The organism is Pseudomonas sp. TH10, from assembly GCF_016651255.1.
Classification (GTDB): Bacteria; Pseudomonadota; Gammaproteobacteria; order Pseudomonadales; family Pseudomonadaceae; genus Aquipseudomonas.
The window spans coordinates 1-49,554 of sequence record NZ_JAEKEG010000076.1 but is presented as its reverse complement, the minus strand read 5'-3'; the positions used below and the strand labels follow the sequence as shown (position 1 = coordinate 49,554).

The 49,554-nt window shown below is 62.0% G+C and carries 40 protein-coding genes, 1 tRNA gene and 7 pseudogenes; 21 read left to right on the top strand and 27 right to left on the bottom strand.

The window, feature by feature from the left end; genetic code table 11:
- Positions 1-20: 20 nt before the first annotated feature.
- The 5 genes from JFT80_RS12370 (at position 21) to JFT80_RS12350 (ending at position 4,426) form a co-directional block, all read left to right on the top strand.
- Positions 21-437, top strand: a complete 417-nt coding sequence (locus JFT80_RS12370) for a RidA family protein (protein WP_201148055.1) — start codon at positions 21-23, stop codon at positions 435-437.
- 138 nt (positions 438-575) lie between these two features.
- Positions 576-1,253, top strand: coding sequence for a DUF1028 domain-containing protein (locus tag JFT80_RS12365; protein WP_201148054.1), 678 nt, complete (start codon positions 576-578; stop codon positions 1,251-1,253).
- Positions 1,250-2,401: an acetylornithine deacetylase gene (gene argE, locus JFT80_RS12360; protein WP_201148053.1), complete on the top strand. Its 1,152-nt coding sequence runs from the start codon at positions 1,250-1,252 to the stop codon at positions 2,399-2,401. The genes JFT80_RS12365 and argE overlap by 4 nt, the downstream gene beginning before the upstream one ends.
- A 228-nt stretch (positions 2,402-2,629) precedes the next feature.
- The gene (locus tag JFT80_RS12355) at positions 2,630-4,048 is read left to right on the top strand and encodes a cytosine permease (RefSeq protein ID WP_201148052.1); all 1,419 of its coding nucleotides are present in this window, start codon (positions 2,630-2,632) and stop codon (positions 4,046-4,048) included.
- Positions 4,049-4,207: 159 nt separating this feature from the next.
- Positions 4,208-4,426: a PLD nuclease N-terminal domain-containing protein gene (locus tag JFT80_RS12350; RefSeq protein ID WP_201148051.1), complete on the top strand. Its 219-nt coding sequence runs from the start codon at positions 4,208-4,210 to the stop codon at positions 4,424-4,426.
- 239 nt (positions 4,427-4,665) lie between these two features.
- Here JFT80_RS12350 and JFT80_RS12345 read toward each other — a convergent pair whose 3' ends face one another.
- The 4 genes and pseudogenes from JFT80_RS12345 to JFT80_RS12330 form a co-directional block, all read right to left on the bottom strand.
- Positions 4,666-5,214 carry a cupin domain-containing protein gene (locus JFT80_RS12345; protein WP_045057658.1) on the bottom strand — a complete coding sequence of 183 codons (549 nt, stop codon included), beginning with the start codon at positions 5,212-5,214 and terminating at the stop codon, positions 4,666-4,668.
- Positions 5,215-5,457: 243 nt separating this feature from the next.
- The gene (locus JFT80_RS12340) at positions 5,458-6,741 is read right to left on the bottom strand and encodes an FAD-binding oxidoreductase (protein WP_201148050.1); all 1,284 of its coding nucleotides are present in this window, start codon (positions 6,739-6,741) and stop codon (positions 5,458-5,460) included.
- 54 nt (positions 6,742-6,795) lie between these two features.
- Positions 6,796-8,285: pseudogene (locus tag JFT80_RS12335) on the bottom strand (aldehyde dehydrogenase).
- A 171-nt stretch (positions 8,286-8,456) separates the two neighbouring features.
- The gene (locus tag JFT80_RS12330) at positions 8,457-9,833 is read right to left on the bottom strand and encodes a glutamine synthetase family protein (RefSeq protein ID WP_201148049.1); all 1,377 of its coding nucleotides are present in this window, start codon (positions 9,831-9,833) and stop codon (positions 8,457-8,459) included.
- Positions 9,834-10,115: 282 nt separating this feature from the next.
- On the opposite strand from JFT80_RS12330, the gene JFT80_RS12325 reads away from it, so the two are divergent.
- The 5 genes from JFT80_RS12325 (at position 10,116) to JFT80_RS12305 (ending at position 15,442) form a co-directional block, all read left to right on the top strand.
- A complete protein-coding gene (locus JFT80_RS12325) occupies positions 10,116-10,877 on the top strand; it encodes a gamma-glutamyl-gamma-aminobutyrate hydrolase family protein (protein WP_201148048.1) in 762 nt (253 codons plus the stop codon).
- Between the two features lie 323 nt (positions 10,878-11,200).
- On the top strand, positions 11,201-12,343 hold the full coding sequence (locus JFT80_RS12320; RefSeq protein WP_201148047.1) for an ABC transporter ATP-binding protein: 1,143 nt from the start codon (positions 11,201-11,203) through the stop codon (positions 12,341-12,343).
- Between the two features lie 29 nt (positions 12,344-12,372).
- The gene (locus JFT80_RS12315) at positions 12,373-13,254 is read left to right on the top strand and encodes an ABC transporter permease subunit (RefSeq protein WP_201148057.1); all 882 of its coding nucleotides are present in this window, start codon (positions 12,373-12,375) and stop codon (positions 13,252-13,254) included.
- Positions 13,251-14,132, top strand: a complete 882-nt coding sequence (locus JFT80_RS12310) for an ABC transporter permease subunit (protein WP_201148046.1) — start codon at positions 13,251-13,253, stop codon at positions 14,130-14,132. The genes JFT80_RS12315 and JFT80_RS12310 overlap by 4 nt, the downstream gene beginning before the upstream one ends.
- A gap of 212 nt (positions 14,133-14,344) precedes the next feature.
- Positions 14,345-15,442 (top strand): polyamine ABC transporter substrate-binding protein, encoded by a 1,098-nt coding sequence (locus tag JFT80_RS12305; protein ID WP_201148045.1) that lies wholly within the window; start codon positions 14,345-14,347, stop codon positions 15,440-15,442.
- 220 nt (positions 15,443-15,662) lie between these two features.
- Here JFT80_RS12305 and thpR read toward each other — a convergent pair whose 3' ends face one another.
- Complete coding sequence (thpR, locus tag JFT80_RS12300) at positions 15,663-16,202, bottom strand: RNA 2',3'-cyclic phosphodiesterase (protein WP_122839550.1); 540 nt, start codon at positions 16,200-16,202, stop codon at positions 15,663-15,665.
- Positions 16,203-16,262: 60 nt separating this feature from the next.
- Between thpR and JFT80_RS12295 the strand changes: the two genes are divergently transcribed.
- Positions 16,263-16,457: a hypothetical protein gene (locus JFT80_RS12295; RefSeq protein ID WP_045057648.1), complete on the top strand. Its 195-nt coding sequence runs from the start codon at positions 16,263-16,265 to the stop codon at positions 16,455-16,457.
- A 14-nt stretch (positions 16,458-16,471) separates the two neighbouring features.
- On the opposite strand, the gene JFT80_RS12290 is transcribed toward JFT80_RS12295, so the two are convergent.
- Together JFT80_RS12290 and JFT80_RS12285 are read right to left on the bottom strand one after the other, a co-directional pair.
- Positions 16,472-16,825 (bottom strand): DUF1428 domain-containing protein, encoded by a 354-nt coding sequence (locus JFT80_RS12290; RefSeq protein ID WP_045057647.1) that lies wholly within the window; start codon positions 16,823-16,825, stop codon positions 16,472-16,474.
- 2 nt (positions 16,826-16,827) lie between these two features.
- Complete coding sequence (locus JFT80_RS12285) at positions 16,828-17,910, bottom strand: hypothetical protein (protein ID WP_201148044.1); 1,083 nt, start codon at positions 17,908-17,910, stop codon at positions 16,828-16,830.
- A 453-nt stretch (positions 17,911-18,363) separates the two neighbouring features.
- On the opposite strand from JFT80_RS12285, the gene JFT80_RS12280 reads away from it, so the two are divergent.
- Positions 18,364-18,642, top strand: coding sequence for a hypothetical protein (locus JFT80_RS12280; protein WP_201148043.1), 279 nt, complete (start codon positions 18,364-18,366; stop codon positions 18,640-18,642).
- Between the two features lie 4 nt (positions 18,643-18,646).
- Here JFT80_RS12280 and JFT80_RS12275 read toward each other — a convergent pair.
- Positions 18,647-19,575: pseudogene (locus JFT80_RS12275) on the bottom strand (LysR family transcriptional regulator).
- A 136-nt stretch (positions 19,576-19,711) separates the two neighbouring features.
- On the opposite strand from JFT80_RS12275, the gene JFT80_RS12270 reads away from it, so the two are divergent.
- Positions 19,712-21,112 (top strand): MFS transporter, encoded by a 1,401-nt coding sequence (locus JFT80_RS12270; protein ID WP_201148042.1) that lies wholly within the window; start codon positions 19,712-19,714, stop codon positions 21,110-21,112.
- A 19-nt stretch (positions 21,113-21,131) separates the two neighbouring features.
- Here the strand turns inward: JFT80_RS12270 and JFT80_RS12265 are convergent, their stop codons facing one another.
- Positions 21,132-21,911: a hypothetical protein gene (locus JFT80_RS12265; RefSeq protein WP_307833083.1), complete on the bottom strand. Its 780-nt coding sequence runs from the start codon at positions 21,909-21,911 to the stop codon at positions 21,132-21,134.
- On the opposite strand from JFT80_RS12265, the gene JFT80_RS24235 reads away from it, so the two are divergent.
- The gene (locus JFT80_RS24235; RefSeq protein WP_242482913.1) at positions 21,876-22,070 is read left to right on the top strand and encodes a hypothetical protein; all 195 of its coding nucleotides are present in this window, start codon (positions 21,876-21,878) and stop codon (positions 22,068-22,070) included. The genes JFT80_RS12265 and JFT80_RS24235 overlap by 36 nt on opposite strands.
- Before the next feature lie 327 nt (positions 22,071-22,397).
- The gene (locus JFT80_RS12260) at positions 22,398-22,538 is read left to right on the top strand and encodes a hypothetical protein (protein WP_201148041.1); all 141 of its coding nucleotides are present in this window, start codon (positions 22,398-22,400) and stop codon (positions 22,536-22,538) included.
- On the opposite strand, the gene JFT80_RS12255 is transcribed toward JFT80_RS12260, so the two are convergent.
- Positions 22,526-23,563, bottom strand: a complete 1,038-nt coding sequence (locus JFT80_RS12255) for a GGDEF domain-containing protein (protein ID WP_122839544.1) — start codon at positions 23,561-23,563, stop codon at positions 22,526-22,528. The genes JFT80_RS12260 and JFT80_RS12255 overlap by 13 nt on opposite strands.
- A 276-nt stretch (positions 23,564-23,839) precedes the next feature.
- On the opposite strand from JFT80_RS12255, the gene JFT80_RS12250 reads away from it, so the two are divergent.
- Together JFT80_RS12250 and JFT80_RS12245 are read left to right on the top strand one after the other, a co-directional pair.
- Positions 23,840-25,465, top strand: a complete 1,626-nt coding sequence (locus tag JFT80_RS12250) for an NADP-dependent glyceraldehyde-3-phosphate dehydrogenase (protein WP_201148040.1) — start codon at positions 23,840-23,842, stop codon at positions 25,463-25,465.
- Positions 25,466-25,509: 44 nt separating this feature from the next.
- On the top strand, positions 25,510-26,553 hold the full coding sequence (locus JFT80_RS12245) for an FUSC family protein (protein WP_201148056.1): 1,044 nt from the start codon (positions 25,510-25,512) through the stop codon (positions 26,551-26,553).
- Position 26,554: 1 nt separating this feature from the next.
- Here JFT80_RS12245 and JFT80_RS12240 read toward each other — a convergent pair whose 3' ends face one another.
- A complete protein-coding gene (locus tag JFT80_RS12240) occupies positions 26,555-27,448 on the bottom strand; it encodes a DMT family transporter (RefSeq protein ID WP_201148039.1) in 894 nt (297 codons plus the stop codon).
- 135 nt (positions 27,449-27,583) lie between these two features.
- On the opposite strand from JFT80_RS12240, the gene JFT80_RS12235 reads away from it, so the two are divergent.
- The gene (locus tag JFT80_RS12235) at positions 27,584-28,021 is read left to right on the top strand and encodes an Lrp/AsnC family transcriptional regulator (RefSeq protein WP_201148038.1); all 438 of its coding nucleotides are present in this window, start codon (positions 27,584-27,586) and stop codon (positions 28,019-28,021) included.
- 57 nt (positions 28,022-28,078) lie between these two features.
- Complete coding sequence (locus tag JFT80_RS12230; protein WP_122839539.1) at positions 28,079-28,408, top strand: YceK/YidQ family lipoprotein; 330 nt, start codon at positions 28,079-28,081, stop codon at positions 28,406-28,408.
- 57 nt (positions 28,409-28,465) lie between these two features.
- On the opposite strand, the gene JFT80_RS12225 is transcribed toward JFT80_RS12230, so the two are convergent.
- The gene (locus JFT80_RS12225) at positions 28,466-29,137 is read right to left on the bottom strand and encodes a Bax inhibitor-1/YccA family protein (RefSeq protein WP_008006561.1); all 672 of its coding nucleotides are present in this window, start codon (positions 29,135-29,137) and stop codon (positions 28,466-28,468) included.
- 122 nt (positions 29,138-29,259) lie between these two features.
- On the opposite strand from JFT80_RS12225, the gene JFT80_RS12220 reads away from it, so the two are divergent.
- Positions 29,260-29,347 (top strand) — tRNA-Ser (locus JFT80_RS12220).
- Positions 29,348-29,619: 272 nt separating this feature from the next.
- Positions 29,620-29,891 (top strand): annotated as a pseudogene (locus JFT80_RS12215) (hypothetical protein); the annotation flags it as partial.
- A gap of 88 nt (positions 29,892-29,979) precedes the next feature.
- Here JFT80_RS12215 and JFT80_RS24855 read toward each other — a convergent pair.
- From JFT80_RS24855 to JFT80_RS12150, 15 genes and pseudogenes are all read right to left on the bottom strand, one after another.
- Positions 29,980-32,535 (bottom strand): annotated as a pseudogene (locus JFT80_RS24855) (EAL domain-containing protein).
- A 148-nt stretch (positions 32,536-32,683) separates the two neighbouring features.
- On the bottom strand, positions 32,684-34,168 hold the full coding sequence (locus tag JFT80_RS12205) for a TonB-dependent receptor (protein WP_307833082.1): 1,485 nt from the start codon (positions 34,166-34,168) through the stop codon (positions 32,684-32,686).
- Between the two features lie 14 nt (positions 34,169-34,182).
- Positions 34,183-34,713 carry a TonB-dependent receptor plug domain-containing protein gene (locus JFT80_RS24215; protein ID WP_242482912.1) on the bottom strand — a complete coding sequence of 177 codons (531 nt, stop codon included), beginning with the start codon at positions 34,711-34,713 and terminating at the stop codon, positions 34,183-34,185.
- A gap of 248 nt (positions 34,714-34,961) precedes the next feature.
- On the bottom strand, positions 34,962-36,788 hold the full coding sequence (locus tag JFT80_RS12200; protein WP_201148037.1) for an ABC transporter ATP-binding protein: 1,827 nt from the start codon (positions 36,786-36,788) through the stop codon (positions 34,962-34,964).
- Positions 36,789-36,888: 100 nt separating this feature from the next.
- Positions 36,889-38,097, bottom strand: a complete 1,209-nt coding sequence (locus JFT80_RS12195; RefSeq protein ID WP_201148036.1) for an acyl-CoA dehydrogenase family protein — start codon at positions 38,095-38,097, stop codon at positions 36,889-36,891.
- 24 nt (positions 38,098-38,121) lie between these two features.
- The gene (locus tag JFT80_RS12190) at positions 38,122-39,834 is read right to left on the bottom strand and encodes an ABC transporter ATP-binding protein (RefSeq protein WP_122839533.1); all 1,713 of its coding nucleotides are present in this window, start codon (positions 39,832-39,834) and stop codon (positions 38,122-38,124) included.
- Positions 39,831-40,693, bottom strand: a pseudogene (locus tag JFT80_RS25135) (ABC transporter permease). Before JFT80_RS25135 ends, JFT80_RS12190 begins: the two are co-directional and overlap by 4 nt.
- Positions 40,690-41,693: pseudogene (locus JFT80_RS12180) on the bottom strand (ABC transporter permease). Before JFT80_RS12180 ends, JFT80_RS25135 begins: the two co-directional pseudogenes overlap by 4 nt.
- Positions 41,678-43,276 carry an ABC transporter substrate-binding protein gene (locus JFT80_RS12175; protein WP_242482909.1) on the bottom strand — a complete coding sequence of 533 codons (1,599 nt, stop codon included), beginning with the start codon at positions 43,274-43,276 and terminating at the stop codon, positions 41,678-41,680. The pseudogene JFT80_RS12180 and the gene JFT80_RS12175 overlap by 16 nt, the downstream one beginning before the upstream one ends.
- A 379-nt stretch (positions 43,277-43,655) precedes the next feature.
- A complete protein-coding gene (locus JFT80_RS12170; RefSeq protein ID WP_307833081.1) occupies positions 43,656-45,158 on the bottom strand; it encodes an ABC transporter ATP-binding protein in 1,503 nt (500 codons plus the stop codon).
- Positions 45,155-45,313 (bottom strand): ATP-binding cassette domain-containing protein, encoded by a 159-nt coding sequence (locus tag JFT80_RS24200; protein WP_242482907.1) that lies wholly within the window; start codon positions 45,311-45,313, stop codon positions 45,155-45,157. The genes JFT80_RS12170 and JFT80_RS24200 overlap by 4 nt, the downstream gene beginning before the upstream one ends.
- Entirely contained in the window at positions 45,310-46,197 is an 888-nt protein-coding gene (locus tag JFT80_RS12165; RefSeq protein ID WP_201148034.1) for an ABC transporter permease, read from the bottom strand. The genes JFT80_RS24200 and JFT80_RS12165 overlap by 4 nt, the downstream gene beginning before the upstream one ends.
- Before the next feature lie 46 nt (positions 46,198-46,243).
- The gene (locus tag JFT80_RS12160; protein ID WP_201148033.1) at positions 46,244-47,296 is read right to left on the bottom strand and encodes an NADP(H)-dependent aldo-keto reductase; all 1,053 of its coding nucleotides are present in this window, start codon (positions 47,294-47,296) and stop codon (positions 46,244-46,246) included.
- Entirely contained in the window at positions 47,268-48,683 is a 1,416-nt protein-coding gene (locus JFT80_RS12155; RefSeq protein ID WP_242482906.1) for an NtaA/DmoA family FMN-dependent monooxygenase, read from the bottom strand. Before JFT80_RS12155 ends, JFT80_RS12160 begins: the two co-directional genes overlap by 29 nt.
- A pseudogene (locus JFT80_RS12150) lies at positions 48,680-49,513 on the bottom strand (acyl-CoA dehydrogenase); the annotation flags it as partial. The gene JFT80_RS12155 and the pseudogene JFT80_RS12150, both read right to left, overlap by 4 nt.
- Positions 49,514-49,554 lie beyond the last annotated feature (41 nt).

Below are 49,554 nucleotides of genomic sequence, written 5' to 3'. Positions count from 1 at the left end.
TCCCTGTTCAGGAGCTGCACATGAGCACGCCAACCCACACCCGTATTCGCATGTTCAACACCAAAGACACCTACCCGAACCAGACCCTGGACAACGACCTCTGCCAGGCCGTCCGTGCCGGCAACACCGTGTATGTGCGGGGCCAGGTCGGCACAGACTTCGACGGCAATCTGGTGGGCCTCGGCGATCCTCGCGCGCAGGCCGAACAGGCCATGCGCAACGTCAAGCAACTGCTGGAAGAAGCCGGCAGCGACATGAGTCACATCGTCAAGACCACCACGTACCTGATCGACCCGCGTTATCGCGAGGCGGTGTATGGGGAAGTCGGCAAGTGGCTCAAAGGGGTGTTTCCGATTTCGACCGGGTTGGTGGTGTCAGCGTTGGGGCAACCGCAGTGGTTGATGGAGATTGATGTGATTGCAGTAATTCCGCAGTAAAGACCGCGGCGCGGCCATCGCGAGCAAGCGTTGCTCCCTCAGCTAGTCACTCTGGGATTGCCACTGTGGGAGCACAGCTTGCTCGCGATGAGGCCAGCTCAGACACCACCCTAAAAAAGGCCAACCAAGGAGCCCCCCATGACCTTCTCCATCGCCGCCCGCTGCCCCGAAACCGGCCAGTTCGGCATCGCCATCAGCTCCTCCAGCATCGCTGTCGGCGCCCGTTGCCCCTGGCTGCTGCCGGGTGTCGGTGCCGTCTCGACACAGAACATCACCCTGCCCTCCCTCGGCCCGGAAACCCTGGCCCTGATGGAACAGGGGCTGGCGCCCGCAGAAGCCCTGGACAAGGTGCTGACGCGCAACGGCTACAGCCAGTACCGGCAAATCACCGCCATCGACCACCTGGGGCGCACCGCCCATTTCAGCGGCAGCGAAACCCTCGGCAAGCACACTGCAGTGTCCGGTGAGCAATGCGTCGCTGCCGGTAACATGCTCGCGGACCGTTCGGTGATCGAGGCCATGGTCAGCGCATTTGAACACGGTGAAGGACAACTGGCAGACCGCCTGATCACCGCCATGAACGCCGCGATCGAAGCAGGCGGTGAAGCCGGTCCGGTGCATTCCGCAGCGCTGGTGGTGGTCGGTGAACTGACCTGGCCGATCATCAACCTGCGGGTCGATTGGGCTGACGAAGCGCCGATCGCGCAACTGGAAAAGCTCTGGGAAGCCTACCGTCCCCAGGTCCAGGACTACATCGACCGCGCACTGGCCCCCGACAGGTCCCCAGGCTATGGCGTCGCCGGAGATGATCGATGAGTCACAGCATCGACCTGCTCAAAACCCTGGTGGCGTTCGACACCACGAGCCGCGAATCCAACCTGCAGCTGATCGAGTTCGTGCGCGACTACCTGGCGAATTTTTCAGTGCCCTGCGAGCTGATCTACAACGAGCAGCGCAGCAAGGCCAATCTGTTCGCCAGCATCGGCCCGGCGGATGTGCCGGGCATCGTCCTCTCCGGCCACACCGATGTGGTGCCGGTCGACGGCCAGCCGTGGACCCTGCCGCCGTTTGCGCTGACCGAGCGCGACGGCAAGCTCTACGGTCGTGGCACCGCAGACATGAAAGGCTACATCGCCTGCGTGCTCGCCCTGGTGCCGGCGCTGGTGCAGGCGGATCTGCGCATGCCGGTGCACATTGCCCTGTCCTACGATGAAGAAGTCGGCTGCCTGGGTGTTCGCTCGTTGCTCAAGGCGCTGCAGCAGCGCCCGGTCAAACCCAGGCTGTGCAACATTGGCGAGCCGACCGAGTTGAAACCGGTGCTGGGTCACAAGGGCAAACTGGCGATGCGCTGCGATATCCACGGCGAGGCCTGCCATTCCGCGTATGCGCCGCTCGGGGTCAACGCGATTGAATACGCCGCCGAGTTGATCGGCGAACTGGGACGGATCGGCAGTCGGCTCAAAGCCCCCGAGCATCAGGACGCCCGGTTCGACCCGCCTTTCAGCACCGTGCAGACCGGCGTCATTAGCGGCGGCAAGGCGCTCAACATCGTCCCCGCCGATTGCCGTTTCGACTTTGAGATTCGCGCGCTGCCGGCCCAGGATCCCAGTGAGGTCGCGCAGCAGCTGCAGCGGTACGCCGAGCAGCAACTGCTGCCGCGCATGCGCGCCGTCAGTGAGCACAGTGGTATCAGCTTCAGCGAACTGTCGGCGTACCCGGGATTGGCGACCGACGCGCACAGCGAAGCGGCAGAACTGCTCGCCGCATTCTGCGGCTCCCGCGAGTTCGCCACCGTAGCCTTCGGCACCGAGGGCGGCCTGTTCGACGCCGCTGGCATACCCACCGTCGTCTGCGGCCCGGGCAGCATGGACCAGGGCCACAAACCCGACGAATTCGTCAGCCTCGACCAACTCGCTGGCTGCGATCAAATGCTGCAGCGAATGCTGCTATCCATTTGCAAATAAAGCCCGGCTTGAGCAACTTTCTTCCCTGCAAACATTCCCTGTGGGAGCGTGCTTGCTCCCACAGGTTTACTGCGCCCGCAGACCTACTTTTTTAAGGTCTGTAGCAACAAACTTACTAATTTATCTATCCCGAGCCTTTGCACATGATCACTTCAACAAGAAATGCGCCGTCCGTGCCGGCGCTCACCGAAGTACGTCCACGTACTCATCCTTGCCTTGGAGTTCGTCATGGCTACCCCTGCAGCAGCATCCTCCGCTCCGCTGATTGAAAAACACACGATAGGATACGTGCCCCCCGAAGATCGCCACGGAAAGGTCAGGGATCTGTTCACGCTCTGGTTCGGCGGCAACATCGCGCCGTTGCCCATCGTTACCGGTGCGCTGGGCGTGCAGTTGTTTCACTTGAATCTGGTCTGGGGCATCGTCGCGATTCTTGTCGGCCACCTGGTGGGCGGCGTGTTGATGGCGCTGCACTCCGCGCAAGGCCCGCAGATGGGCATTCCGCAAATGATCCAGAGCCGCGCGCAGTTCGGCTCCCTCGGCGCCCTGCTGGTGGTGCTGATTGCCGGCGTCATGTACATCGGCTTCTTCGCCTCCAACATCGTCCTCGCCGGCAAGTCGTTGCACGGCGTGGTCGACAGCGTTCCGGTGCCGGTCGGTATCGTCATCGGCGCCATCGGTTCGGGGATCATCGGCATCATCGGCTACCGGTTCATCCACGTGCTCAATCGCATCGGCACCTGGGTGCTCGGGGCCGGCATCGTGCTGGGTTTCGGCTACATCTTCACCCACGTGCAGACCGCCGATTTCCTCACCCGCGGCAGTTTCAACATCTCCGGCTGGCTGGCAACCGTATCCCTGGCCGCGCTCTGGCAGATCGCCTTCGCGCCCTATGTCTCCGACTACTCGCGCTACCTGCCGGCCAACGTGCCGGTAGCCGCCACGTTCTGGACCACCTACCTGGGCACCGTGCTCGGCTCCAGCCTGTCGTTTATCTTCGGCGCCGTGGCTGTGCTGGCCACGCCCGCAGGCATGGACACCATGGACGCGGTCAAACTCGCCACCGGCTCCATCGGCCCGCTGATGCTGGTGCTGTTCCTGCTCAGCGTGATCAGCCACAACGCCCTCAACCTCTACGGCGCGGTGCTGTCGCTGATCACCCTGGTGCAGACCTTCGCTTACCGCTGGATCCCCACCGCCAAGAGCCGCGCGGTGATCTCGGTCATTGTGTTGCTGGCCTGCTGCTTTGCTGCGGTAGGCGCGTCGAAGGACTTCATCGGCCACTTCGTCGACATGGTGCTGGTGCTGCTTGTGGTGCTGGTGCCGTGGACCGCGATCAACCTGATCGACTTCTACGCGATTCACCAAGGCAAGTACGACATCAACTCGATCTTCCAGGTGGATGGCGGAATCTACGGCCGCTACAACCCGCAGGCACTGCTGGCCTACGCAATCGGCATCGTGGTGCAGATTCCGTTCATGAACACGCCGCTGTATGTAGGGCCGATTTCCGAGCACATCAATGGCGCGGACTTATCATGGCTGGTCGGCCTGCTGATCACTTCGCCGCTCTACTACTGGCTGGCCAATCGCGACAGCGCCTACAAGCGCCGTCTTTCCACCGGCAAACTGGCCAACTCGAACTAACCCGCACCGCTGGCTCCCTGTGGGCGCGAGCCCTGCTCGCGATGGGTCCGTGACAGCCATTAACTGCCACGACGGGACGCTGGTGGAGCTCTGTACAGCAATAAAATGAACCCTGAGCGCCCCTGCCCGCCTAACTGAAGGACTATCAGGAGGTGGCTTATGCAAATCGAAACGATCTGGATCGTACTCGCGGCAGTTCTGGTGCTGGTCGAGTTGTGGGCGATTAATCGGGTGCGTAAAGCCGAGGGCAAGTCGAGTAACAAGCTGGTGTGGATTGTGGTGATCGTCTTTGTACCACTGTTCGGATTGCTGGCATGGGCCATGGCCGGACCCAAGCACACGGCCCGCAACCCGCATTCACCACAGGCCAGGCAGTAAAGCCGGCGACACTCGCCTATAAATCAAAAAAAGCCCCGACGATTCGGGGCTTCGTTATTTCAACTGACATACACCTCCCGTAGGAGCTGCCGAAGGCTGCGATCTTTTGATCTTGGCGTTCGAAAATCGCGTAGGAAATCTACTCCTGCCGCAAGAATCAAACAGCGTGGCTTGGAACCGCCTGTGACAGAGCGAGCTGCGGACGCAGCCTTCGCCACCTGCTGCAGCCCGCAGTGATATCAGAAGTTGGCCGGGGTGTTGGCGCTGATGATTTCCGCTTCATCCTGGCCAATATTGCGGAAGCGGTGCGGCAGCGTCGTCGGGAAGTAATAGCCATCGCCCGCATTGAGCACGCTGATCTGGCCATCGACGGTCAACTCGACCGTGCCGCGCGTCACCAGCCCACACTCCTCGCCTTCCGAATGCACGATGGGCTCCTCCCCCGAGCTCGCCCCAGGTGCGTACTGCTCGCGCAACAGGCGCATCTGCCGACTCGGCACCGATGCACCGATCAGCAGCAGCCGCAGCCCGTGACGGCCGAGATCCGGCTGTTCGCTGGCGCGGAAGACGTATTGGTGCTCGCGGGGCGGCTGGTCGAAGGTGAAGAAGTCCGCCAGGGACATGGGGATGCCTTCGAGCAGTTTTTTCAGGGAACTGACGGAGGGACTGACGCGATTCTGTTCGATCAGGGAGATGGTCGCGTTGGTGACGCCGCTACGCCGCGCCAGCTCGCGCTGGGAGAGTTTGTAGCTTTCGCGTACTAGTTTGAGTCGTGAGCCCGTGTCCATGACAGCCTTATGCGAGGAAAACTTAAGGGTTATGGGGGTGGATGGCGGGCGACTTGTGGCCGCGAAGGTACCGCTTCCCTGTCCCGGAGATTTGAAAGTCGGGTATTAAATCACGTTTGGGGGTGTTGCTGTAGGAGCGAGCTCGCTCGCGAAGAACGTCCAGACAACACGTTCGTGCAGACAACGCGCGTTATCGTTGACGCCCATCGCGAGCGAGCTCACTCCTACAGGGAGGCGCCTGCTTTAGATGCCGAAGCGATCACGCAGCGCGTAGTACGCGGCGCCCATGGCGGTCAGCGGGGCCTGGAAGGTGCGGCCGCCGAGCATGGGCATGTGCGGCAAGGAGGCGAAGGCGTCAAAGCGTTCGGCGTCGCCGCGGATCATTTCCGAGATCAGTTTGCCGGCCAGGTGCGAGCAAGTGACACCGTGGCCGCTGTAGCCTTGCATGTAGTAGGCATTTTTCTCGATGCGACCAAATTGCGGCATGCGCGACATCGTCAGCAGGAAGTTGCCGGTCCAGCGGTAGTCGATCTTCACGTCCTTGAGCTGCGGGAAGGTCTTGAGGATCTTCGGCTTGATCAGTTGTTCGATGTCGTCCGGCTCGCGTGCACCGTAGACCACGCCACCACCGTACAGCAGGCGGTTATCAGCGGTCAGGCGGTAGTAGTCGAGCAGGTAGTTGCAGTCTTCAACGCAGTAGTTGTTCTTGATCAGGCTGCGCGCCACCTGTTCGGACAACGGCTCGGTGACGACGATTTGCGAACCGCACGGCATGCTTTTACTGGTCACTCGATTGTCGAGGCCCTGCGGCAGGTAGGCGTTGCCGGCGATCAGCAGGTACTTGGCACGGACCAGGCCTTTGGCCGTGCGTACGACGTTTGGCTCGCCGTATTTGATTTCCACCGCAGCGGATTGCTCGTAGATCTTGCCGCCCAGACGCACGATGGCTGCTGCTTCACCCAGTGCCAGATTCAGCGGATGAACGTGGCCGCCCTGCAGGTCGAGCAGGCCGCCCACGTATGCATCGGAGCCGACTTCGCGACGGATGTCGGCTGCGTCGAGCATCTTCAGATTGCGGTTGCCATAACGTTCCCAGCTGCGCTTCTGCTCGGCCAGACCGTTGAGTTGTTTCTTGTTCATCGCTGCAAAGATACCGCCCGGGCGATAGTCGCACTTGATGTCGTAATGCTGTATGCGCTGGCGAATGATGTCGGCGCCTTCGAAGATCATGCTGCCGAGCACTTCGGCGGTCTTGTCGCCGTAGCGCTCTTCGATCACGTCGACGTCGCGGCTGTAGGAGTTGACCAGTTGCCCGCCGTTGCGACCACTGGCACCAAAACCGACTTTGGCGGCTTCGAGCACGGTCACGCTGTAGCCCGCCTCGCAGAGGAACAGTGCCGAGGACAAACCGGTGTAGCCGGCGCCGATCACGCAGACGTCGCAGTCCACCGCTTGTTCCAGCACCGGGAAGTCGCCGGTGAAATTGCGGGTGGCGGCGTAGTAGCTGTTTACATGTGTCTGTTTCATAGGTTTCTCCGATGGCCGCTGGCATGTGCCGGCGGCCGTCGCTTTTTTAAGGGTTCAGAGCTTGATCCAGGTCGCTTTCAACTCGGTGTACTTGTCGAACGCGTGCAGCGATTTGTCGCGACCGTTGCCCGACTGTTTGAAACCACCGAACGGTGCGGTCATGTCGCCGCCGTCGTACTGGTTGACCCACACGCTGCCGGCGCGCAGGCCACGGGCGAAGGTGTGCGCCTTGCTGAGGTTGCTGGTCCAGACACCAGCGGCGAGGCCGAAGATGCTGTCGTTGGCGATTTGCAGCGCTTCTTCAGCCGTGTCGAAGGTGATCAGCGACAGTACCGGGCCGAAGATTTCTTCCTGGGCGATGGTCATGGCGTTGGTCACACCGTCGAAAATCGCCGGCTCCACATACAGTCCACCGGTGGCTTCCAGGGTGCGACTGCCGCCCGCGATCAGTTGCGCCCCTGGTCTTTACCGACCTGGATATAACTCAGCACGTTGTCCAGTTGACGCTGATCAACCACGGCGCCGACAGTGGTTTGCGGATCAAGGGCGTGCCCCGGTTTCCAGGCCTGCAGTGCCTCCACCAGTAGCGGAATAAACTGCTCGCGAATCGAGCGTTCCACCAGCAACCTGGAGCCGGCGGTGCAGACTTCGCCCTGGTTGAAGGCGATAGCACCCGCAGCCGCCTGGGCCGCCGCGCGCAGGTCCGGCGCGTCGGCGAACACCACGTTCGGGCTCTTACCGCCCGCTTCGAGCCAGACGCGCTTCATGTTGCTTTGCCCGGAATAGATCAACAGCTGCTTGGCAATCGCGGTGGAGCCGGTGAACGCCAGCACATCGACGTCCATGTGCAACGCCAGGGCCTTGCCGACGGTATGACCGAAGCCCGGCAGTACGTTGAACACGCCTTTGGGGATGCCGGCATCGAGCGCAAGCTGCGCGATGCGGATGGCGGTCAGTGGCGACTTTTCCGAAGGTTTGAGAATGAACGAGTTGCCCGCTGCCAGCGCCGGGGCGAATTTCCAGCTGGCCATGATCAGCGGGAAGTTCCACGGCACGATGGCCGCTACGACGCCGGAGGGTTCGCGAGTGATCAGGCCGAGTTGGTCGTGCGGGGTCGCGGCGACTTCATCGTAAATCTTGTCGATGGCTTCGGCGCTCCAGCGGATCGCGTTGGCGGTCGCCGGGATGTCGATGCTCATCGAATCGCTGATCGGTTTACCCATGTCGAGGGTTTCCAGCAGCGCCAGTTCTTCCTGGTTCTGCAGGATCAGATCGGCGAAGCGAATCAGGATGCGTTTGCGCTCGGCCGGGGCTTTTTTCGCCCAGATGCCGGACTCGAAAGACTGGCGCGCGACTTCAACGGCAAGGTTGGCGTCGGCTTCATCGGTGCTGGCCACGGAGGCGAGGAAACGGCCGTCGACGGGGCTCAGGCATTCGAAAGTGTCGCCACTGATAGCCGGGCGGTATTCACCGTTGATGAACGCGCGGCTTTCGATGGAAAGGGACTGGAAGCGTTGCTCCCAGTCGCTACGGGTGTTTGTCATGGTTGTGACTCGACGCAGGGAATTAGTGATCGCTGGAATGAATCCCCTGTAGGAGCTGCCGAAGGCTGCGATCTTTTGATCTTGTTCTTTTAAAAGCAAAGTCAAAAGATCGCAGCCTTCGGCAGCTCCTACAGGGTTATTCGCCCGCCATCAAAGATGGGTGTTGGCCAATCAAACCGTATGCAGGTACCAGTTGTACTCAAGGTCCGAGATGGAGTTCTCGAACTCGGCCAACTCGCTTTCCTTGCACGCCACGAACACGTCGATGTACAGCGGGTCGATGTAGCGCGCCATGACTTCGCTGTCATCCAACTCGCGCAATGCATCGCGCAAGTTGTTCGGCAGGCTCTGTTCGTTCTGCTCGTAGCTGTTGCCTTCCACCGGTGCGCCCGGTTCGATTTGATTGGTCAGACCGTGGTGAATGCCGGCCAAAACCGACGCCATCAGCAGGTACGGGTTGGCATCAGCGCCGGCAACGCGGTGTTCGATACGCACCGAGTCCGGCGAACCGGTTGGCACCCGTACTGCCACGGTACGGTTGTCGATGCCCCAGCTCGGCGAGTTCGGTACGTAGAACTGCGCGCCGAAGCGACGGTACGAGTTGACGTTCGGGCACAGGAACGCCATTTGCGCAGGCAGGGTCTCCAGCACACCGCCGATCGCGTGACGCAGTGCGGCGTTCTGCTCGGGATCCTCGCTGGCGAAGATGTTGTTGCCTTCTTTGTCCAGAATCGAAATGTGCACGTGCAGACCGTTGCCCGCCTGGCCTGGATACGGCTTGGCCATGAAGGTGGTGTCCATTTCGTGGTCGTAGGCGATGTTCTTCACCAGACGCTTGAGCAGGACGGCGTAGTCGCACGCCTTGATCGGGTCGGAAACGTGATGCAGGTTGACTTCGAACTGCGCCGGGGCGCTTTCCTTGACGATGGCGTCAGCCGGGATGCCCTGCTCTTTCGCACCTTCGAGGATGTCTTGCAGGCAATCGACGTATTCGTCGAGATCGTCGATCAAATAAACCTGAGTCGACACCGGACGCTTGCCGGAGACCGGCGAACGCGGCGACTGCGGACGACCATTAACGTTGTCCTGGTCGATCAGATAGAACTCGAGTTCGAACGCGGCGCAAATGGTCAGGCCGAGATCGTCGAATTTGCGCACAACGTTAGCCAACACTTCACGCGGGTCAGCGAAGAACGGCTGGCCTTCGATCTCGTGCATGGTCATTAACAGTTGTGCAGTTGGGCGCTTTTGCCACGGCTCGATGCTCAGGGTGCCGGGGATTGGGTAGCAGATTCGGTCAGCGTCGCCGATGTCCAGACCCAGGCCGGTGCTTTCCACCGTGGAGCCGTTGATGTCGAGAGCGAAAAGCGAGGCCGGCAGGTTGATGCCTTTCTCGTAAACCTTATGAAGACTGGTGCGTTCGATGCGCTTGCCGCGCACCACACCGTTCATATCCGCAATCAGAAGGTCGACGTACAAAACCTCAGGATATTTCTTAAGGAATGCGTTTGCTTCGTTGAGTTGAACGGTACGCAGAGGGACCGACATGATGCACCTATTTAGCTGTTAATTATTATGTTCACTGCCCTTTCACGTAGCCAGTCAACCCGAACGGCAAAGTGAAGTCAATAGCGAACAGATGGCCGCTCAGGGTTTATTTTTAGGGCTTTTTTTAACACTTGCGTGCCAATACAGGCGCCAGAGCCCCAAGAATCATGAAGATATGATGAACGGCGTTTAGAATTTTTTACATGGCAGTTGTTAATTAAAATCAACGAGGCTAAGCTCCGGAAAAGCTCGTTCAAGTGTCAAACTTCGAGGTGAATAAAAATGGCATTCAAGCCATTGATCGGCGTTACTGCGTGCGTCAAACAGATTGGCCTGCACCCCTATCACATCAGCGGCGACAAGTACTTACGTGCTGTCAGCGTTGGCGCTAATGGGCTGCCAGTGGTCATTCCTTCCCTTGGCAACCTGACTGAAATCGAAGACCTGCTCGGTCAACTCGACGGTCTGTTGCTGACCGGCTCGCCATCGAACGTGGAACCCTTCCACTATCAAGGCCCGGCCAGCGCCCCCGGCACGGATCACGATCCGGCGCGGGATGCCACCACCCTTCCTTTATTACGTGCAGCCATCGCGGCGGGCGTTCCAGTGCTCGGCATTTGCCGTGGCTTCCAGGAAATGAACGTGGCGTTCGGCGGCAGCCTGCACCAAAAGGTGCATGAGCTGCCGGGCATGCTCGATCACCGTGAAGCCGACAGCCCGGACGTGGCCGTGCAATACGCACCGGCCCATGCCGTGACCACCCAGCCGGGCGGTGTGTTCGAAGCACTGCAGTTGCCCGCCGAGTTCATGGTCAATTCGATTCACAGCCAAGGCATTGATCGACTGGCACCCGGGCTGCGCGCCGAAGCGGTTGCGCCGGACGGTTTGATCGAAGCGATTTCGGTGCAGGACAGCCCGGCGTTCGCGCTCGGGGTGCAGTGGCATCCGGAGTGGCAGGTGCTGGCGAATCCGCCTTATTTGAATATTTTCCAGGCGTTTGGCAACGCGTGCCGGCAACGGGCTGTGCTGCGTAACACTCGCTGACCTGAAATCAACTCTTTACTGCCCCCGTGAGTCTGCGGGTGCGTCTTTACGCACCCGTGACTGGTGAAACAACACACTGCGATAACAACAAGTACGACCCAGGCAGCCAGGATGGCGGCGCCGAACAAGCCAGGGCCGATGGGGTATCCCCGTAGGAGCTGCCGAAGGCTGCGATCTTTTGATTTTGTTTTTTAAGATCAAGATCAAAAGATCGCAGCCTTCGGCAGCTCCTACAGGGTCGCCATCAGCTGACAGCCCAGGCTTGCAATCCACTTAAGCCCGGCCACATTGGCCGCGCGACTGAAACCTGTTGGGAGTTTCACATGGCAAACGCCTCCAGCACTTACAGGAAGGCACTTGAAGGTCATCAGCAACCGAAAAAGGTGTTGGTGAAAGTCGATCGTGTCACCAAGAAGTTCGACGAAACCACGGCAGTGGACGATGTGTCCCTGGAGATCCATCAGGGTGAAATCTTCGCCCTGCTCGGCGGCTCCGGTTCGGGCAAATCGACCCTGCTACGCATGCTCGCCGGTTTCGAACGGCCGACTGAAGGGCGGATTCTGCTCGACGGCGTGGACATCACCGACATGCCGCCGTACGAGCGGCCGATCAACATGATGTTCCAGTCCTACGCGCTGTTCCCACACATGACCGTCGCGCAGAACATCGCCTTCGGCTTGAAACAGGATCGTTTGCCGGCCAGCGAAATCGACGCTCGTGTCGATGAGATGCTGCGTCTGGTGCACATGACCCAATACGCCAAACGCAAGCCGCATCAACTTTCTGGCGGCCAGCGTCAGCGCGTCGCCCTCGCCCGCTCGCTGGCCAAACGTCCGAAGCTGTTGCTGCTCGACGAGCCAATGGGCGCCCTGGATAAAAAGCTGCGTTCGCAGATGCAACTGGAGTTGGTGCAAATCATCGAGCGCGTCGGCGTGACCTGCGTGATGGTGACCCACGACCAGGAAGAGGCCATGACCATGGCCGAACGCATTGCGATCATGCACCTGGGCTGGATTGCGCAAATCGGCAGCCCGATCGACATCTATGAAGCGCCCGTCAGCCGCATGGTCTGCGAGTTCATCGGCAACGTGAACGCCTTCGATGGCACCGTGGTGGAGGACCTCGAAGGTCACGCGATTATTCACAGCCCGGACTTGCAACAGAAGATTTACGTCGGCCACGGCGTCAGCACTTCGGTCCAGGACAAGTCGATCACCTACGCCATCCGCCCGGAAAAAATGCTGGTCAGCACCACCCAACCGGAGTTCCGTTACAACTGGTCCAAGGGCAAGGTCCACGACATTGCCTACCTCGGCGGCCACTCGGTGTTCTACGTTGAATTGCCCGGCGGCAAGATCGTGCAGTCGTTCATGGCCAACGCCGAACGCCGTGGCGCGCGGCCGACCTGGGACGACAAGGTCTACGTCTGGTGGGAAGACGACAGCGGCGTGGTACTGCGCTCATGAAAACTTTCAATCAGCAATTCCTGCGCTTGGTGCCCAGCGGGCGAAAACTGGTCATCGGCATTCCGTTCCTGTGGTTGTGCCTGTTCTTCCTGTTGCCGTTCTTTCTGGTGATGAAGATCAGCTTCTCGGAAGCGGCCCTGGCCATTCCGCCGTACTCGGAGATCTACACCTTCGCCGAGCAGAAATTCCAGCTGCTGCTCAACCTTGGCAACTACTCGTTGCTGACCCAGGACGAGCTGTACATCTCGGCCTACTTCGGTTCGCTCAAGGTGGCGTTCCTGAGCACCCTGATGTGCCTGGTGATCGGTTTTCCGATGGCCTACGCGATCACCAAGACCGGCAAGGAAACGCAAAACGTCCTGCTGCTGTTGATCATGATGCCAACCTGGACCGCGATCCTGATCCGCGTTTACGCGTGGATGGGCATCCTCAGCAACAACGGTCTGCTCAACGCGTTTCTGATGTGGACGGGGCTGACCGATCACCCGATCGAGATCCTCAACACCAACAGCGCCGTGTATATCGGCGTGGTGTATGCCTACCTGCCGTTCATGGTGTTGCCGCTCTATGCCAACCTCGTGAAGCACGACGGCAGCCTGCTGGAAGCCGCGTCGGATCTGGGTTCGAGCAACTTCAACAACTTCTGGAAAATCACCGTGCCGCTGGCCAAGAACGGCATTATTGCCGGTTGCATGCTGGTGTTCATCCCGGTGGTGGGTGAGTTCGTGATTCCGGAACTGCTGGGTGGCCCGGAAACGCTGATGATCGGTCGCGTGCTGTGGCAAGAGTTCTTCAATAACCGCGACTGGCCGGTGGCGTCCGCGCTGGCGGTAGTGATGCTGTTGATCCTGATCGTGCCGATTCTGCTGTTCAACCGCAGCCAGGCCAAAGAGATGGAGGCACGGGGATGAAACGCTTCGGTTTTTCCAAGTTCATGCTGATCTTCGGTTTGATGTTCATTTATCTGCCGATGCTGATTCTGGTGATCTACTCGTTCAACGCCTCGAAATTGGTAACGGTGTGGGGCGGCTGGTCGGTGAAGTGGTACGTCGGTTTGCTCGACAACACGCAACTGATGGGCTCGGTGGTGCGCTCGCTGGAAATCGCCTGCTACACGGCAATTGCGGCGGTGGCACTGGGTACGCTGGCGGCATTCGTGCTGACTCGCGTTACACGCTTCAAGGGTCGCACGCTGTTTGGTGGCCTGGTGACGGCGCCGTTGGTGATGCCGGAAGTGATTACCGGCCTGTCGCTGTTGCTGCTGTTCGTGGCGATGGCGCAACTGATCGGCTGGCCGCAGGAACGTGGCATTGTCACCATCTGGATCGCCCACACCACGTTTTGTGCCGCCTATGTGGCGGTGGTAGTCTCCGCCCGCCTGCGTGAGCTGGACCTGTCGATTGAAGAAGCGGCGATGGATCTCGGTGCGAAGCCGTTCAAGGTGTTTTTCCTGATCACCATTCCGATGATCGCGCCGTCGCTGGCGGCGGGCGGGATGATGTCGTTCGCCTTGTCGCTGGATGACCTGGTGTTGGCGAGCTTCGTGTCTGGTCCGGGGTCTACGACTTTGCCGATGGAAGTGTTCTCGGCGGTGCGTCTGGGCGTGAAGCCTGAGATCAACGCGGTCGCGAGCCTGATTCTGCTGGCGGTGTCGCTGGTGACCTTCCTGGTCTGGTACTTCGGCCGCCGGGCAGAAGCCAACCGCAAACGCGCGATCCAGGAAGCGATGGACCAGACGGCCAGCGAGTCGTGGCAGCCTGGTAAGCGAATGGCGGGTGCCACCGCTTGATGTAGGAGCTGCGGCACGCTGCGATCTTTTGATCTTGCTTTTTTAAAATCAAAAGATCGCAGCCTCGTTTCACTCGACAGCTCCTACAGGGTCCGGCGGGGTCCGAGAGGGTCCGGCGGGGTCCTGCGGAGTGACGGGGACGTCGGCGGACGGTTTTAGGTTGATTGCAATGTTGCTTTGCGTACTTGAATAAGAAGAATGGAGTTGTACCGATGAAAATGTTTGGCAGGACTCTGCTGACACTGTCCTTAATGGGCGCAATGGTCATGGGCGCCCAAGCCAACGACAAAGTGCTGCGTGTTTATAACTGGTCCGATTACATCGCCCCGGACACCGTCAAGAAGTTCGAAGACGAGACCGGCATCCGCGTGACCTACGATGTCTTCGACAGCAACGAAACCCTTGAGGCGCGGTTGCTGGCGGGCAAATCCGGCTACGACCTGGTCGTGCCATCCAACAGTTTCCTGGCCAAACAGATCAAGGCCGGCGTCTATCAGACGCTGGACAAATCGAAGCTGCCGAACTGGAAGAATCTCAACCCGGTGCTGCTGAAAAACGCCGCCGCCAGTGATCCGGACAACGCTCACGCGTTCCCGTACATGTGGGGCTCGATCGGCATCGGCTTTAACCCGCAGAAGGTCAAGGAAGTGCTCGGCGCCAATGCCCCGACCAATTCCTGGGACTTGCTGTTCAAACCGGAAAACGCCGAGAAGCTGAAAGCATGTGGCATCAGTTTCCTCGATTCGCCGACCGAAATGATCCCGGCCGCCCTGCACTATCTGGGCTATCCGGTGAGCGACAAGGACCCGGCGCACATCAAGGAAGCCGAAGCGCTGTTCATGAAAATCCGCCCGAACGTGGCGTACTTCCATTCCTCGAAGTACATCTCGGATCTCGCCAACGGCAATATCTGTGTGGCGGTCGGCTACTCCGGCGACGTGCTGCAGGCCAAGGCCCGCGCCGTGGAATCGGGTAACGACGTGAAGATCGACTACAGCATTCCCAAGGAAGGCGCCGGCAGCTTTTACGACATGGTCGCCATCCCGCGCGATGCCGCCAACGTCGACAACGCGTACCTGTTCATGGATTTCCTGATGCGCCCGGACATCATCGCCGAGATCACCAACAGCAACGGCTACAGCAACGCCAACTCGGCGGCCACGCCATTGGTGGATGAAGCGATCCGCAACGACCCGGGCTCGTACCCGTCGCAAGCGGTGATGGCGACGCTGTATGCAGTGCCGGATCAGCCGATTGCCACTCAGCGGATCATGACCCGCGGCTGGACCCGGGTAAAACTCGGCAAGTAACACGACTGCTCGCGTAGGAGCTGCCACAGGCTGCGATCTTTTGATCTTGATAAGAGCACAACAGATCAAAAGATCGCAGCCTTCGGCAGCTCCTACGGGTATCTGCGGCAAAAATTTTCCGTTCCGGCAGCGCCTCACCACCGCTGCATTTCTTTCATGAAGAACGGCATCACCTGGCTCCCTCGGCTCAGGTGAACTTCAGGCGCCCTCGGGCGCCTTTTTATGCGCCGCCGAACGGCCAGTCGGCCAGCGCCCGATAACGCCCCTTGTGGGACTCAAACAAAACGAATCGATCAGCCCGCAGAAAAAACGCCGGCGGCGTCTCCGACTCGGGCTCTTGCCCCCGGTAATCGCGCATCAGCGTCAGGTGCGGGCGGAACTCCTTCGGCGCATTCTCCAGTCCGAACGGCAGCATCGCCTGTTCCAGCCCATACACCAGGCGCAGCAACGGCGCAGGTGCCTGCTCCGACGCCAGCACCAGCGCGCCGGCCCGGCGCCAGGCATCCAGGCGATCAAGTTCAACCCGCAGGGGCTCATCCGGCACCGCAACCTTGCCAGCCGCCGTGCAGATCTCGGCGATCTGCGCCACGCTGACCGAACCGAGAAACAGCAGCGTCAGGTGAAAATTTTCCGCTGGCACCGGGCGCCCGGTCCTCAATTGCAGCGCGCTGCGCCATTGGGCGATGGCCTTGCGCTGGGCAGGTGCACAGTCCAGGGCGAAAAACAGCCGCTTGGTCGGCTCGTGGGCTTCGTCGCTCATGCCTGGCAGCTCCTGATAGGCAAGTTATAGTTCAGACAACCCCATCAACGGGAGCGGGTCATGCGAGAGATCATCAGCAAGGAACCCTGGTGGGCAATGCCACCGCGGCCGGGTCAGGACGAGTCCGAGCTGGACTGGGGATGGCTGGTCCACTATAGCGAAGGTGAACCGCGTTTTGAGTTTATCAAAGAGCGCCCTACGGACATCGAGATCCGCAACCGCAAGAGCTGCAGGATCACCCCGTCGGCGGAGTGACCCTGCGCCGGGCCTCAGGCCTGCACGATCATGTTAAATCCGCCGAACACCATGCGCTGGCCGTCGAACGGCATCGGGTTGACGTCCGGCTGCATGCGCGGGTCGGACATAAGCTTGTTCATGCCGGCATCGCGGGTGGCCTTGTCCGGCCAGACGATCCAGGAAAACACCACGGTTTCGTCCTCCTTGAGTTTCACCGCCATGGGGAACGACGTGACCTTGCCGTCGGGCACGTCATCACCCCAGCATTCAACAACGCTCAAGGCACCGTTTTCCTTGAAAATGACCGCGGCCGACTCGGCGTGCTTCCTGAATTTTTCACGATTGGCGGTGGGTACTGCAGCGATCAAGCCATCAACGTAAGACATGGTTATTCTCCTGCCGGGGGTAGAGGGTCGAGCTGCTGGCTAGTCGATTCCGTCGGGCTCCAGTCGACAGCTGCGCCTTGGGATCCGACCGACGGCTGTTCGACCCTCCCGCCAAGGTTCCCCTCCACCTGCCCCGCCATGTACAAGGTGCCGGCCATCACTCCGGTCGTCGGGTTCTGCACCAGCTTCTGCCAGGCCTTGTCGAAGGTGTTGCCCAGGCTATTGCGGATCAGCGCCTCGCTGTCGGGGCGGTCGTTGGCCCGGATGATTGCGCGTATGCCCGCCACCCCCACCGTGATCAAGCCTCCCGCCAGCTTGCCGGCGGCTGCGGCCACGGCACTGGCGGCGCCGCGCGGGGCCATTTCGGCCTCCATGCGTTGACTGGCACGCTTGGCCACGGGCGCCATGGCCGTGTCAGTCGAACCCACGCCCTTGTCGCCACCGGCGACGTGAATTTTTTCGATCAGCGCCGAATACGCCGGCAGCGTATTGAGGTCGGTGTGAATGACCTGGTAAAGCGAAGCGTCCCGCGCCGCCGGTGGGCCCAGGGCAATGGCCGGGATCTTGTTGGCGCGGGCGTTGAGCTGGTCCATGGGCACGCGATGACGCTGGGCAATCACCTGCAGCTGCTGGCCCATGAGCTGCACGTAGAACTCGGTGGCCTGATGCAGAATCGCATCCGGGTCGACCTCGACGGCCACCGGCGCCAGCACCCTTTCCTGGTATTCATCAAGCAGGTACTGCGCGAGGCGCTTGGCCGAGGCGTCCTGCTCTCCCTTGGCGCTGATGGTGTACCAGCTGACCTTCATCGACATCCATTCCTGGGTCCAGTAGCTGCTGAACCACGGGATGAAATTTTCTTCAGTTTGCTCATAGACACGAATGCGCCAATGTTCCATCGAGCCACGGGCGAACAGCTTGACCTGCTCGGTGGCCGAGCGGGAAGCCGCCACAATCTCTCGATCCACCTGTTGCCAGGTGGCCTGCGCCACGATGATCGGGGGTTGTCTGACAGGCGCGCGCTCAGGCGTGGCGCATCCCGCCACGACCAACAGCACGGCGACGATCAGCGAACGCAGGTTCAAGGTCGCGGCTTCCTGACAAACGCGAGGCCAAACAGGATGCTCGGCGCTCGCAGGGACTGTGGTTTGAGTATAGGCGGCGGTGGCGTGCGCCTTCAGATCGTTTTTACTTTCAGCACCGCCATCGCGGGCAACCCTAATCGTCGCACCGCCGCTCCCACAGGGGTTGATGGCGAACGCAGCAGTTGTGTACGGCGGACATCCCTGTGGGAGCCGGGCTTGCCCGCGAGGGCGTCGGTCAGTACACCGCCAAGACCGACCATCATTCCCATCGATAACCACCATCGCGGCGAATGCCTTCCGCAAAAATTTCGTCAGCGTAGGATCAATCCCATCAAGCCATCACCCCATACCGGAGGGGCCCATCATGTTGATTCATCTCCTGACCTGCCTGGCCCTGACGGCCGTCACGCTGAGCATTTTTTCCTGGCTCGTATTGTCCGAGGAGCAACCGTCATGATCCACCCCGTCACCCTCTCCGTGAGCTTTCCGGTGTTTGGCAATAACTACTATTCCCAGCAAGTGGTATCGCGCAAAGTGTTCGCGCTGGTGTTCGACAAACAGTTTGAAGACCTGCTGATGCCGGCCGCCGCCAATCACTTCAGTAACGAAGTGGTCGGCCTGAACGACCAGTTCCGCTTTCTCAACGACGTGCTGGCCGACCACCTGCTCAACCGCGCCACTACCGCGCAGCCGGCACGGCCTTCGCACCACGCTCGGGGGGTAGTGCGCTGATCGTTCAGGGCTGGCCCGGTGTCGCCAGATTGGCCAGTGACTCCTGGCTCGAACACACTTCCCGCATACAAGCGCGCAACCAGCGATGCACCGGGTCGGCATCCAGACGTGGGTGCCAAAGCATCGCGATCGTCAAGGGCGGAAGATCGACGGGCAGTTCAAAAGCATGCATGTCCGCCCGCAGATTGGCGGTGTGACGCTCCGGCACGCTGGCGATCAAGTCACTCTCCCGGGCCAGCACCAGTGCGGTGCCGAACCCGGCAACGCTCGTCGAAATCCGCCGCACCAGACCCATCGCTTCAAGGGCCTGGTCGATCGCCCCCTTTCCTCTGCGCGCCGCGAAACAGCGACGTGGCTGCCCGACGCGTAGCGAACCGGCGTGACTGTGCCCCGGGATAATGGGTGACCGGCCCTCACCACACCGATAATACGGTCGTGAAAGAGCCCTTGGGTGCGCAACTCCGGGCTCGCGGATTTGCCTACCACGCCGGTCTCCAGGTCCACGATGCCATCGCGCAGCGCCATGCTCTGCTTGTTGTTCTTGTGCACAAAGCACAGGCGTATTCCCGGAGCTTGTTCGGCCACACGGGCGATCAGCCGGGCGCCGAAATTCTCGACGAAACCCTCGCGGGTGCGCAGCGTGAATGTGCGCGTCACATGTGCCAGGTCGGGCTGCTCCGCCGGGCGCAACACCGCTTCGGCCTCCTGCACCAACTGACTGACGCGTTCACGTAACTGCAATGCCCGCGGTGTGGCCACGAGACCGCGCCCCGCCCTCACCAACAACGGGTCACCGGTGGTCGCGCGCAGTCGCGCCAGGGCCCGGCTCATAGCCGAGGGGCTGAGGCGCAAACGCTTGGCCGCCTTGGCAACACTGCCTTCGGCAAGCAGCACATCGAGGGTCACCAGCAAATTCAGGTCGGGAGTGCCCATTACATGCCTCGCGATGGTGGAAGATGGCGTCTGGTGCAGGTATCAAGTGCATCCTGTGCGCCTTCCGCCATGTTAGTCCAGGGCGTAGATTTCTGACAGCCGCCCAATCCGGGGCTGTCCGAGCCCGAGGTTCACCATGAAGCCGACGATGACCGTTGCCCAGCCCTCCGCGCCCATTGCCTTGGCGTTGCTCAGCCTGTCCCTGTCCATGTTACTGGCCGCACTCGGCACCAGCATCGTCAATGTAGGCCTACCGACATTAGCCGAAGCGTTCGATGCATCCTTTCAACAGGTGCAATGGGTGCTGATTGCTTATCTGTTAGCCATTACCACGCTGATCGTCAGCGTCGGCCGGCTCGGCGACAAGCTGGGTCGGCGGCGACTGCTGCTCAGCGGCATTGCGCTGTTCACATTTGCCTCGGCCCTGTGCGGCCTGGCACCCAGCCTGGGAGTGCTGATTGGCGCCCGGGCGCTGCAAGGCCTGGCTGCAGCGATCATGATGGCGTTGACCATGGCGCTGGTCGGTGAGTCCGTCCCCAAGGCCAGCACCGGAAGTGCCATGGGGCTGCTGGGGACCATGTCCGCAGTGGGCACCGCGATGGGACCTTCGTTGGGCGGCCTGTTGATCGATGGTTTCGGCTGGCGGGCGATGTTCCTGGTCACTGTGCCGCTGGGGCTGCTCACCTGGCTGCTGGCGTACCGCCATCTGCCTGCTGCGGCACCAACCCCCAAGGTGCCATCCGCGGGCTTCGACAGTCTGGGTACTGCGCTGCTGGCATTGACGCTGGGGGCCTATGCACTGGCCATGACACTCGGGCACGGCAGCTTCGGATGGCTCAATGGCGCGCTGTTGCTCGGCGCCTTGTTAGGGCTTGGCCTGTTCATCCATGTCGAGGCCCGCGCCGCATCACCTTTAATCTCCCTGAACATTTTCCGCGACCGGCACTTGAGCGCCAGCCTGGTCATGAGCGCGCTGGTCACCACCGTGATGATGGCGACACTGGTGGTTGGGCCTTTTTACCTGGCCCAGGGCTTGGGACTGGAGACGCTGCGGGTGGGGTTGGTACTGTCCGTCGGGCCAGTGGTGGCGGCGCTGACAAGTGTGCCGGCCGGCCGCGTTGTCGACCGCTTCGGCGCCCGTCGCATAACGTTCGCCGGCCTTGGTGCAATGGTGCTCGGTTGCCTGGGATTGTCGGCCCTCCCGCTGGGGTCTGGCATCGTGGGCTATGTGGCGCCGATGATGGTGGTAACACTGGGTTATGCGCTGTTCCAGACGGCCAACAACACCGGGGTGATGGCCCAGGTTACCCAGGATAACCGGGGAGTGATTGCCGGCTTGCTGAATTTGTCGCGCAACCTGGGACTTGTCACCGGAGCGTCGGTTCTGGGAGCGGTATTCGCCATGGCCTCAACTGCTGCGACGCACAACCTGGCGCACCCCCAGGCAGTTGCCAGCGGGATGCGCATCACCTTTGCGGTTGCCCTGGTGCTGGTGGGTATGGCATTGGTGATTGCGCTGGTGAATCGATCGCGGTGAAACCTCCCTGGGTTGGTGCTCAGATCGTGCTCAGATTCATCCTGCTGCCCTTTCCCGGAACCCCTTCATGCAATGCTGACTGGATCACCGAATACACTCTATTGGCCTCTGCGGTGGTGATCGACCTCGAACAATTGCGCAACACCACACGCAGCAGCACGCTCTCCTGGCCCGGCAGTATGCCCAGCCGTTCAATTGCATGAGGTGGCAACTGGGCATATTTCCAGCGATTCTTGAGCTGGACCTCCTCAATCCAGCCAGAGCACTTGCCGGCAGCCAGGCAAATGCGTTCGGTCAACACCTCCTCACTCAGCCCTGGCGTGACCCCCAGCGAAACATCCCGGGCAATCGCCGGCGAACGTGACACGGGCACCCACGGCTTGAGGTCGTGCATCTGCGCCTGGACTTGCTCGTTCTGGTCGCGCAACAGGCGAATATCCGCGATGCCCTTGCGCAACATGGTCAGGCGATCCAGGCCCATGCCCAAGGCTAATCCGCCGTGGCGCAGCGGATCGATACCCAGTCGCTGCAACAACGATTCGGCGATGAGACCGCACTCCAGGACCTCGACCGGAATGCGCTCATTCAACACGCTTACTTCGATTCCACCCTCGGTGTAATGATGCCGACTGTCGGTGAAGATCCAGGATTTTTCCGGTACCGCCGATTGCATGACATCGTCGACCAGGCGCAGCAGATGTTCTCGAGTCGACATCGACGGATCGCCCAATACCCAGATGTCCATCTGGTGCGGCTGCGCGCAATGCCAGCGATCGCGACTGTCGCGCCGGAACGTGATCCCCGGCGCGGCCAGCAGGATCGTTTCCCCGGCTGGCGCAATGCCGCCACTCGCTGCAGCGCGGCGGGAATCTGGCTGGTGGTTTGCGTGCGCAGCAGCGAGAACTCATCCACCCAGCAGGTGTGCGCACTGCCGAGCCTGACTTCTGCGGGATCGTAACCGAGCAGACCGTAGTTATCTTCGGCAGAGACAATCCTCGGACCGGTCAACTCCTGCGCCACGGGCCAGCCCTTCGCCGCCAGCCCCCGAGGACCTCGTCGACCAGCAGTCGCACGGCGTGGTCGGGGCTACCTTTTCGGTCAGATCGACCTGGGTCAGGGCTTGGTGGACGGCGGCATACGCCAGGAATTTCTTGGGTGCTTGCACTAGGTGATCCTCTATCGACAGTCGTCCCCGGCCTCCTCTGAACAATGAAGCCTGCGGGTTAACGTAACGACACGAGGTGACCTGTCACAACCGAAAAAAGCGCAAAAAAGCATTTTCAGAATGGCGCTACAGACGCGTCCTACCGACGAGGTCCTGCTGACCGCCCCCCTGGAGCGGGCTTGCTCCGGGCGGCGTTCCGACAAAGAGGCCGTGACATCCGACATCAACATCACCTGCCCCGCCACCCATCACATCACCTGATTGCGCCCATTATGCTTGGCCCGGTACAGCGCATCGTCAGCGCGGACCAACAGGCTGTCGAGGGTGTCGTCGGGCCGGGCCAAGGCGGTACCGAATGACGCCGTGATGGTGTCCAGCAGCTTGCCATCGCCGCGGGTCTTGATGCGCAGGGACTGGATCTTCAGCCGCAGTTGCTCGGCGAAGGCCCGGGCGGTGGCGTGGTCGGGGCATTGCTCCAGCACCACGCAGAACTCTTCGCCGCCATATCGCGCGGCATGGGCATGGGCCGGCAAGGCGTTGCGCAGGGTTTGCGCGACATGCTGCAGCACCCGGTCGCCCAGGGGGTGACCATACTGGTCGTTGAACTGCTTGAAGTGGTCAATATCCAGGATGACCAACGCGAGCCCTTGCGATGGCCTGGCCAACGCCTGTTCCAGAACGTGCGTGAGCGCTGCACGGTTGAGCAGTTCGGTCAGGCCGTCGAGGGTCGCAGCCAGTTGTGCGCGCTGGAGCTTGTCGCGCAGGCTCTTGATCTCGTCCTGGGCGCTGTGCAGCTGGGACAGGAAGCGCTCCTGCTGACTCTGCATCAGCCGGGTACTTTGCTGCAGTTCGCTGAGGATATCCGGCAAGCGCTCGTCGGCGGGCGCCTCGAGCATGTCCAGGCAGTGACCCAGACTGGTCTGGAAACTGCGATTACCCTCCACACTGCGCGACACGTTTCGCGCCATGTCATCGACCAGATTGATGGCCTGCTGTTGACCCGCCCGCGCCACTTCCAGCTCGTCACGAATGATGTAGTCGCGAAACAGCTTCGAGGCGGACTCCGGCGGAAACTGCGGGAAGTCCTCCAGCACCTTGTCCAGCTGGCGGTTGAGCTCCGGCACCTGGCCTTTGCTGTAGGTGTACCAAAGCGCGTAGTGCACCGGGTTAGGCGGGATGTTGTGACGAACCATCAGGGGGACGGCCTGCTTGAGCAGCGCCGCAGCTTCGCGGGAGTCTTCCGGGTACAGCGCTAGAACAGTCGCTCGCGTCTCTGTTTGGCTCATAACGTCACTGTAGTTATTCATCATTGGCAAATAGAAAACCAGCGGAGCATAACCGTCCGTCCGAAGCACGCATAGCCACTGGCCATAATTCACCGCGAAAAAAGACGGGTTTACGCTGGCGCCGTACACCCAAACAAGGGCTAGGCTTTTCCAGTGAATCGGATTGCTCAACGGCTGCGCTTTCCCAGCTGTCGCGCACATCAACCATGACAAGCGCGGGCCAGGTCTGCTAAAACGTTTCATCTGCGCATCAGCCAATCCAGACGGGGTAGCGACATGACCACAGCAAACATCCTTGGCAACCTCTTCCCTTCTGTCAGCGACATCCCGGAAAAATACCGCCTCGACGGTCAGGTCGAGCAACGCGAATACCTCGTCGATGGCGAACTGAAAACCTGGGACGGCCCGCTCGCCACGGTGCGCAGCCCGGTTTATCTGAAGGGTGACAATGGCGACGAACAAGTGATCCTCGGCAGCACGCCGCTGCTCGATGCCGACACCGCCCTCACCGCTCTCGACGCCGCCGTGCGTGCCTACGATCGCGGCCAGGGCCTGTGGCCGACCATGCGCGTAGCCGAACGTATCCAGCACGTCGAAGCCTTCCTCGGCCGCATGCGCCAGCAACGCGACGCCGTGGTCAAACTGCTGATGTGGGAAATTGGCAAGAATCTGAAGGACTCGGAAAAAGAGTTCGATCGCACCTGCGACTACATCGTCGACACCATCAATGCCCTGAAAGAACTCGACCGTCGCTCCAGCCGTTTCGAGCTGGAACAGGACACCCTCGGGCAGATCCGCCGTGTACCGCTCGGCGTCGCCCTGTGCATGGGCCCTTACAACTACCCCCTGAACGAGACCTTCACCACGCTGATTCCGGCCCTGATCATGGGCAACACCGTGGTGTTCAAACCGGCCAAACTCGGCGTGCTGTTGATCCGTCCGTTGCTGGAGGCGTTCCGCGACAGCTTCCCGGCCGGGGTGATCAACGTGATCTACGGCAGCGGTCGCGAAACCGTCAGCGCGCTGATGGCCAGCGGCAAGATCGACATCTTCGCCTTCATCGGCACCAACAAAGCCGCCAGCGACCTGAAGAAGCTGCACCCGAAACCGCACCGTTTGCGCGCCGCACTGGGCCTGGATGCGAAAAACCCCGGCATCGTTTTGCCGGAGGTCGATCTCGACAACGCCGTCAGCGAAGCGGTCACCGGCTCGCTGTCATTCAACGGTCAGCGCTGCACGGCGCTGAAAATCCTCTTTGTGCATGAAGACGTCGTCGACAGCTTCATCGAGAAATTCAACGCCAAACTGGCCACGCTGAAACCGGGTATGCCGTGGGACAGCGGTGTGTCACTGACGCCATTGCCGGAGTCGGGCAAGGTCGATTACCTGCATGGCCTGGTCGCGGACGCGCGCAGCAAAGGCGCCAGCGTGGTCAATCCCAACGGCGGTGAAACCCGCGCGTCCTTCTTCTACCCGGCGGTGTTGTACCCGGTGACGCCGCAGATGCGTGTCTACCAGGAAGAACAGTTCGGGCCGGTGGTGCCGATCGTGCCGTACCGTCATCTGGATACGGTGATCGACTACGTACTGGAATCGGATTTCGGCCAGCAGCTGAGCATCTTCGGCACCAACCCGGTGGCGGTGGGCCGGCTGGTCGACACCTTTGCCAACCAGGTCGGCCGGATCAACCTCAACGCCCAGTGCCAGAGAGGACCGGACACCTACCCGTTCAACGGCCGCAAGAATTCTGCAGAAGGCACGTTGTCGGTGCATGATGCCCTGCGGGTGTTTTCGATCCGCACACTGGTGGCGACCAAGTTCCAGGAAAACAACAAGGAACTCATCAGCGAGATCATCAGCGGGCGCAATTCAAGCTTCCTGACGACCGACTACATCTTCTGAGGACAGCCGATCTGACCCTATTCAGAACGCACCGACTGCCACCCCTGCTGCGCCGGTTACTGCGTCCGTTGCTGGACCCGTACCGGCGTTACCGACACGCACGGTTGATTCACGCCGTGCGGGTGGCATTGGGTTTGCTGGCGACAATCCTGCTGACCACCGGCATCAACCTGCCCCACGGCGAGTGGGCTTCGGTGACCATGCTGGTGGTAATCGGCGGCTTGCAGCACCACGGCAACATCGGCAAGAAAGCCGCTGAGCGCGCCACCGGTACGTTGGTCGGTGCCGCAATCGGTCTGCTATTGGTGCTGCAGCAGGCGTGGCTCGGCATGCCGTGGCTGACCTACTTTGCGATGGCGGTGGTCTGCGGATTTTTCTCCTATCACGCCATTGGCAAGGGGGGTTACACCGCCCTGCTCTCGGCGATCACCGTATTCATTGTCGCCGGGCATGGCGACAACCCGATCACCGACGGCTTGTGGCGCGGAGTCGACATCCTCATCGGCATCGCCCTGGCCCTCGCGTTCTCTTTCGCTTTGCCGCTGTACGCGGTGTACTCGTGGCGCTACAACCTCGCCGATGCCTTGCGCGATTGCGCCACGGTGTACGGGCGAATCATCAGCGGCCAGCCGGTCAGCGCCGATGAGCATCTGAAACTGATGAGCCGTTTGGGCGCAGTCATGGTGCAACTGCGCTCACTGATGCCGTCGGTGTCCAAGGAAGTGAAGGTTTCCATGACCGAGCTCGACGCCCTGCAGCGCAACCTGCGCATGTGCGTGTCGACCCTGGAAATACTTGCCAACACCCGCCCCGAGGCCAGGGATCCAGCGGCCATGGGCCAGTTGCAAGCCCTGTTGAAAGCCGAGCACCGGCTGATTCGGGTGCAGCTGGTGGGCATGGCCCGGGCGCTGAAAACCGGCGCGTACCAGCGTCTCAACCGGCCTGTAGAGCCGGCGCCAGGCCCCAGCCTGGGCGAGCCGGTGTACAGCGCGCTGGACGGTAACCGGTTACTGATTCTGCAGTTGCTGGCCAACGTCGACCAGATGCGCCAACGCCTGGCGAAGACAGCGCCGCGGTGGAGTATTTGACCTACTGCGCCACCCGATGACGCAACCCCAGGCTCCACCCCTGCTGCATACCCGCCGCCGCCAGCAGAATCGCGGCGACGCCAATCCACTGCAGCATTTGCAGTTGATGACCAAACGCAAACCAATCGACAAAGATCGCCGCGATCGGATAGATAAACGACAACGCCCCGGTCAAAGCCGTGGGTAATTTCTGAATCGCCCCATACAGCAACACATACATTACCCCGGTGTGAACAATGCCCAGCGTCACCAGGCTGGCCCAGGCACTCGGCGCTTGTGGCAGTGCGGAAAAATGCGCGAACGGTGCCAGCAGCAGAACCCCGGTGCAGACCTGGATCAACGCGATCAAATGCGGGGCAGTACCGGTCAGGCGCTTGATGATCAAGGCCGCGATGGCATACAGAAACGCCGCGCCCAACGCCAGCGCGATGCCCATCAGGTAGTCATTGCCACTCTCGCCCTGAGTGCCGTGGGCACTGACAATCGCCAGCATCCCCATGAACGAAATGCCCAGCCAGAACAGTTTCTGCAGGGTAATTTTTTCATTGAGGAACACCGCCGCCAGCCCCACCAGCATGAACGGCTGGACGTTGTACACCGCCGTACCGATGGCAATCGATGCCCGGGAATAGGACGCGAACAGCAGCACCCAGTTGCCGACAATTGCCACGCCGCTAAGCACCGCCAGCAGAAACGTGGTGCGCGTCAACAGGCCGGGACGCAGGAAACCAAAGGCCGCGCAGATCAGCAGCAAGGTGCCGGCACCAAACACACAACGCCAGAACACCACGTCCAGCACCGGCTGCCCGGACACCAGCACAAACCAGCCGATGGTGCCGGAAATCAGCATGGCGGCGGTCATCTCGAATGATCCGCGACGGATTGATTTGTCCATCTTTTGACTCCTGTAATCGAAGCCAGATTATGCCCATCAGCTGCCCGGCGCCTCCATAGCAAAAAGCAGGCTAGAATCCCCATTTACCTTTTTTACAAAGGTGAATCTAATTATCTACCTAACGGAGGATTTGCCGTGACCGACGACATCGACCAGGTGCTGATCAAGGCCCTCATGGCAGACTCGCGACGCTCGCTCAAGGCCCTGGCAGGTATCAGCGGCCTGTCTTCGCCCAGCGTGGCCGAGCGCTTGCGCCGCCTCGAAGAACGCGGCGTGCTCAAAGGCTACACCGTCGAAATTGACCCGAAATGCTTTGGTTATCAGTTGCAGGCCATCGTGCGAGTGCGGCCACTGCCGGGACAACTGCAAGAAGTGGAACGGCAGATTCAGTCCATTCCCGAGTTCACCGAGTGCGACAAGGTCACCGGCGAGGACTGCTTCATCGCCCGTTTGCATGTACGTTCGATGGAGCAACTGGACACCCTGCTCGACCGCCTTAATACAATGGCTGAAACCAATACAGCGATCGTCAAGAAGACCCCGGTCAAGCGTCGCTTGCCGCCGATGGCTTGAGTGATATTTTGTTGCGAAACACGTAGATTGGATGTTTTACAGCTAAGGATTGGCAGCATGAAAATTCAGGTCATGGCATTGGCAGCGCTGATGCTCGCGGGTTGCGGTACGGTCCAGACGGTGGCGCGCGGCGACGCAGTAGCCTCCAGGATTCTCAAGGAACAGCAGAGTTATTGCGGCGCAGTCCCGCGTATCTACAGCGGCGTGATCTTCGACTTCTGCTACCTCAATGCCCCGCTCGAAAGAGGCCGCGAAGCCAATACGCCGACCACTGCGCCGGCCATCGTCCTGGTCGATGTGTTGCTGTCCGGCGTGATGGACACCCTGGTGCTGCCTTACACGATCTACCGGCAACAGGCCGACGGCAGCATTATGGTTGCCCGGTAACCGGGGTTGCAGGCAATAAAAAACCCGCCGAGGCGGGTTTTTTATTAGAGCCTGCGATCAATCATCGCGGCTCATGATGCCGAACAGCTGCAACAAGCTGACGAACAGGTTGTAGATCGATACATACAGGCTGATGGTAGCCATGATGTAGTTACGCTCGCCGCCGTGAATGATGGCGCTGGTCTGGAACAGAATGCAGACCGAGGAGAACAGCACAAAACCGGCGCTGATCGCCAGCTGCAGACCGCTGATCTGGAAGAAGAAGCTCGCCAGCGTTGCACCCAGCAACACGAAAAAACCAGCAGTGATGAAACCACCGAGGAAGCTCATGTCCTTGCGGGTGATCAGCACGTAAGCCGACAGACCGCCGAACACCAGCGCCGTCATCGCAAACGCCGAGCTGACCACTTCAGCGCCGCCCTGCATACCCAGGTAGCGGTTGAGGATCGGGCCAAGCAGGAAACCCATGAAACCGGTCAGCGCAAACGCGGACACCAGGCCCCACGCGGAATCACGGAGTTTGTTGGTGAGGAAGAACAGCCCGTAGAAGCCGATCAGCACCACGAAAATATTCGGGTAGCCAACACGCATCTGCTGAGCCACGAAAGCCATCACACCGCTGAATGCGAGGGTGAGAGCCAGTAAGCCGTAAGTGTTGCGCAGGACGCGGCTAACCTCTAGCTGCTCAGCCTGCACGCTGTTATTAACTGCGTAATCCTGTTCGCGCATGGCGACACTCCTGTTGGTTTGAAACGTTCAGTCGCAAAGATCATAACAGACGCTCTGTAACAAGCCATGCAGAGAGTTTGACAGTGTGTTTCATTCAGGTATTATGGCGCCCGCAACGCAACGGAGGTGTGGCCGAGTGGTTTAAGGCAACGGTCTTGAAAACCGTCGACTGTAACAGGTCCATGAGTTCGAATCCCATCGCCTCCGCCATATTTGTACCGACAAAGCCCTGATTATTCAGGGCTTTGTCGTTTCTGGGTTTGGGCTCCATCTGCTGTGTGCGTGCGAATTCTTGCACTTGTTTGCACGGATCCTCCCCTCCTGCGCTCCCCCCAGACGCCCCCTCCAGCTCCCGTCAATTCAACGACCAAAGCCATCCCGCCGCAGCAAAAAAAGTTGAACCGCTTTTGTACGCGCTCGCCTAATGATCAGCTTGTGAACATTTGCACAGGCACTGTGCCAATACCGGCATACTCCGAGAGGTGGTCAACGTGGCTAAAGACGAGAAAAAAGCAAAGGTGACGCTTCCAAAGCCAGCAAGGACTTGAAAGACAAAAAGTCATCACCGGCCAAGAAATCAGCGGCGGCTTCGGCGCTTTCGAAATCTTCCGACAAGAAAGACAAGAAAACAGAAGCTGAGCCGAAAAAATCTGCAAAAAAGGCTGATAGCAAGCCAGAGAAGGCCAAGAAAGCTGATAGCAAGCCAGAAAAGGCCAAGAAATCAGAGAAGTCAGACAAGCCGGCAAAAAGAAAAAGTGACATCTGCTGTCAGCTAGGGCGTTACGCCCTAGCCTCCTCAGGCCGCTGGTCACCCGGGGCTCAAGGAAGCCGCTTCACACGGGCTACGCGCTGACCGACACCAGATCATTGAACGCGTCGACATCCAGCGGTCGACTCAGGTAATACCCCTGTCCTTCATCGCATGACACCGCCTTGAGCAGTTTAAGGTGCTCGGCAGTTTCAATGCCCTCCGCAGTGACCGTCAGCGACAGTGCGCGCCCCAAGCCAACGATCGCGCGGATAATGGCCTTGTCATCCTCACTTTCATCCAGCCGGTTCAAAAAGCTGCGGTCAATTTTGAGACCGTCGAACGGGAATGCCCGCAAGTAACTCAGCGAGGAATACCCGGTACCGAAATCGTCCATGGAAATCCGCACGCCGAGGCGCTTGAGCGTGCGCATCACTTCCAGTGCGCCAGAAGCATCTTCAAGCATCACACTTTCGGTAATTTCCAGTTCTACCCGACCCGGGTCTATACCGGAATCCTTGAGTGCCCTTCTGAATGCGCTCCACCAGATTGCCGCGCTTGAACTCGGTAGACGACAGGTTGACTGATACGAACAAATGCTCCGGCCACTGCACCGCGCAATTGCAGGCGGTGTCGAGCACCCAGTTGCTCAGGGACAGGATCAACCCCGACTCCTCGGCAATGGGTATAAAGACATCCGGGGGTACCAGCCCACGCACGGGATGCTGCCAGCGCACCAGCGCTTCCGCCCCCACCATCTGCCCGTCGGCGATACGGTAGCGCGGTTGAAAATGCAGTTTCAGTTCGCCGTGCCTGATCGCGAACCGAAGGTCGTTTTCCAGGCGCCTGCGCTCGATGATCCTGGCGTTCATTTCACCTGCGTAAAAGCGCCAGGTATTGCGGCCTGCGGCCTTGGCCTCATACAGCGCGATATCGGCATAGCGCAGCAGTTCGGCCGCCTCGCATGCATCGTTTGGCGCCATGGCGATGCCGATGCTGGCACTGACGAACACTTCCTGATCGCCCACCACCACCGGCCCTTCGATGGATTCGATAAGGCGCTGACAGAGTGCTTCCACTTCCTCCTGGGAACTGACATCGGTGAGAATCAGCACGAACTCGTCACCGCCCACCCGAGCCACCAGGTCCCCGTTGCGTATGCAGTCTGCCAGGCGGCTTGATACTTCATTAAGCACACAGTCACCTGCCGCGTGCCCGAGCAAGTCATTCACCGGTTTGAATCGATCCAGGTCCAGGCTGAGCATCACCAGCGGTTGCTCCGCCGTCGGCACGGCCTTGAGCTTGCCGTCGAGGAACTCTTGCAGGCGTGTCCGGTTGGGTAACCCGGTCAAGGCGTCGTGCTGGGAAAGGAATTCGATACGGCGGCGGGCTTCGACCTCCTCGGTGACGTCCATGGCCGTACCGCGAAAGCCCTTGCCCGCCATGTCCCGAGCAGACAGACGGGTGATACGCTGGCGCCCCTGGCTATCGGCGAAATAGCACAGGATGCTGATGTCCGGGCGGCGATTCGGGATGCTCAGCCACTGGGTCAGCGTCCCTAATTCCGTGCTGAGCAGGGCATTGATGGATTCACCGATCCAGGAACTTCCAGAGAGGCCGGTCACTGCGTCAAAGCGATCCGACAAATAGGTGAAACACCCGCCCGTGTCTATTTCCCACACCCAGTCCGAGCTGGCCTCGACAACGTCGCGAAACCGCGCTTCGCTGGTGGCGAGTGCATCCTGGCTGCGTTTGAGCGTCGCAAAACTAGCATCCAGCACCCGTGCACCAGCGGTGGTGCGCCGCAGGATGGCCCAGGTCATCAGGCACACCAGCAGCGCCGCCAGGCCGATCAATGGCAAACCCACGCCCAGCAAACGCACGCCAGGGCTAGAAGGACGCCAATGCAGGCTGCCCGCCGAACCGTCGTCGCCTAACGCAAAAACCGAAGTCGCGTCGTCCGGGGTCGCGACTCGTAGTTGATTGATGCCGAACTCTTCGCCCATCTTCGCCAGTTTGGCATCGGTAAAAACATCCACGAAGATCAACACCGACGGTGGCCTGCCATCAGGCACCACGGTCGGATCAGTGCCCGGCGTGATGGCTGCTGCCGCCACCAGGGCCGGCACTCCGGCGATAGTGACGAATGTCGTCGTAGCCGTTTCCGTCTCAGCGCCCGCTCGGGCCTCGGCAAGAATTCCTGGCAAAGCCTGATGCAACCACTCGCTGGCGGCGACGGACTGCAGTTCACCTTCGATCACCGAGTAAACAGTGTGATCCACCGCATCAACGACAAACAAACCCTGGAAGCCGAAATCCGAATACAGGGTCGGCCCGACGTTTTGTCGCACGAAGGCCCAGTCGGGATCGACTTTGACATGCAAATGCCGGTAGGCATCGCCCCAGAAGGCGTAGTCCTTCACGGTTGTGCGCAGGGACTTTTCCAGCGATTGCACAGCCTTGCGGGTGTAGAAGGCACTTTCGACTTCTTCGTTCCGATCCAGGTCACGTGCCAGGTAAATGAGCGAGCAGCTGGCCAGGAAAAACACCCCGCCAGCAAGCCGACAAACTTGAACAGCGAGCCACGGGCCAGCGCTACGCTTGAGCGGTTGGACGATGCACAGCTGACAGCAGGTAGTTCATTGGGCATAGGTTCACGCTATTCGTTGAGGCAACCGCGCCTTAAAGCAAGTTATCGGCCGCTGTCAAAAAATAGTGAGTGCCCGGGTCACTACCGCCCGTCACCGATGAGCGAGCAAGCGCGCTGCAAGGGCCGGGCTATGCGCAGGGTTTGCATGCTAAAACCGAAACGCCACCCCCGTGGTCACGTTGATCGCATCCCCCGGATAGAAATTCGCCGAGTCATTGCCCCTGGCGTCATACGCCGTATTCGCCGCCGTGGCATAACGCTCATTGGTCAGGTTGCGCGCGTCGAGGAACACCTCCCACTTCTTGCCTGGCGCCTCGTACCCCACCTTCGCCCCCCAGACCGTGTACGAGGGTGCGCTGAGGGTATTGGCGAAGTCGACGTAGTAACTGGAAGCGGCGCGGGCGTTGAGTTGGGCATAGAAGCCGCTGTCCTGGCGATACTGCAGTTCGGCCTGATAGACCTGGCGGGGCAGGCTCGGCAGCTGGTTGTCGCCGAAGGTCGCGTCGTCGCGGTAGTGGAAGTCGTTGAAGGTGTAGGCCTGGCGCAGGGTAACCGAGTCGCCATTGCGCCCTTCCCACAGCAACGCATTGAGCCCGGCTTCGAGGCCCTGGTGAATGGTCTTGCTGCCGTTGGACGTCGCCACCAGTTGGTCCTGGGTGGCGCTCGCCTGGCGCACGACCACCGACAGCAGCTCTTTCTGGATCCACGAACGATAGACCGTCAGGCTGCCGTCGAAAATTCCGTGCCCGCCACGGATGCCGAATTCCACCGTGTTGCCTTTCTGTGGCCGCACGTCCCGGATGTAGGGAGTGCCGGTGCTGCCCAGCTGCCAGGTGACCGGCGGATCGATCGAGCGGCTGACGTTGCCAAACAGTTCGAATTCCGGGGTCAGCTGATAACGCAGGCCCAGGCGCGGGGCGATGTCGTGTTCGGTGTATTCGACGCCGTTGGGAAATTCGCTGGTATTGGTCCCGGTGGTGTATTCGATTTGCGCCTTGCGCTTGATATCGATAAACGAAAGGCCGCTGGAGAGCCAGGTGCGCTCACCCAATTGCAGCTCGTTGCCCAGGGAAAACACCGTGTCGCGCGAGCCGGTGTAGTTGGTTTCCTGCAGGCGTGTGCCACTGCCCCTGGCGTGGGATTTGACATCCGCCAGGTACGCGCGGGTACTGCTGAAGGTCAGGCTGCTGTCGCTGGGCAGACCGAGGAAGGTATCGCCGGTACGCAGGTAGCGCAGGGTCAGGCTGATGTCCTTTGAGCGCCAGTCCTGGGGCGTGGCGGAATAGCGCCAGCCGTTGTACAAGGGATAGTTGTTATAGCCCAGGCCCACTTCCAGCCTGGCGTTGTCGTCGAAGGTGTAGGTGGTCTTGCTGCCCAGCAGGGTCGAGCCGTCCTTGCGCCGGCCGGTGGGCACGTTGTTGCTTTTGGGGTCGTGCTTGAGCTGGTACTTGGTCAGCGTGTTGCCCTGGGTCAGGGTCTCTTCGCGATAACGCACGAAGAAGCGGGTCTCCAGCTTGGGGTTGAATACATGGCCAAAGTTGGCAACGATGCCCTGCCCTTCGTTCGGCGTGTTGTCCTGATACCCGTCGCGCTCGTTGTGCAACACACTCACGTAGTAATCGCTGTTGTCCACCACCCCGCCGGTACTCAGCTGCTGCTTGCGATAACCAAAGCTGCCGGCTTCGAAGCGCGCGTAATTGCCCGGGTCGGTGCGCCCGGTCTTGCTGACGAAGTTGATCGCGCCCCCAGGGACAAGGCCGAATACTTAAAGGCGTTGGCGCCGTACAGGACCTCGGTGTGATCCACCGAGGCCATGTCGAGCATGTCTTCCTGGGTGCCGCCAGGTCCGGTCAGCGGCAGGCCGTCGTAGAGGAATTTGATCCCCAGCACGTAGCCCTGATAGAAGGTGTTGAGCCCCGAGCCGCGGATCGAAATCTTGTTGGCGCCGGAGCCGCTGGTGGCCTGGGCGAAGACGCCGGGTTGCAGCGCCAACACGTCCTCGGCGTTGGCCGCCCGGCCGCGCTCGATCTCGCGGTTGTCCACCACCGCCGTTTGCCCGGCGACTTTTTTCAGCTCTCTTTGGGCTTTCTGCACTTCGCTGGCCTGGGCGCCGTTGACCACTACGGTCGCGAGCGTCGGATCAGTCGGCGCTGCAGCAACAGTGCCCTGGAGCAACATGCAAACAATTCCCAGGCCGGACACCGCCGTTAACGAGTCCGAACGCCGAGCGCGTGTTTCAAATTTTTCCCGCATTGATGGATACCCCTGGCCTGTTAATGGGTTGGAGCATCTATTCGTATAGTCGCGCTCGACGCTGGACTTTGCAGCCTTCGTGCCAGGGTAAAACGCAGCAAAAACAGGCCAATACGTGCATTCAACGAGACCGATCAGCACAGATTGTCCAAGCACTGTTGCGCCCCCGACAGTCAGGCCGGCACGGTATCCGCCTGCGCACTGAACTGGCGACTCCACAAGCGGAAATACTGCCCGCCCTGACTCAGCAATTCGTCGTGGCTGCCGTCCTCGATCACCCGGCCCTTGTCAAACACCAGGATGCGGTCCAGGTGCGCGACGGTTGACAGCCGATGCGCCACCACCAGCACCGTCTTGTCGCCCATGATTTCGTCCAGTTTGTCCTGGATAAAGCGCTCGGTAATCGAATCGAGGCTCGAGGTTGCTTCGTCCATCACCAGGATCGGCGCGTTCTTGAGCAGCACCCGGGCAATGGCGATGCGCTGGCGCTGGCCCCCGGACAATTTGACGCCCCGCTCGCCTACCAGCGACTCGTAACCGTCTTCCATGCTGTCGATGAATTCGCTGGCACCGGCGCGATGAATCGCCTCGGCCACCTCCTCCATCGAGGCATCCAGGCGCCCGTAATGAATGTTCTCGCGAATGCTGCGGTGGAACAGCCCGGGTTCCTGGGGAATCAGGCCGATTTGCTGGTGCAGGGAATGTTGCGTGGCGTCGCGCACATCGACGCCATCAATCAGCACCGCGCCCTGCTGAACATCGTAAAGACGCAGCAGCAGGTTGAGCAGCGTGGATTTTCCCGAGCCCGATGAACCCACCAGCCCCACCTTCTGCCCCGCCGGAATGAAAATATTCAGGCGCTGGAAGATCGGCTGGTCGGCACCGTAATTGAAGCCGACGTCGCGAAACTCGATATCCCCACGCTTGACCTGCAACGCCGTGGCACCGGGCCGGTCGATCACTTCATGGGGTCGAATCAGCGTGCGCACCCCATTGGCAATGTTGCCAGTGGCCTCGAAGAATTCGAGAAAGCGCCGGGACAGGTTGCCGACGTCGCTGATGATCAGCAGCGACAGGCTGGTGGACATGACAAACGCGGCGATGTCGATGCGCTGGTTGCGCCACAGGTACAGCGCCAGCAGCAACAACCCCAGCTTGAGCACCACGCCGCAACTGGTCTGGAACCAGCGAATCTTTTCCATGTAGCCCAGCGAGCGATAGGCCGCCGCCACTTCCTTGTCGAGAAACCGGCCCAGGTAGCTGTGCTCGAAAGCGTGGCGGGCAAACAGGCGAATGTTAGCCAGGTTGGACACCGCATCCACCACCTTGCCCGAGCTGGTGCTGCGCGACGCGGAGTACTGTTGCGCCAGCGGATGGCTACGCCGGGCCAGCAAGTAGCACACGGCAATAAACAGCAGCGACCAGCCGGCCATGAACAGTGCCAGCAAGGGCGAGGCTGTCCACAACAGCACAGTGGCCAGGCTCAGGGTCACCAGCAACGGGATCAGATCGAACAGCAGGATGCTCAGGGTCTGGTTGACCCCCAGGGCGATTTCGGAAACCCGGTGCGCCAGGGCGCCGGCGAATTCGTTGCTGATGAAACGGTGCGAGTGCTTCTGCACGTAGGCAAACACCACATGGGTGACTGTGCGCCGCTGCAACGGCAGGACGTGGATATGGCAACCGGCTGCGGCCCGAGTAAACAGCACTTCCAGCACCAGCAGTGCGCCGAACAGTGTCAGCGGCCACTGCAACACTTCGAACGCACGCTCGGCTTCCAGGCCATTGCTGACGGTGCGGGTAATCTGCCCCAGCCCCCAGGGGATCAACAGGGTGCAGATCACCGCAGCGATCTGCAGCAGCAGGATCGCCACGTACCAGCCCTTGAAATTGCCGATGAAAAATCGCACGAAAGCCCCGGGTGTCGCCGGCAAGTGCTGTACGTTCCAGTGAAGTTTTCGGTGATTGGATGGGGGCAGCGATGAAAAGGACCAAGTCATGACCAAGGGCATTCCTGAATAACGCCTGTGGCCGCGCAGCTTTCAGGCAAAAATGGGCACACGCGGTGCCCGGTTCAATGGTGCGAGTCCGGCCCCGCGCTTAAAACAGCCCCGAAGTCGGCGGTGGCGTGCCTTTCAATTGCCAGGCCCCAACCGCCGCGGCTTTCCAGTGCCGTGGGTTGTGATTGGCCACGGTGCGCGCATTGCGCCAATGGCGGTCAAGGTTGTGCGCGCGGCCGGTGGTGGAAGCGCCGCCAACGTCGAACACCAGTTCTGCGGCCTTGAGCGCCGACTCGGCCGCGATGTATTGCGCCTGGGCGACGGCAATGGCCGCCTGGTCCACCGCCTGGGGATCGAGGTCGCCGGCCCATGCCCGATCGATCGCCTCGGCTGCGCGCAGCACCACCGCTTCGGCCGTGAACGCACGGGCCGAGATGTCGCCGACACTGAACTCGACATAAGGATCATCCACCGACCGCGAGGCGCTGCTGTGCTTGATCGGGCGCGCGTGATCGTTGGCAAAGGCCACGGCATCGTTCAGCGCATTGCGCGCGATGCCTGCCTGCACGGCGGCCAGGAACAACTGCAGGAACGGCGTGACGATCGTGCGCTTGCCCTCCTCCACGGTGCGGGTGCGGATTTCATCCGAGCGCACCAGCACATCATGCAGATGAGTGGTGCCGCTGGCCGTCAGGCGCTGGCCCATCGCGTCGAAGTCATCGAGCAGCTCCAGGCCCTTGCGGTCACGCGGCAGGATGAACGACACCGGCTGCTCGTTCTCATCCAGAGCGACGGCGCTGACCCAGTCGGCATACAACGAACCAGTGCTGTAGTACTTGCTGCCAGTGGCCCGATAGTGCTCGCCGTCGCGCACGATCCGCGCGCTGATTGAACCGTTGGCGCCACCGACTTCCCAACCGGCATTACCCACCACGGCGCCCTGCAGGTAGCGCTCGAACCAGCGTTCGCGCTCGCCCTCCGCGCCCTGCGCACCAGACGCCAGCAAGCCCTCGATAAAGCCGAACCCGGGACGCAATGCCTGGGCGACATTGGAGTCGGCCGAAGCGATGCGCATCAGCAAGCCGATCACATCCTTGACCGAGCCTGCGGCGCCGCCAAAACGGGTCGGGATGCGCGTGGTGAACAGCCCCGCCTTGGCGATCTGCGCCACTGCCTCGTAAGGCAGTTGCCGCTCACGCTCGCGCTGCGCCGCACCGGCGGCAATCAGCGGCAGCAACACGTCCGCCCGGGCATTGAGTTCTTCCACCGAGGCAACCGGGGTCTTGGGTACGGCAGTCAACGTAGTCATGGCGATTCCTTGTTCAAGTCGAGCTTAAATGGCGATTTTCCAAAGCCGGGATTCATCGAACAGCCACCCCGGGTTTTCCGGTTCCAGTGGCGGCACGACCAGGGTCACGCCAGCGCCCGGCAGACGCGGCACCGCGCCGAGCAGACGCTGGGTGTATTCATGCTGCGGGCTGTGAAAGAGCGTCTCGACCGAGGCGCTTTCCACGACCTTGCCGTGGCGCATCACCAGCACTTCATCGCTGACGTGCCGGATCACCCCAAGGTCGTGGGAGATAAACAGATACGCCAGGCCCAGGGAGGCTTGCAGATCTGCCAGCAGGTCGAGCACCTGGGCCTGGACCGACACATCAAGTGCCGAGACCGGTTCGTCGCAGATGATCACTTTCGGGTTACTCGCAATGGCCCGGGCAATGGCCACGCGCTGGCGCTGGCCGCCCGACAGCTGCAAGGGGCGACGCTCGGCCAGCTCCCTGGGCAGGCGCACCTGGGTCAGTAATTCTGCGATCCGTGCGGTGTGCTGCGCGGTGGCAATGCCGGCGACATCCAGCGCATCGGCGAGGATTTGCCCGACGCTCCAGCGCGGGTCGAACGAACTCAGCGGGTCCTGGTAGATCACGCTGATGTCCCGTCGGTGCGGGCGCCGCTGCCGTTCTTCGATTCGCTGCGTGCCGGCACCGGACCAGGGCTGGCCGAGAAATTGCACCTGGCCGGCATCCGGTTCCAGCAGGCCAAGGACGATGCGGGCCACGGTGGTCTTGCCGGAACCGGACTCGCCGACGATGCCCAGGGTGCGCCCGGCGCGCAGCTCGAAACTCACGCCATCGACCACCTGGCGCGACTGCTGGTCAGGCCCCACGTAACGTTTACCCAACTGCGTGGCTTGCAACACCACGGGTGAGTCCGTGCCCGGCCGGGGTGGTGCGACCACGGCCGTGCGCTGCGGCGACAGCCGCGTGCCCCGCGCATGCTCGGCCGGCACCGCGTCGAGCAAGGTGCGGGTATAGGGATGGCGCGGGTGGCGCAGCACCTGGTCCATCGGCCCCTGCTCGACCACTTCGCCGTGGCGCAGCACCAGCACCTCATCGGCCAGCTGCGCGACCACGGCCAGGTCGTGGCTGATGATCAGCAATGAGTCGCCGCGCGCCTTGATCTCCTGCAGCACTTGCAGAATCTGCGCCTGCACCGTGGCATCCAGCGCCGTGGTCGGCTCGTCGGCGATCACCAGGCCAGGGCTCAGGGCCAGCGCACTGGCGATCAGGGCGCGCTGACGCAGGCCGCCGGACAACTGATCCGGTCGCTGGCGGGCACGCAGCTGCGGTTCGGGCACACCGACTTTTTCCAGCAGTTCGATCACCCGCCCGGCGCGGCTGCGACGGTCACCCCAGTTGTGCGTCTTGAGCACCTCGAGAATTTCCTTGCCCACCGGGCGCAGTGGGTCCAGCGACACCAGCGCGTCCTGCAGGACAAAACCGATGCCTTTGCCGCGCAAGTCGCGCCAGCCGCGTTCGGACAACCCGAGCAGATCCTGCCCGCCGTAACTCAGGGTCCGTGCGCTCACTCGCGCACCGGCTCCCGCCAGGCCGATCAGGCTGCGGGCGGTGACGCTTTTGCCGGAGCCGGACTCACCCACCAGGGCCAGGGTCTTGCCCGGGGCCAACGTGAACGACAGATCCCGCACCACCGACTGGCCGGCAAACTCGATGGACAGGCCCTCGACGATCAGATGTTTGTCACTCATGTCAGACGGCCCTCCAGGCGTTGTTGCAGGTAACGGCCAGCGACCGTGGTCGACAGCGTGGTCAGCACGATGAACAGCCCGGGGAAGAACGTCAGCCACCAGGCATTGGCAATGAAATCGCGGCCCATCGACAGCATCGTCCCCCACTCCGGCGCCGGTGGCCGGGCGCCAAGGCCGAGGAAGCTCAAGGCGGACGCCCAGACGATGGCCTGGCCGACGCCCATGGTCAGCGTGACGATCAGCGGGCGCATGGCGTTGGGCAGCAGCTGGCGCGTGATGATTCGCAGGGGTGGATGGCCAAGGGCTTTGGCCGCCTCGATGTACCCGGCATTGCGCACCGCCAGCACCTGGCCGCGGACCATTCGCGCATAGCCAGGCGCCCCGCCCAACCCGGTGGCCACGATCAGCGGGCCAATGCCGCTGCCGAACACCGCCACGAACAGCAGCGCAAGGATCAGGCTGGGGAACGCAAAGAGAATTTCCAGCAACCAGCCGACGCCGCGATCCAGGTAAGCGCCCCCAGGCCGCCGAGCAGACCGAGGACGATGGCAATGCTCATCGCCAGGGCGGTGGCGGCCAGGCCAATGAACAGCGACTGCCGGGTGCCGTGGATCACCCGGGAAAAGATGTCGCGCCCGGATTGATCGGTGCCGAACCAGTGCGCCCAACCGGGCGGATGGAAGGCATCGTGCGGCACGATCGCCAACGGATCGCTGTGGGCGAACCACTGCGGCAACAGTGCCGCGATAATCAGGAAGGCGAGAAAGCTGAAAGCCAGTAACGGCCCAAGGCGCCACTTGCCTGCACTACGCTGCACCCGAGTGCCGGGCAGCGGTGCTTCGAGGGTGAGTTCACTCATGCCGACTGCTCCTGTTGGCGCGGGTCGACCCACAGGTACAGCAGGTCGACGAGGATGTTGGCCAGGACGTATCCGGCGGCGACCACCAGGCTGATGCCGATGGTCAGCGGCAGGTCCTGAGCCTGCACTGCCTGGTACAACTGGCGACCCAGGCCCTTGCGGGAAAAGATCACCTCGATGACCACCGCGCCGCTGATCAGGGCGCCAATGGCCCAGCCCGACAACGAGATGCCGGGCAGCACCGCGTGGCGCAATGCGTGCCTGAAACGCACTGCCGTGTCGCTCAGGCCACGGGTGCGGGCGGTGAGCACGAAAGGTTGATCCAGGGTCATTTCCAGCGACTCGCGGGTGACCTGGGCGATAAATCCGGCCAGCGGAATGGCCAGCGCCACCGACGGCAACACCAGCGTGCGCCAGCCATCGCTGCCGGCTGGCGGGAACAGGCGCAGGCCGAAGGCGAACACCGCCAGCAACAGGATCCCCAGCCAGAAATGCGGCAGCGCCGCCGACAGCGTTTCGGCCAGGGAAGCCAGGCTCGACACCCAGCGCCGGCGTCCCGCCGTCAGCACGGTGAGTGCCAGCACCAACACCCAGGCCAGCAACAGCGAAGTGATGGTCAGTTCCAGCGTCGGCCATGACTGCTCGGCGAGCACCCGGGTGACTGGCAAATGCTGGGAATAGGACACGCCCAGGTCGCCCTGGACCAACCGCCCCAGGTACAGCACGTATTGCACCGCCAGGGGCTTGTCCAGGCCATATTCGCGTTTGGCCTCGGCAATGGTTTCTGCGGTTGGATTGCCACTCGGCCCGCCCAGGATCGCCAGCACCGGGTCCCCGGCATCAGGCGCAGGGCGAAAAACGTCAGCGTGGCGACCGCCCACAGCACCAGCACGCCTCCCAGCAGGCGCCACAGGGCACGCCGACCCAGGCGAACCAGGCGCTCGCGGCGCGGGTTGGGCCGTTCAGTGGCCAGGGTTTCACTCGTCATTTGTTCACCCATGCGTCATAGAGGTAGGTCACTGCCAGGGAAGGCTCCAGGCGCACGCCCTGGGTGGTCTTGTAGATGCCCAGGCGCGAGCTCTGCGGGTAGGTGGTCAGTTGCAGGTACTGACTGGAAGCCAGCTGCTGTGCCTGGTAATACAACGCCCGGCGCTGTTCGGCGTCCTGGGTGGTCAAGGCGCCCTGCACCAGGCCTTCGAACACCGGATCGGTGTAGCCGGCGGTGTTCTGGTGATAGCCACCGACACCGGCCGGGCTGATGAAATCGGCGCCGAAGATGATCCGCAGCACGTCGGCGGTGTTGGTGTTCCAGTAGCCCAGACGGATGTCGTAATCCCAGTCAGCCTGGCGCTTGGTGCTCTGCACGTCGCTCATTTGCTCGACGATCAGCTCGAAGCCGGCCAGGCGCGTGGTTGCTTGCACCTGCTCCCACAGGGTGTATTCCGAGGGCGGCGTGCGGTTGCCCATGATCACGCGTACCTGCAAGCGCTTGCCGTCACGGGTGCGATAGCCCTCGGCATCGCGCGTGGTCCAGCCGGCTTCGTCCAGCAGCCGCGCGGCCCTGGCCGGTTGGTAATCCTGGGCATGCTGGAAGTCCGGGCTGTAGAAACGCGTGGCCGAACTGAGCGGGCCCCCTGCCCGGGGAAACTCATTGAAGTAAACGCTCTTCAACGCCCCCTCGACATCGGCACTGCGCACAAACGCCTCGCGTACTTTCAGGTCATTGAACGGCGCGCGGGTGATGTTCAGCGTGCCATTGGTGGGGTTGCCCGGACGCTGGGCGATGATCAGCGCCAGGTCCGGATTGCGCCGGGCGGCTTCATGGGATTCGGGCGGCAGCGCCTCGATCACATCCACCTCGCCGGCTTGCAGCGAAGCAAAACGCACCGACGGCTCCTGAATGAATTTCCACACGATACGCTCGAGCCACGCCGGGCCCTGGTGCTTGGCGGTGGGCGGCGCCCAGTTGTAATCGGCATTGCGTACCAGCTCGACCTGGCTCTGGCGGTCCCAGCGCACCACCTTGAACGGCCCGCTGCCCACCGGGCTTTCGCAGTTCACATCACGCGGCCGCGCCAGTGCCGTGGGCGACTGGATACCGAGAAACCCTTGGGCCAGCACCTCCAGGAATGCAGCATAGGGTGTGGCGAGGTGCACGACCGCGGTGTGCGCATCCACCACGTCGGTGCTGCGGTACTGGCGGATGTAGCCGCCCGCAGTACTGGACTGGGTCTTCGGGTTGGCCATGTGATCGAGGTTGGCCTTGACCGCTGTCGCATCGAACGGTGTGCCGTCGGTGAAGCGCACGTCATCGCGCAGGTGGAAGGTGTACGCCAGGCCATCGGCGGAGACCTCCCAGCGCTTGGCCAGCCAGGGCCCGATGCGGCCTCCTTCATCCATCGACACCAGGGAGTCGAGGTACTGCTGCGCGACGAACACTTGCGGCATGTCCCCGCCCACATGGGGATCAAGGCAGGTGGGTTCGCGGTCAGTGGCGTACACCAGGGTCCCGCCGCTGACCGGCTGATCGCTGCGGGCAACAGCGGATTGAACCTGGTCGCAACCCATCAACAGGCCGCACATCGCAGCGAATCCAAGGAGGGGCAAATGCTTGAGCGACAAGCTGGATCGGCGGTCGTAAGGTCGCAAATAAGGGGCAAGTAATCGCATGGGTCCTGATGCCTATAGTCCGGGAACAGGGCTATTGCACAAGGCATGCCGGGATTTTTCGGCAGTAAACAGGGGGTTTCCGGCGCGAATCGGGCCTCTGAGCAAGGCCAGAAAGAACAATGTGCCCAGCAGCTGTTGATGGGCCAACAGTTGCTGTCAGTAATGCAGGAGTGAGCCTGCTCGCGATGCGGCGTGCCAGTCGACAACAATGGCGGATGCCAGCCCGCCTTCGCAGGCAAGCCAGCTCCCACAGTCTGGATCCTGGTACATCTGAAAGTGCCGGACCCTCGGCTCAAATCGCCAGTTGCAGATAGAACGCCACAGGCGCGCGTTCGGCTTCCAGGGTCGGGATCGCGTCGATCAGTGCCCGGGTGTAGGCATGTGCGGGGCGGTCGAACACGGTGCGCACCGAGCCGGACTCGACCACCACGCCGTCCTTCATCACCAGCACCCGCTCGCTGACGTGATTGATCACCCCCAAGTCATGGGAGATGAACAGGCAGGCCAGTCCCAGGCGCCGCTTGAGGTCGTCGAGCAGCTCGAGAATCTGCGCCTGCACCGACACGTCCAGCGCCGACACCGGTTCATCGCAGATCAGAATCTGCGGTTGCGACGCCAGCGCCCGGGCGATTGCGATGCGCTGGCGCTGTCCGCCGGACAGCTCAATCGGCCGACGTGCCAACAGGCTGGTATCGAGGCGAACCAGATCGAGCAACTCCACGGCCCGCTTGCGCCAGTCCCGGCGCGGCAGGCCCGCCACGGCCAGCGCCTCGAACAATACCCGCTGCACGGTGTAACGTGGATCGAAGGAGTTCAGCGAGTCCTGGAACACCACCTGTACCGCACGCCGCGCCTGGCGCTTTTGCCTGGCATCGAGTGCCGCCCAGCGCTGCCCGTTGATCCAGACATCGCCCGCGTCGGCGCTTTCCAGCCCGAGGATCAGGCGGGTCAAGGTCGTCTTGCCCGAACCCGACTCCCCGACGATGCCCAGGGTCTCGCCGCGACGAAGCTGCAACGACACCTGGTCCAGCACCGTACGCCGACGCTGGTCCGGGCCAATAAAGGATTTGCTCAGGCTGCGAGCTTCAAGCAACACCTCGCCCTGGGGTTCAAGCTCGGGCTCCACCACCGCGAGCAACCTGCGCGCCGGCTGGAAGTGCACCGCCCTGGCGGCCCGCAGCAGGGACTGGGTGTACCCATGCTGCGGATCCTGCAGCACCTGCTCGGCAGTGCCCTGCTCGACGATGACTCCATGGCGCATCACCGCCACCCGATCCGCCAGGCGCGAGACCACGGACAGGTCGTGACTGACCATCAACAGCGCGTTGTCCGCGCCGCGCAGGCTTTCCAGCAGGGCGATAACCTGGGCCTGCACCGTGGCGTCCAGGGCCGTGGTGGGCTCGTCGGCAATGATCAGCCGTGGATTGCAGGCGATGGCCGAGGCAATCAACGCCCGTTGCCGCAAGCCGCCGGACAACTGCCAAGGGTACTGGCGGGCGCGCAGCTCCGGCTCGGGTACGCCGACATCGCGCAGCAGCTCCAGCACTCGCAGCCGGCGCGCTTCCAGGCCCAATGCCGTGTGCAGCTGCAGCGGCTCTTCGACCTCGGCGCCCACCCGACGCAACGGGTCCAGTGCACCCAGCGCGTCCTGCATGACAAAGCCGATACTCGCCCCGCGCAAGCGCTGCCAGTCGCGCTCGTGCAGCTGCCGCAGGTCGATGCCCTGGAACGCCAGTTTGGCAGCATGTACCTGCGCGCCCCGGCCGGTGAGCCCGGCCAGGGTCCGCGCGGTCACGCTTTGCCCGAGCCCGATTCGCCCACCAACGCCAGGCATTCACCACGATGCAATTGCAGGCTCACGCCATGCAGCACCGGTTGCGCCTGGCCGAATCGTACGGTCAGGTCGCGGATATCAACCAACGGGCCGAGGGCCTGGATGTTTGCATTCATAGCGGTTTTCCTTCGCTGCGACGCAGCAGTTCGCGGCCGATGGCACTGATGGAGACGACGGTGAGGGTGATGATCAATGCCGGCCAGGCCACCAGCCACGGTGCATTCGCCAGGAAGCTGCGCCCGATCGCCATCATCGCGCCCCACTCCGGCGCGGGCGGCGGCGCGCCAAAGCCGAGGAAGCTCAGGGCGGCTCCGGCGGTAATGGTCCCGCCAATGCCAATGGTGGCGAGGATCAGCACCGGCTTGAACGCATTCGGCAGCACATGCCGCAGCACCACCGCCAGCTGCGACTGGCCGAGGGTCACCGCCGCTTCGACATAACCGGCATGGCGCACATTGAGCGTCTGCGCGCGCACCAGCCGGGCATAACGGGGCACCCCGGCAATGCCCACCGCGAGGATCAGGTTGGCCGTGCCCTGGCCGAAAAACGTGATGATCACCAGGGCCAGCAACAGGTCCGGAAACGCCAGCAGCACATCAATGCCGCGCATCAGCGCCGCGTCCAGCCAGCGCGGCCCAAGCCCCGACGCCAGGCCCAGTACCGCGCCCCAGGACAGGCCCAGCGCGGTGGCGGCCAGGCCCATGAACAACGACGAGCGCACCCCGTGAATCAACCGGCTGAGGACATCCCGGCCATTTTCATCGGTGCCCAGCCAATGCAGCTCGCTGGGTGGCTGAAACGCCAGGCGGGCCGACGCGTCAAGCGGGTCGAACGGCGCCAGCGCCCCCGGAATCGCCGCCGCCAGGAGCAACAGCAGCACGAACAGCCCGGCCAGCCACAGACCCGGGCGCACCTGGCCGAGCCTGGCCAGGCGCAGCGGCCGATAACCACCCTCGCCCGCTGCCGGTCCCACAATCACCGTCGCAAGTGTCTGCGCCATTCACCTTTCCTTTTGTCGAGCCAAGTCAATCTGCGTGCGCCTCGGGTCACGGCGCGGGATTGGGAATTCGCTGGTGGATCGCCTGGACCTGCGCCCGCACCTCGTCACTGAGCGTGACGTCCAGCGCGCCGAGGTTGTCGCGCAACTGCGCCAGGCTGGTTTGCCCGGTCAAGGCACTGGCCACGAACGGCTTGTCGATGACATAGGCCAGCGCCAGTTGCGCAGCGCTCAAGTTGTGCTGTCTGGCGATCTGCACATAACCGGCGATGGCTTCCTGCGCGGAGGCACTGTCATACCGGTTGAAGGTGCGATACACCGAAGACAGCCGCGAACCTTCGGGACGTGCGCCCCCCAGGTACTTGCCGGTGAGCGCACCAAACGCCAGGGGCGAGTACGCCAGCAGGCCGACGCCCTCGCGATGACTGAACTCCGACAGGCCGCCCTCGTACAGGCGATTAAGCAGGCTGTAGGGGTTCTGCACGCTGACAATGCGCGGCAGCCCCAGGCGCTCGCTGTGCTTGAGAAATTCGGCCACGCCCCAGGGCGTTTCGTTGGACACGCCAATGTGCCGCACCTTGCCAGCCTTGACCTGCTCGGCCAGCACCGTGAGGGTTTCCTCGATGACGACGCTCTCGGCATCGTCCTGGTAAGGGTATTCACGCTGGCCGAAAAAGTTGGTCTTGCGATCGGGCCAGTGCAGCTGATACAGGTCCAGGTAGTCGGTGTGCAGGCGCTTGAGGCTGCCGTCCAGGGCCTCGACGATGTTGCGCCGATCATGCCGGCTGAGGCCATCGCGAATATGGTTCTGCCCTGCCGGATCCCGCGCCGGACCGGCGATTTTACTCGCCAGCACCACGTCGCCGCGCCGGCCACTGTTGGCCAGCCAGCTGCCGATGTAGCGCTCGGTAGTGCGCCAGGTTTCGGCCTGGGTCGGCGTCGGATACATCTCGGCGGTGTCGATGAAATTGATGCCTTCGGCCAGGGCCAGCTCGATCTGCTGGTGGGCATCGCTTTCACTGTTCTGGTGGCCCCAGGTCATGGTGCCCAGGCCCAGCACGCTGACTTGCAGATCACTGTTGCCTAATTGACGGTAACGCATGGTTCATCCTTTTGTTTAAACAGAGAAACCGCCCAGGCTCAGGCCCGCAGCGCGTATTGATTACCGGGAAACGGCAAGCCAAGGTGCTCGCGCAAGGTGCTGCCGGTGTATTCGTGACGAAACAGGCCGCGCTTTTGCAGCAGCGGCACCACCTCGTCGACGAAGATCTCGACGCCGGAGGGGAACATGTCCGGCATGATGTTGAAGCCGTCTGCGGCGTGCGCCAGGTACCAGTGCGACAAGGTCTCGGCGACCTGCTCGGGGTGCCCACCAGCAACCGATGGCCTACCAGGATGCGCCGCGACAATTGGCGAATGCTCAGGTTTTCCCGCCGCGCCAGGTTCAACTGTGCCTCGAGAAACCCCTGGGAGCCGCGCTCGAAATCCGCCACCGCGCCAATGCGCTCCCACGGCAGCGGCGCGTCCGGATCCAGCTCGCTGGCGGCAATGCCGACCCGCCCCGCCACCTGTTCCAGCAAGCCGTGTTCGCCGTGCCAGGCATTGAGCTCATCAAATCGCGCATGGGCCTCGGCCTCGGTACTGCCGATCACCGTCGACAGGCCCGGCATGATCTTCAGGTACTGCGGGTTGCGTCCCCAGCCGAGGGCGCGTTCTTTCATTTCCTGATAGAAAAACTGCCCGTCTTCGAGGGTCGTCTGGGTGGTGAAAATCGCATCGGCGTAACGCGAGCCCAGGGCCTTGCCACCCTCGGACGAACCGGCCTGCACCAGCACCGGCCGGCCTTGGGGCGAGCGCGGGACGTTCAAGGGGCCCTTGACGCTGAAATGCTTGCCCACAAAATCGATGGTGTGGACTTTTGCCGGGTCGGCAAAACGCCCGGAGCGCGCATCGCCGATGATTGCGTCCTCTTCCCAGCTGTCCCACAGCTTCACCGTGACGTCGATGAATTCGTCGGCGCGGGCGTAGCGATCCACGTGCAAGGGCGCACCGGCCAGACCGAAGTTCTGCGCGGCGGCGTCACCGGCATTGGTCACCACATTCCAGGCCGCGCGCCCACCGCTGATATGGTCCAGCGAAGCGAAGCGCCGGGCGATGTTGAACGGATCGTTGTAGGTGCTGGACGCAGTGGCGATCACCCCGATGCGCTGGGTGGCGAGTGCCACGGCGGTCAGCAACACCGTGGGTTCCAGGCGCCCGGCGGGCTGGACGGCGACATCGCCACCCAGCGCCGGACCGTCGGCCAGGAAGATCGCATCCAGGCACCCGCGCTCGGAGATCCGCGCGATGTTGCGGTAGTACTCCACGTCCAGATACGCCGTGGCGGGCACTTCGGCCGCACGCCAGGCGCCCGAGTGCGCGCCGAAGCCGAGGATGTTCATGCCCAGGCTCATCTGTCCTTCACGGGTATTGCTCGATGCTTTGCTCATACGGCACTCGCTTCGTCACGGGCGCCGCCGGCCTGCTGCGCGGCATCGGCTGCCTGCAGCTGGCGCCAGGCGGCGTTGGGGCTGATGTGGTTGAGGTAGTAGTTACCCAGCGCACGCTCGCGCAGGATCGCCGGGTTATGCGAGGCCAGCGTGCGGGCATTGCGCCAATGCCGATCAAGGCGTCGCGACTCGCTGGTGGCGGAGGCCCCGCCCACTTCAAACAGCAAGGTAGTGGCCTCCAGCACTTGTTCGAGCACGATCTGCTGCGCCTGATAAGCGCGAATTTCCGCCTCGGTGTAATGCTGCTCGCTGGCATACCCGCCCTGCTCGGCGTCATGCACCTCCTGCAGCACCTGCGCCACCGCCAGCACCTGGGTACGGGCGGCATAGGCCAGGCTGGACAAACGTCCGATCACCCGTTGCACCAGCGGATCGTCCTTGGGGCTGGACTGCCCCGGGATGCCAAAGGCGCGGGTGCGGCCCTGGACGAACCCGGTGGCGTCACGCAGCACCGCATTGGCGATGCCGGCCAGCGTGGCGAGGTGGAACAGCTGATAGAAAGCGGTCAGGTACGATTCGGCGCGCAACTCGTCTTTTTTGAAACGACGCACGATGTGCGCGACCGGCACCTTCACCCCGTGGAAGCGCGTAGTGCCACTGCCCGTCAGGCGCTGGCCGAAACCGTCCCAGTCGTCCTCGACCGTCACTCCCGGCGCATCGGTGGGCACCGCCACGCTGACAAAATCATCGCCGTCCAGGGCCACCGCCGCAATCCAGTTCGCGTACAGCGTGCCGGTGCAATAGTACTTCTCGCCATCGAGCAGCCAGCCCGCCTGGTCATTGCCCGGCTCCACGGCGCTCAGAGGTCACC

Bases quoted from the DNA above. Each gene is read 5' to 3' on its own strand.
- JFT80_RS12370 (WP_201148055.1), top strand. From the start codon at position 21: ATGAGCACGCCAACCCACACCCGTATTCGCATGTTCAACACCAAAGAC.
- JFT80_RS12365 (WP_201148054.1), top strand. From the start codon at position 576: ATGACCTTCTCCATCGCCGCCCGCTGCCCCGAAACCGGCCAGTTCGGC.
- argE (WP_201148053.1), top strand. From the start codon at position 1,250: ATGAGTCACAGCATCGACCTGCTCAAAACCCTGGTGGCGTTCGACACC.
- JFT80_RS12355 (WP_201148052.1), top strand. From the start codon at position 2,630: ATGGCTACCCCTGCAGCAGCATCCTCCGCTCCGCTGATTGAAAAACAC.
- JFT80_RS12350 (WP_201148051.1), top strand. From the start codon at position 4,208: ATGCAAATCGAAACGATCTGGATCGTACTCGCGGCAGTTCTGGTGCTG.
- JFT80_RS12345 (WP_045057658.1), bottom strand. From the start codon at position 5,214: ATGGACACGGGCTCACGACTCAAACTAGTACGCGAAAGCTACAAACTC.
- JFT80_RS12340 (WP_201148050.1), bottom strand. From the start codon at position 6,741: ATGAAACAGACACATGTAAACAGCTACTACGCCGCCACCCGCAATTTC.
- JFT80_RS12330 (WP_201148049.1), bottom strand. From the start codon at position 9,833: ATGTCGGTCCCTCTGCGTACCGTTCAACTCAACGAAGCAAACGCATTC.
- JFT80_RS12325 (WP_201148048.1), top strand. From the start codon at position 10,116: ATGGCATTCAAGCCATTGATCGGCGTTACTGCGTGCGTCAAACAGATT.
- JFT80_RS12320 (WP_201148047.1), top strand. From the start codon at position 11,201: ATGGCAAACGCCTCCAGCACTTACAGGAAGGCACTTGAAGGTCATCAG.
- JFT80_RS12310 (WP_201148046.1), top strand. From the start codon at position 13,251: ATGAAACGCTTCGGTTTTTCCAAGTTCATGCTGATCTTCGGTTTGATG.
- JFT80_RS12305 (WP_201148045.1), top strand. From the start codon at position 14,345: ATGAAAATGTTTGGCAGGACTCTGCTGACACTGTCCTTAATGGGCGCA.
- thpR (WP_122839550.1), bottom strand. From the start codon at position 16,202: ATGAGCGACGAAGCCCACGAGCCGACCAAGCGGCTGTTTTTCGCCCTG.
- JFT80_RS12295 (WP_045057648.1), top strand. From the start codon at position 16,263: ATGCGAGAGATCATCAGCAAGGAACCCTGGTGGGCAATGCCACCGCGG.
- JFT80_RS12290 (WP_045057647.1), bottom strand. From the start codon at position 16,825: ATGTCTTACGTTGATGGCTTGATCGCTGCAGTACCCACCGCCAATCGT.
- JFT80_RS12280 (WP_201148043.1), top strand. From the start codon at position 18,364: ATGATCCACCCCGTCACCCTCTCCGTGAGCTTTCCGGTGTTTGGCAAT.
- JFT80_RS12270 (WP_201148042.1), top strand. From the start codon at position 19,712: ATGAAGCCGACGATGACCGTTGCCCAGCCCTCCGCGCCCATTGCCTTG.
- JFT80_RS24235 (WP_242482913.1), top strand. From the start codon at position 21,876: ATGCCAGCGATCGCGACTGTCGCGCCGGAACGTGATCCCCGGCGCGGC.
- JFT80_RS12260 (WP_201148041.1), top strand. From the start codon at position 22,398: ATGGCGCTACAGACGCGTCCTACCGACGAGGTCCTGCTGACCGCCCCC.
- JFT80_RS12255 (WP_122839544.1), bottom strand. From the start codon at position 23,563: ATGAGCCAAACAGAGACGCGAGCGACTGTTCTAGCGCTGTACCCGGAA.
- JFT80_RS12250 (WP_201148040.1), top strand. From the start codon at position 23,840: ATGACCACAGCAAACATCCTTGGCAACCTCTTCCCTTCTGTCAGCGAC.
- JFT80_RS12240 (WP_201148039.1), bottom strand. From the start codon at position 27,448: ATGGACAAATCAATCCGTCGCGGATCATTCGAGATGACCGCCGCCATG.
- JFT80_RS12230 (WP_122839539.1), top strand. From the start codon at position 28,079: ATGAAAATTCAGGTCATGGCATTGGCAGCGCTGATGCTCGCGGGTTGC.
- JFT80_RS12225 (WP_008006561.1), bottom strand. From the start codon at position 29,137: ATGCGCGAACAGGATTACGCAGTTAATAACAGCGTGCAGGCTGAGCAG.
- JFT80_RS24215 (WP_242482912.1), bottom strand. From the start codon at position 34,713: ATGTTGCTCCAGGGCACTGTTGCTGCAGCGCCGACTGATCCGACGCTC.
- JFT80_RS12200 (WP_201148037.1), bottom strand. From the start codon at position 36,788: ATGACTTGGTCCTTTTCATCGCTGCCCCCATCCAATCACCGAAAACTT.
- JFT80_RS12195 (WP_201148036.1), bottom strand. From the start codon at position 38,097: ATGACTACGTTGACTGCCGTACCCAAGACCCCGGTTGCCTCGGTGGAA.
- JFT80_RS12190 (WP_122839533.1), bottom strand. From the start codon at position 39,834: ATGAGTGACAAACATCTGATCGTCGAGGGCCTGTCCATCGAGTTTGCC.
- JFT80_RS12175 (WP_242482909.1), bottom strand. From the start codon at position 43,276: ATGTGCGGCCTGTTGATGGGTTGCGACCAGGTTCAATCCGCTGTTGCC.
- JFT80_RS24200 (WP_242482907.1), bottom strand. From the start codon at position 45,313: ATGAATGCAAACATCCAGGCCCTCGGCCCGTTGGTTGATATCCGCGAC.
- JFT80_RS12165 (WP_201148034.1), bottom strand. From the start codon at position 46,197: ATGGCGCAGACACTTGCGACGGTGATTGTGGGACCGGCAGCGGGCGAG.
- JFT80_RS12160 (WP_201148033.1), bottom strand. From the start codon at position 47,296: ATGCGTTACCGTCAATTAGGCAACAGTGATCTGCAAGTCAGCGTGCTG.
- JFT80_RS12155 (WP_242482906.1), bottom strand. From the start codon at position 48,683: ATGAGCAAAGCATCGAGCAATACCCGTGAAGGACAGATGAGCCTGGGC.